This window comes from Agromyces aerolatus (assembly GCF_031432255.1).
Classification (GTDB): Bacteria; Actinomycetota; Actinomycetes; order Actinomycetales; family Microbacteriaceae; genus Agromyces.
Window position 1 is genome coordinate 434,145 of the sequence record NZ_JAVKGQ010000001.1, and the last position, 57,671, is coordinate 491,815.

Here is a 57,671-nt window from a genome sequence, read left to right on the forward strand (position 1 = left end):
AGCAAGCAGCTCGCAGCGCCGCGACCCCGACCGGGACTGAGGACCACGACGCCCAGCTGGGGCAGCCGCGAAGCATCCGCTCGCCTCGGCTGACCCAGCCTGCCCGATCGCCGCGCCGCCGAGCCACGTTCCGCGGTGCCTTGTGCCGTGTTCAGGAATTACCGCGGACTCCACGGCGTGTCGGCGCGCGACGCGCCGGCACCTACCCGAATCTTCCTGAGCAAGCAGCTCGCAGCGCCGCGACCCCGACCGGGACTGAGGACCACGACGCCCAATCGGGGATTGGTCAGCGGAGCGCGGGGACGACCTCACGTTCGTACAGCTCGATGCCGCTGAGGTCGTAGGCCGCCTCGGGGAAGTAGTGGATCGCGTAGCCGAGACCCCGCTCCTTCGCCTGCGTCAGCTTCCCGGCGACCTGCTCGGGCGTGCCGACGAGCGCGGCACCGCCGTGGAACGCGCTCATGAATCTCGTGGTGCCGTCAGGCCCGAGGTGCGGGGCGACGCGGGCCTCGATGGTGGCGAGGCGACGCTCCACGTCCGCGGCATCCGCTCCGACGACGGTGTTGAAGTTCGCCGAACGCGTGATCTCGTCGAAGTCGCGGCCGAGCCGGTCGGTGTGGCCGCGCAGCACCTCGCTCTTGTGGCTGAACTCGTCGAGGCTGCCGAAGAAGTTCGTGTACGACGCGTACTTCGCCGCGATCCTGAGCGTGACCTTCTCGCCTCCGCCCGCGACCCAGATCGGGATGCCGCCCGGCTGCAACGGCTGCGGCTGCACGATCGCGCCGTCCACCCGGTAGTGCTCGCCGTCGAGCGTCGCGCTGCCGGTCGTCCACGCCTGGTGCATGATCTCGACGCCCTCGCGCAGCATCGCGAGCCGCTCGGACACGGGCGGGAACCCGTAGCCGTACGCCTCCCATTCGTGCTCGTACCAGCCGCCGCCGATGCCCATCTCGATGCGGCCGCCCGAGATGAGATCCGCGGTGGCCGCGACCTTCGCGAGGTACGCGGGATTGCGGTACCCCATGCAGGTGCACATCTGGCCGAGGCGGATGCGCGATGTCGACGCCGCGAACGCCGACATGAGCGACCACGCCTCGTGCGTGGCCTCGGTGGGGCTCGGCACGGGCGTCGTGTGGAAGTGGTCGTACACCCAGACCGACTCCCACGGCGCGTCAGCGGCGTCGGCTCGCGCGGCGATGCCGTGCATCGTGGCCCAGTGGTCGGCAGGCTCGATGCCGACGAGGTCGTAACGCCAGCCCTGCGGGACGAACATTCCAAAGCGCATGCGGTCAACCCTAGGCTCTCGGAAAGCGCATCCCCTCCCCTTGACGCGCCCGCGCCACTTCCCGCGCCCCCGCGCCACCTCCGCCCGCCCGCGCCACATCCCCGCCGCCGCGCCATGAAGGACCGATCGCGCCAGGTACGACGGTCGTACTTGGCGCGATCGGTCGGGGGCGGCGCGGCAGTGCCGACGGCCGGCCGCCGGTGCCGGCTACGTCAGCGCGAAGCGCAACTCGGCCATGGCCGGCCCCGACCACGCGGCCGTGCCCTCGAGGTCGTCGCCGCGCACGGTCACCACGCGACCACCCCGCGCGATCACCAGGAGGGCGAGCTGCGGCAGCAGGTCGCCCGCGCGGCGACCATCGGTGAGCTGGTCGCCGTTGCCGTGGTCGTTCGCGAACTCGATCGCGCCCGACTCCCGGTCGAGCGCGCCGTTCACCGAGGTCGTGAAGTCGAACCAGAACGTCTCCACCGCACCCTCGACCGCCTCGTGGGCGATCGCCGAGAGGTCGCGTTCGACGCGGCCGGCGCTGCCGTCGGCGAGCGTCTGCAGCTGCGACACCGCCTCGTGGATGTTGAGCTTCGCGAGCTGCAGGCGGATCGCCTCGTCGATCTCGGCCGCGTTCAGCCGGTCGGAGCCGCCCGGGACCGGCACGATCCGCCGTCCGTTGCGGCTGCGGTCGATGAACAGGCTCAGCAGCGGCTCGGTTGCGAACACGAACAGCGGGATCCGCTCCTCAGGGTCTCGCTCGTAGAGGTCGTGCTTGACGACGTCGGCGACCCGCTTGGCGTAGAGGTCGAGGAGCGTCTTACGCCCCTCGTCGCCCTCGAGGCGGCTGGCGCCGTTCTGGGCGCCGACCCCGCTGCCCGCCCCGCGCGGCGCACGCTCGCCGGGCTCGCGGTTCGTCGCGGCGTCGAGGTTCGCGAGCCCCTCGGCCTCGATCTCGAGCCGCGTCGCGCGATCGGTCGGCGTCGCGTGCCAGACACACCACTCGTGAGCCGAGATCGTGATCGCGAAGGCCTCCTGATCTTGGCTGGGCGCGCGGAGCAGCTGACCGAGCGTGAAGTGCGCTCCGACGTGGACGGCGTCGTCGAGCCGGTTCGGCAGGACGAACACCTCCTCGACGCCGGGCGCCACGAAGATCGCCATCGAGCGCGACAGGTTTCCCCAGAGCGGTTCCGCGCGCAGGATGGCGTCGCGGCTGCGCCGCAACCCGTCGACCTCCGGCCCGGTGGCTCCGTCGGCGCGCACGCGCTCGATGGCCTCGTCGAACGCGCTCTTCACCGCGACCTCGGCACGCTCGCGTTCAGCCACGACCGGCGAGGTCGACGTGTAGATGCTGATCGCGGGATAGTGCTCGCCGGCCAATGCGGCGAAGTCCGCGGTGGTGGGCAACTCGTAGTGAACGGCCATACGTTCCTCCCCGGGTTGAACTCGCGACCCGCGACCGCGGTGTCGCTCGCGACCAGCCTAGGAAGGCCGGGCGGAGAATGACACCCTTTTGCGGGACACTTGACGCGCCGGGCAACCTCGGGTTAACGCACGGGGTGGTTCGACCGGAGCACGCCGGCCGGGTCGACGTCGTCCTTCACCGCGCGAAGCCGTCGCAGGCGGTCGCCGAACAGCGACTCCGGCGCGACCGGGTACTCGGCGAAGTTCAGATAGCCGAGGTCCGCCTGCCACGGTGCGATCGCGGCCCGCACCCGGTCCAGGGAGGCCGCGAGCACCTCGCCGAGGCCCGGCGCCGCGATCCCGACGGCGTAGACGGCGTAGCCCGCATCGAACCCGGCCGTGGCTCCCGGGAACGGCAGCCCGCGCGAGGCCGCGTGGCGCGTCGCGACAGACGGCCGCACCATGCCGCCGAGGTGCCTGATCTCCACCGACAGCAGCGCGCAGTCCGAGTCGGGCCCGGTCGCGTCCGCGAACGCCCGCACCGTGTCCGGTCCGAGCTCGGCGAGGGCCATCCCGTCGCCGAACCCGGGCACGGGCTCGGGCGGGTCCATGTGCAGCTGCAGCAGCTCGGCGGTCGGCTGCGGATGCACCGAGTCGAGGTCGGGGCCGAGCTCGCGCAGCGGCGCGAGCAGTTCGTCGGCCCGGTCGGGCGTCTCCTGGATCGCGACCTCGATCGCGACGAACGACTTGCCCGCGAGGAACGGGGGCAGCTCGGGCATCGGCGGGATCCGCAGCACCCGGCCCAGGCTGGTCACGGCGTCGGGCACCGTCTCCGTCCACGTGCGCCAGGCCTGCAGGACTTCCTCGGTGCGTTCGAGCGGGAAGAACAGCGCACCGGCCACGATCGTCGCGATGGGATAGAGGCGGAACTCGAGCGCCGTGACGATCGCGAAGTCGCCCCCGCCGCCTCGGATAGCCCAGAACAGGTCTTCATCGTGCTCGGCGTCGACGCGCCGCGTGCGGCCGTCCGCGGTGACCACCTCGGCCGCGATGACATGGTTCGCGGCGATCCCGTGCGAACGGGCGAGCCACGACAGCCCGCCGCCCAGCGTGTACCCCACGACGCCGACGTCGTGCGAGGACCCGGCGAGCGCGGTGAGCCCGTGCGGCGCGACGGCGGCGATCACGTCGCCCCACTGCGCGCCGGCCTCGACTCGAGCGACGCGCGCGTCGACGTCGACCTCGACGCCCCGCAGCTCGTGGGTGCGGAGCAGGATCGCGTCTGCGAGCCCGTCGTCGGCCGCGAGCGGACCGGCGTTGTGGCCGGTCGCCTGCGGAGCGACGGCGAGACCGGCCTCGCGAGCCGTGTTCACCGTCCGCACCACGTCGTCCGTCGAGGCGGCGACGACGACCGCGGCCGGCCGCTGGTCGACGGCGAGGTTCCACGCGACGCGCGCGAGGTCCCAGTCGTCGGCGCCGGGCGTCACGAGGCGTCCGTCGAGCTGCGCGCCGAGCCGCGCGAACGAGTCACGCCGGCTCGGGCCGCGCGGGTCGAGGGCTGCCGGGTCGGCCGCGGTTCCATCCGCGGGCTGGGTGGCTCGAGTGTGCATTGTGGATCCTTTCGGGTTTCGTCACGGGACGAGGAGCGGATACCGCGTCGGCGGCCGCGGGTACGGCGCACACGACGTGGGGTCATTCAATCCCTCTGCGGCTCCCGCCGCACCAGTGAATTCCCGCCGACACACATCAGGGATGTCCCGGGTGTGCCCGGGACAGCCCGGATGCGCCGTCCGGAATACCTCGCCCGGGGCATCCGTTGCCTCCCGGTGATGACCACCACGACCACCGCGCCCACCACGCCGCGCCTCTCCGTGCTCGATCTCGTCCCGGTCCGCACCGGCCAGTCCTCGGCCGAAGCGGTCGCCGCCTCGATCGCGCTCGCGCGTGCGGCCGACCGGCTCGGGTACGAGCGGTACTGGTTCGCCGAGCACCACAACATGCCGGCGGTCGCCTCGACCACGCCGCCGGTGCTCATCGCCGCCACCGCGGCGAACACCGAGCGGATCCGGGTCGGCTCGGGCGGCGTCATGCTGCCGAACCACGCCCCGCTCGTCGTCGCGGAGCAGTTCGCGGCGCTCGAGGCGATCGCCCCGGGGCGCATCGACCTCGGCATCGGTCGCGCGCCGGGAAGCGACCCGGTCATCACGCAACTGCTCCGCATCAGCGGCCCCACGGCGGACGTCGACCGGTTCCCCGACCACATCGCCGACATCATGAGCCTGCTCTCGCCCGAGGGTGCGACGCTCCGGCTCACCAGCGGACGCGAGTACGCGATCGCCGCGACGCCGTCGGCGACCGGGACTCCCGCGCTGTGGCTGCTCGGCTCGAGCGACTACTCGGCCAAGCTCGCGGCCGAGCTCGGCCTGCCGTACGTGTTCGCCAACCATTTCTCGGGCGAGGGCCTCGAGCGCGCGCTCGAGCTCTATCGCAGTGAGTATCGTCCGAGCGAGGCGCACCCCGCGCCCGAGACGTTCCTCACGGTCAACGCATCCGTCGCCGCGACCGCCGACGAGGCATCCGACCGCGCCCTGCCGCAGCTGCGCTCGATGGCGCGCCTGCGCAGCAACCTGCCCATGCGCCCGCTCGAGACGGTCGAGGAGGCGCTCGCGGCGCCGCACGACTCGATCGGCGCGGAGCTCATCGCCGCCATGCGGCGGCGATGGATCATCGGTGACGCGGATGCCTCGGCCGCCGAGGTGCGGCGCCTCGCCGAGCGGCACGGGGTCGACGAGGTCATGATCGTGCCGATCGGCGGCACCTACGAGGGCGAGCCGGCGGATGCCACGCCCGGGCGCGTGCAGACGCTCGAGCTGCTCGCGGGCGCGCTCAGCTGACGTCGGCGGCCGCGGGGGCCTCGGCCCGCGTCTCGGCGCCGCGGAAGTGCGTGACACCGAACGCGACCAGCACCTGCATCGAACGGTCGCGCGTGGCGGGTGCAGCTGAAATGCACCCGCCATCTGGGACCGTTCGATTGCCGCGGGTCGTCCGGGCACGAAGATGCCCCGGCGAGCCGGGGCATTCGTTGCGGCGGGTCAGGCCGCGAGGCGGCGAAGGTCGTCGGTCGAGGCGCGATACTCGTCGCCCTCGGCGATCACGACATCGCGCGGGACGCGTGCACCGTTCTGCACGCGTGCGCCGTTCCCGATCGTGGCGTAGGGGCCCACGACCGCGTGCCGGCCGACGACCGCGCTGCGGCCGATGTGCGCGTTCACGCCGACGATCGCTCGCTCGGCGACGATCGCGTCGCGATCGACCCAGCCTCCCGGCCCGATGCTCGCGTTCCGCTGCACTTCGGCTCCGGGGTCGACGTAGGCGGTCGGGTCGACGAACGCGGTGGGGTCGACCTTCGCGGTGGTGGCGACGAGGCCGCGACCGTTCGGGTGTTTGCGGTATCGCCGCAGTACCCCGTTCTCGTCCTCGAACTCGACATAGTGGATGCCCACGTGCTCCTCCCTTCACGGACGTGTGTTGCACGCCCCGAACATGGATACAACACCGGATCTGATCTGGGAATTCCCTTGCGCTCACCGGCCATCCTGATTAAGGCGCCTAGGCTGACGGGAGCCGGTTCTCGTACTGGACCGGCCTTCACCCCCGGGATCTCCATGACGTCAGCCGAGCTCCGCGAGCCGCCGCTGCACGAGCCGCCGCTGCGCGCGCGGCCGTTGCTCGAGCTCGACGACGTTCGAATCCGGCACGCGGGCGCCGAGACGGCGACCCCGTCCGGGGTCACGCTCGATGTGCGCCCCGGCGAGGTCGTGCTCGTGCTCGGGCCATCGGGGTGCGGCAAGTCCACGCTGACGCTCGCGCTGAACGGGCTCATCCCGCACGCCGTGCCCGCCGAGATCGACGGCCGCATCAGGGTCGCCGGGCTCGACACCGCCGAGCACCCCGTCGGCGTGCTGAGCGCCCACGTCGCGATGGTATTCCAGGACCCCGACGCGCAGGTCGTCACCGGCAGCGTGCTCGACGAGGTCGCGTTCGGACCCGAGAACCAGCTGGTCCCGGCGGACGAGGTGCTCGCGCGCGCGGAGCGCGCGCTGAAGCTGGTCGGGCTCTGGGAGCGGCGCGGCGACAACCCCGATCGGCTCTCGGGCGGCGGTCGGCAGCGCCTCGCGATCGCGTGCGCGCTGGCCATGGCGTCTCCCGTGCTGGTGCTCGACGAGCCGACCGCGAACCTCGACCCGGCCGGCATCGACGAGGTGTACGCGGTGCTGCGCGAGCTGGCGGGCGAGCGCGACCACGCGATCGTGCTCGTCGAGCACAACCTCGATGCCGCGGTCGACATCGTCGACCGCGTCGTCGTGCTCGACCGGGACGGCCGGCTGATCGCCGACGGCCCGGCCGGCGACGTCTTGCGCGCGCGAGCCGACGAGCTCGCGGCCCTCGGCGTCTGGCTGCCGGTGTCGACGCTCGCCGCCATGCGGCTCCGCGACGCCGGCGTCGTGCTCGACCCGCTCCCCCTCAGCCCGTCGGAGCTCGCGGCGGCGCTCGACGCCGAGGCGGCGCTCCCCGCGCCGGTCGCGCACGCGCCGCGCCGGCGGTCGGCTGCTCAGGATGTGACGGATGCCCCGGGCATCACGGGCGCTCCGGGCATGACGGATGCCCCGGGCTGGACGGATACCTCGCGCGCCGCCGACGCCCGGCCGGCGGTCAGGGTGCGCGGGCTCTCCGTCCAGCGCGGCGGACGACGCGGACCGACCGTGGTGCACGACGTGGATCTCGACGTCGCGGCCGGCGACTTCCTCGCGATCGTGGGCACGAACGGCGCGGGCAAGACGAGCCTGCTGCAGGCGGTCTCGGGCGTGATCCCGGCCAGGTCAGGCACGATCGACGTCCTCGGGCTCGACCCGTCGCGCGCCGACGCGCGAGCACGCGGCCGCCGCATCGGCTTCGTGTTCCAGAACCCCGAGCACCAGTTCGTCGCCGCGACCGTCGCCGAGGAGCTGCACGTGGGGTTGCGGCAGCAGGACCTCCCCGACGCGGAGCGCGACGAGATCGTCGAGCGGATGCTTCGCCGGTTCGGCCTCGACGCGCTGCGCGCGCAGCATCCGTTCCTGCTCTCCGGGGGTCAGAAGCGCCGCCTGTCCGTCGGCACCGCGCTCATCGCGGGCCCGCCCGTGCTCGCGCTCGACGAACCCACCTTCGGCCAGGACCGCGGGCGCGCCGCCGAGCTGCTCGACATGCTCCGTCAGCTGAACGACGAGGGCACGACGGTGCTCGTCGTGACCCACGACCTGCAACTCGTCGCCGACCACGCCACACACACCGCCGTCATGGCCGACGGGCGCCTGATCGGCGTCGGCCCGACCAGTGAGGTGCTGACCGGCCCGCTCATCGAGCAGGCCGGGCTTCGGCACCCGCCGCTCGCGCGCGCCACACGCGGGCTGACGCGCCACCCCGCGTGGCGCACGGTCACCCGGCTCGCTCAGCTGCCGTCGGCCGGGGGCGCCCTGTGACCAGGCATCAAGGCCCGGACCCGGTCGCGGTCGGAACGACGACGGCATCCCTCGGCTCCGACCCGCGCGACGCGGCACCCGGCGAGCTCCCCGCGGCATCCGGCGGACGGTTCCTGAACCGTCTCAACCCGCTTGCGACGCTCGCCGCGACCCTGCCGGTCATGATCGCCGTCATCTTCACGCGCGACCTGCTCGTACCGGCCGTGCTGCTCGTCGCGTCGCTCGCGCTCATCCTGATCGGCGCGAGACTGCGAGCGCGCGCGGCGGCCGCCCTCGTGCTCGGCACCCCGCTCGTCGTCGGACTGCTCGCACTGAGCTTCGGCGCATGGGTCGACCCGGCGCGCGTGGCCGCCGTCTCGCCCGAGGCATCCGTCGTGCTCGTCGAACTCGGTGACTGGCGTTTCACGCTCGGGGCGTTCCTCGTCGGGCTCGCGACCGCACTGCGCGTCGTCGCCGTCGTGATGCTCTCGCTCATCACGGGCGTCTCCACCACGGGCCCCGAGCTCGTGCGCGCCATGGTGCAGAACCTGCGCGTGCCCTACCGCATCGGGTACACGGCACTCGCGGCGCTGCGGTTCGTGCCCCGGTTCGGGCATGAGCTCGAGGTGATCCGCGCGGCGCACCGGGTGCGGGGCGTCGACCACGGCCGCGGTCCCGTGGCGTGGTTCCGGCGCACGGTCGGGCTCGCCATCCCTCTGCTCGCGAGCGCGATCCGGCACGCCGAGCGGGTCGCGCTCGCCATGGACGCGCGCGCCTTCGGCGCACACCCGACCCGCACCGAGCGCACCATCAGCCGCTGGCGCACACGCGACACGGTGTTCGTCGGGCTCTGCTGGGTTGCCGCCGCCGCGCTCTTCTGGTGGGCCGCGGTCCGCTGATCGCGATGCGCTCGGAATCCGCATCGCGAGTCGTCGGCACCGGACCGCGACGCGCCGCCGAGCACAGGTCTGCAACGGCGTGTCGCGAGAACGTGCCGACGACTGACGACAGGTCCGGCGGCGACGCGCGCTACGCGGCCGTCGTTCCCTCGATCTCGATGAGGAAGACCAGGGTCTGCCCGCCGAGGTTCACGCTCGGGTCGGTGCCGTACGCGAGCTCCGGCGGGATCGTGACGATCAGCTTGGTGCCGACCTTCTGGCCGACGAGCGCCGCACCGAACCCGGGAATGACCTGGTCGGTGCCGAACGTGCGCGCCTCACCCGGGTACGACTGGTCGAAGATCTCCTTCGTGTTCCAGCTCTGGCCCTGATACTTCACGGTGACCTGGTTGCCCGCCTCGACGGTCTCGCCGTCCCCCTCCTCGAGCACCGTGAGCAGCAGCTCGGTCGGCGGCTCGGTGTCGGGGATGGTCACCGTCGGCGGCTCGTCGCCGTTGAAGGTCACCTCGGGGACGTTCTCGGTCCACTCGCTCGGCGTCGGCGGAGGCGTCTCCTCGGTGATGCCCGTGACGTCGGCGACGATCACGACCGCCTCGCCCGGTGCGACGCCGATCGACTCGTTGCCCTGCTCGCCATAGACGTCCGCCGCCGGCGCCACGGTCGCGGTCCGCGTGCCGACCGGCACGCAGTCGATCGCGGCGCGGAACCCGGTCAGCAGCGTGGACTCGCCGACGCCGAGGCTCACGGGCTGCGAGATCAGCTGCTCGCCGCTCGTGCCGCTGTACATCGTGAGGACGACGTCGACCTCTTGCCCGGGCTCGGTCGCGTCGCCTTCGCCCTCGATCAGGATGCTCCGCTGAAGCTCTTCGGTCTCAGCCGGTGTGTCGAAGGTGGCGTTCGGCACCTCACCGAACGCGCCGTCGGCCGTGACCCCGTCGGACAGGGAACCCGAAGAGACGTCCATGCACTCCCCTGCGGCGGCGGCGGGCGTCGTCGACGCGGGGGTCGAGCCGTCGCCGCTCGCGCAGCCGGCGAGCACGAGGGCGGATGCGGCGGCGAGCGCTACGGGCGCGGCAAGGCGCAGGGCGCGATTCATCAGAGGTCTCTCTTCGTCGATGACAGGACTGACCCAGTGTGCCCGATCCGGCTACGGATTCGCTGAGTCGTCCGGTCCCGGAAGCACCGCCCGGGATCCGCCGTGCGGCACCCGGCGCCCGGGGATCCACGGCATGATGTGCGTATGGGGGAAGAGACCAACGAACCTGACGCGGCCGACGGCCCGTCCGCGACGCCGGGTGCGACCGCGGTCACGGCACTCGACGCCGCGCTGTGGGAACCGCTCGCGTCGGCCGCCCTGCTGCGCTCGCAGCCACAGTTCGACGAGACGGTGCTCGATGCGTGGTGCCGGGACGGCGCCGCAGCAGTGCCGACGGCCGCCCTCGTCGGACCGGGCGGCCGCGTCGACGCGATCGACCCCGACGAGCTGCTCGTGGCGGTCGCACGCGAACGCGGCGCGGACCTGCCGCAGCTCGAGGTGCACATCGCGGACCCCGCCGAGTGGCCGACCGACGGGTACGACCTCGTGCAGTGCGTGCTCGGCCTCGCCTCGTGCAGCACACCCGACGAGACGGCGCGCCACCTCGTCTCCCTGATGAGGCCCGGGGGCCGCATCGTCGTCTCGCTGTGGGCCGACGGGGCGCTCCGCCCGCTCGCCGACCTCGCGCGCGAGACGCTCGCCGAGGTGCACACCGGTCCCGTCGAGCGCGACGAAACCGCACGCGGATCGAAACCCGGCGAAGCCGCCGAGGCATCCGTCGCCGTCGCGCTGCCGGGCACCCCCGGAACGCTCGCGACGCTGCTGCACGATCTCGGCCTGGCCGAGGTCCGCGCGGAGCGCGTCGACCGGCACCTCGACCTCTCGGGCGACCTCGCGTGGGAGCTGGTCCTGGGCGCCGGGCTGCTGCCGGCCGAGACGCTCGCTGAACTCGACGACGACGCGCTCGATCGGTTGCGGAGCGGCATCGTCGCCGGCGTCGCCGAACGGGAGCTCACACGCGTCGACGCCTCGACGCTGATCGCCGTCGGGCACCGCGCCGGCTGACGTCCGGCGCTGCGTCAGTGCGCTGTGACGCGCGGCCCGCGGCGCTGGATCTCGGGTACGCGCAGCTGGGGCACGACCCGCAGCATGAACCGGTCGAAGCCCGGAGCGGTGAATGCCGCGTACCCGTGCTCGGGCGCATAGAGCAGACCGAGCTCGATCAGCTCGGCGCGGATCGGCCCGACCTGCGTCGACTCGCGACCCATGAGCCGTGCCACGTCGGCGGCTTTCTGCGGTGCCGGGCCGAGCTCGGCCATCGCCCGCAGGTACGCGGTCTGCAGCGGCGTCGCGCGTTCGAGCCGCAACCGGAAGAACCAGCTGTCGAGCCGAGCGTCGTAGGCGTCTTCCGCGAGCTCGACGTCGGTGCGCCGCACGAGGTCGCCTTCGGCGACCGACCAGGTCTGCGCGCCGAGCTCCTGGATGAAGCACGGGTACCCGCCGGTGATCTCGAGCGCACGCTGCACCGCGGCCTCCTCGAACGCCACGCCCTCGGCGAGCGCGGGCCCGGTCAGGGCGGCACGCGCGTCGCCCGGCGCGAGCGGCCCGACCGACGGGAAGGAGAACAGCCGGTCGGCGTACGACCTCGCCTCACCCGTGAGCTCGGCGAGGTGCGGCAGGCCCGCGCCGACCCACGTGATCGGGAGACGACGCTGCGACGTCGCATGCACGGCGTGCACGAGCGCCTCGAACTGCGTGCGCGACAGGAACTGCGCCTCGTCGATGAGCAGCACGACGCCGCGCTCGTGCGCGCGCGCCGCCTCGCCCATCGCGACGAACACGTCGGCGAGGTCCATGTCGAGGTCGCCGGAGTCGCCCGCGCCCTCGGCGGCCGGCACGTCCCACGCGACGCCGAACGCGCACGCGAGCTCGACCTGCGCGCCGAACGCCGTGAGCACCTCGGCCGCGACCCGGTCGCGCTCGGTCCAGCGCGGACGCGGTGCGAGCCGGAGCAGCGCCGCCTTCAGGTGCGTGAACACCGCGAGCCGGAACCGGCCGTCGTCGCACTTGACCGCCTCGAGCTCGACCGGCTCCCAGCGCTCGCCGCGCGCGACCTCGGCGAATCGTGCGAGGAGCACGGTCTTGCCGACGCCGCGCAGGCCGGTGAGAATCATCGAAGGCTCGGCGCGGCCTCGCCGGAGGCGGCCGAGCAGGACGCGGAAGGCCTCGAGCGGCTCGCCCCGCCCGGCGAGCACCTCGGGATCGGCGCCCGCGTGGGGGGTGTACGGATTGCTCGCACGGTCCACCCCGCGAGTATACGCCGATCGCGTCATTTTATAAAGGGTCGATAAATCGCCCTAAAGCACCGAAGACGTCCGATAGACTGGCCTCTCGGGTTTCCCAGTACGCAGCGTGTGAGGAGTGTGGATGATCCTCAGCCTCGTCCTGTTCGGCGCCCTGTCGCTCGTCGCGCCGCTGCTCACGAGGCTTGTGGGGCGCCGCGTCTTCCTGGTGCTCGCGCTGCTGCCCGCCGCGGTCTTCGTGGTCCTGCTCACGCTGCTGCCCGACGTGATCGACGGCAGCGCGGTGGTCGAGTCCGTCGACTGGATCCCCGCGCTCGACATCGCGTTGAGCTTCCGCATCGACGCGCTCGCGCTGCTGCTGGCGCTCATCGTCACGGGCGTCGGCGCGCTCGTGCTCGTCTACTGCACCTGGTACTTCTCCGACGACGAGCCCTCGCTCGGGCGCTTCGCCGCCCTCCTGCTCGCGTTCGCCGGCGTCATGCTCGGCCTCGTCACCGCCGACGACGTGTACATCCTGTTCACGTTCTGGGAGGCGACGAGCGTGCTCTCGTACCTCCTGATCGGCCACTACACCGGGCGCAAAGAGAGCCGCGGTGCGGCCCTCCAGGCGCTCACCGTCACCACGTTCGGCGGGCTCGCGATGCTCGTCGGGCTCGTCCTGCTCTCGGTCGAGGGCGGCACGACCTCGCTCAGCGCGCTCGTCGAGAACCCCGTGCTCGGCCCGGCCGGCGAATGGGGCATCGCGCTCGTGCTCATCGGCGCGATCTCGAAGAGCGCGCTCGTCCCGTTCCACTTCTGGCTCCCCGCCGCCATGGCCGCGCCCACGCCCGTGTCGGCGTACCTGCACGCGGCCGCGATGGTCAAGGCCGGCGTCTACCTCATCGCCCGGCTCGCGCCCGGCTACGCCGACCTCGAGGTGTGGCATCCGATCGTCGTGATCCTCGGCGCGACGACCATGCTCGTCGGCGGCTGGCGCGCCCTCCGCCAGTACGACATCAAGCTCCTGCTCGCCTACGGCACCGTCAGCCAGCTCGGCTTCCTCGTGCTCGTCACGGGCTTCGGCACTCGCGACGCCGCCCTCGCGGGTGTCGCCCTGCTGCTCGCGCACGCGCTGTTCAAGGCCGCGCTGTTCCTCGTCGTCGGCATCGTCGACCACGCCGCCGGCACGCGCGACTGGCGGAAGCTGTCGGGCGTCGGGCGCCGCATGCCCGTGGTCGCGACCGTCGCGGTCCTCGCCGCAGCGTCCATGGCCGGCCTGCCGCCGCTCATCGGCTTCGTCGCGAAAGAGACCGTCTTCACCGCCTACCTCGAGGCGACCTCGGCGGGCGCCACCACCGGGCTCGCGGGCTGGGCGTGGCTGGCGCTGATCGCCGCCTTCCTCGGCTCGGTGCTCACCGTCGCCTACAGCGTGCGCTTCATCTGGGGCGCGTTCTGGTCGAAGCCCGGCGTCGAGCCCACGCCGCTGCACCGTGAAAGCCCGCTCATCGCGGTCGCGCCCGCCGTGCTCTCGGTCGCGAGCCTCGTCGCCGCGTTCGGCATCGCCGCGATCGAACCGCTGCTCGCCGCGTACGCCGACGAGCTGCCCGGCCCGCTCGACTACCACCTCGCGCTCTGGCACGGCTTCGAGACCGCACTCGCGCTGTCGCTCGCGGTCTACGTGCTCGGCGCGCTCCTCGTCTGGGGCCGCGCACGCGTCGCCCGCATGCAGGCGTCGGTGCCGCAGCTCGTCGACTCGGGGCGCGGCTACCTCCGCGTCGTGTCCGCGGTCGACCGGTTCGCCGCGGCGATCACGACCGCGATCCAGAAGCGCGGTCTGCCCGGGTACGTCGCGGTCATCGTGCTGGTCTTCATCGGCGGCCTCGGCGCCTCGGCGATCGCGAACACCGTGTGGCCGGGAAGCATCCGGCTCTGGGACTACCCGGCGCAGCCGTTCCTGGCCCTCGTCATGGCGGTCGCCGCCATCGCCGCCACGTTCGTGCAGCAGCGCATGTCGGCCGTGCTGCTCGTGGGCATCACCGGGTACGGGCTCGTGCTGCTGTTCGGCATGTCGGGCGCGCCCGACCTCGCCCTGACGCAGGCGCTCATCGAGACGGTCACGGTGGTCGTGTTCGTGCTCGTGCTGCGCCGGCTCCCGAAGCGCATCGGGCAGCGGAACCCGCCCGTGCACCCGGTCCTTCGCGGCATCGTGGGCGGGGTGGCCGGTCTCGTCATGGCCGTCATCGGCTTCATCGCCCTCGGCGCACGCATCCAGCCGACCATCTCCGAAGGCCTGCCGGCGCTCGCGCTCGAGGCGCACGGCAAGAACATCGTGAACGTCATCCTCGTCGACATCCGGGCGTGGGACACGCTCGGCGAGATCTCGGTGCTCGTCGCGGTCGCGACCGGCGTCGCGAGCCTGATCTTCGTCTCGGGCCGCACGGGCGGCGCGCCGCGCCTCGACAACGGCCCCGGCCGCCGCGACCGTCTCCGGCCCGTGCCCGAGCCCGCATCGAGCATCGGCGGCGCCCGCCGCAGCGTGGCCGACACGGCGGGCGAGGAGCATGCCTCGGGCGAGGCATCCGACACCCGTCAGACCTGGCTGCTCGCCGGTCGCACCCTGTCGCCGCGCCGTCGCTCGATCCTGATCGAGGTCCTCGTCCGGCTCCTCTTCCACCCGGCGATCATCGTCTCGGTGTACCTGCTCTTCGTCGGCCACAACCAGCCCGGCGGCGGGTTCGCGGGCGGCCTGCTCGCGGGCATCGCGCTCGTCGCCCGGTATCTCGCGGGAGGCCGGTACGAGCTCGGCGAGGCCGCACCGATCGACGCCGGCCGGCTGCTCGGCACGGGCCTGCTGCTCGCCGCCGGCACCGCCGCGTCCTCGCTCGTGTTCGGGCTCACGGTCTTCGAGTCCACCTGGTTCGAGCTCGACGTGCCCGTGCTGGGCACCCTCTCGGCCGGCACCTCGACCCTGTTCGACATCGGCGTCTACCTCGTCGTCGTCGGGCTCGTGCTCGACATCCTCCGTGCGCTCGGCGCCGAGGTCGACCGCCAGCAGGAGGAGGCGGACGAGGCGTCCGCCGAGTCCGGGGCCGACGCCTCGGCCGAGGGGGTGCGCGCATGACCGCCTCGCTCACCCTCCTGCTGCTCATGGCCGTGCTGTTCGGCGCGGGCATCACGATCATGCTCGAGCGCAGCCTCACGCGCGTGCTCATCGGCTTCCTGCTCGTCGGCAACTCGGTCAACATCCTGATCTACCTCATGAGCGGCGCCCCTGGGCTCGCGCCGCTGCTCGAAGACGGCGTCGACCCGAGCGAGATCTCCGACCCGCTGCCGCAGGCGTTCATCCTCACCGCGATCGTGATCAACCTGGGCATCACGAGCTTCATGCTCGCGCTCATCTACCGCTCCTGGTGGCTCGCCCAACTCGGCGACGAGGGCGACTCGGTCGATGACACCGAAGACCTCATGGAAGACGTCGAAGAAGCCGAAGAGCTCATCCGGTCCTCGCACGAGGACGACCGCGCCATTCAAGAAGTGCTCGACGCGAGTGACGAGGAGGCACCCCGATGAACCCCTCCGCCCTCGTCCCCCTCGTCGTCCTGCTGCCGCTCATCGGCGCGGCCGTGAACCTCATCCTCGGCCGGCACCGCCGCGCCCAGATGGCCGTCTCGGCCACGGTGCTCAGCGCGGTCGCCGTCATCGCCGCAGCCCTCCTGCTGATCGTCGACGAGGCCGACCAGGGCATCTCGGTCGCCGTGGGTGCGTGGGAGGCGCCGTTCGGCATCGTGCTCGTGGTCGACCGGCTCGCGGCCATCATGATCGTGGTCTCCGCCGTGGTCCTGCTCGGCGTGCTCGTCTACGCCGTCGGGCAGGGCATCGCCGACCAGCATCGCGAGACGCCGGTCTCGATCTTCCACCCGACCTATCTGATCCTGTCGGCCGGCGTGTTCAACGCGTTCATCGCGGGCGACCTGTTCAACCTCTACGTCGGCTTCGAGATCCTGCTGGCCGCGAGCTATGTGCTGCTCACGCTCGGCGGCACGGGTGAACGCATCCGCGCGGGCGTCACGTACATCATCGTGAGCCTCGTCTCGTCGCTGTTCTTCCTGTCCGCGATCGCGCTCATCTACGGTGCGACCGGCACCGCGAACATCGCCCAGCTGTCGGTCCGGCTCGCCGAGCTGCCCGACTCGGTGCAGCTCATGCTGCACCTGCTGCTGCTGCTCGCGTTCGGCATCAAGGCCGCCGTGTTCCCGCTGTCGTTCTGGCTGCCCGACTCGTACCCGACGGCGCCCGCCCCGGTCACGGCGGTGTTCGCGGGCCTGCTCACGAAGGTCGGCGTGTACGCGATCATCCGCACCGAGACGGTGATCTTCGCCGACCACGACGTGTCGACGCTGCTCCTCATCGTCGGCGGGCTGACCATGGTCGTCGGCATCCTCGGTGCACTCACCCAGGCCGACATCAAACGTCTCCTGTCGTTCACGCTGGTCAGCCACATCGGGTACATGATCTTCGGCATCGGGCTCGCCTCCGAGCTCGGCATCGCCGCGACCATCTACTACGTGGTGCACCACATCACCGTGCAGACCGCGCTGTTCCTCACGACCGGGCTCATCGAGCGCTTCGGCAGCTCGACCTCGATCACGCGCCTTGCGGGCCTGCTGAAGGCGTCGCCGCTGCTGGCGATCCTGTTCTTCATCCCGGCGCTCAACCTCGGCGGCATCCCGCCGTTCTCGGGCTTCCTCGGCAAGGTCGGCCTGTTCGTCGCCGGCGCAGAGGTCGCGCCGGCCGACGCCGGCGGCGAGGCCTGGCTCATCTGGGTCGTGATCGCGGCCGGCGCGATCACCTCGCTGATCACGCTGTACGCGCTCACCCGGTTCTGGAACATGGCGTTCTGGCGTGGGCGCAACGAGCTCGAGGGCTACGACTCGGTGCTGCTCCAGTCGGTGCAGGAATGGCCGGATGCCTCGGGCGCGACGACCCGCACCGCGACGCGCTCGACCCCGGTACTGATGGTCGCCGCGACCACCGCGCTCGTGGCCGTCACCATCCTGCTCACGGTGTTCGCCGGCCCGCTGTTCGACCTCGCGTCGCGCGCGGCGATGAACCTCGAGTCGGGCGTGTACGTGTCGCTCGTCTTCCCCGAGGGGGTGACGTGATGCACGCCGAGGTGTCGTTCTGGAAGTCGCTCTGGCGCCAGGCGCCCCTGCTGATCGCGCTCGTCGCCCTGTGGCTGCTGCTGTGGGACCACGTCGACGTGCTCACGGTGGTCACGGGCGTGCTGCTCGCGGTGGGCGTCACGCGTGCGCTGTACCTGCCGCCCGTGCTGCTCTCGGGCCGGTTCAATCCGTGGCGTGGCCTGCTGCTCGGGCTGCGCATGATGTTCGATGTCGTCGTCGCGTCGTTCCAGGTCGCGTTCCTGTCGGTCGCGCCGTGGTGGAAGCCGATGAACGCGATCATCGCCGTCCAGCTGCTCACCCGGTCGGACTTCGTGACGACGCTCACGGCCGAGGCGATCTCGGTCGTGCCCGGCACGGTCGTGGTCGACATCGATCGCGAGCGCGGCCTCCTCTACTTGCACGCGCTGGGCACGCGCACGCCGGCCGACATCGAGAACGTGCGCAGGAAAGTGCTCGGCGTCGAGGAGCGGATCGTGCTGGCGATCGGCTCCCACGACCAGGCGGAGTCCATCCGCGCGGCCCGGCGCGAGCGCCGCGCAGCCCGCGAGAAGGGAGCGGCGACATGAGTTTCCTCGCCATCGTCAGCGTCATCGCCGGACTCATGTTCGGCATCGGCGCGATCGCGGCGGTCTGGCGCATCATCCGTGGCCCGTCGATCCTCGATCGCGCGCTCGCGACCGACGTGCTGCTCGCCATCGGCATCTGCGCGCTCGGCTCCGAGATGGCGATCAACCAGCACACCGACACGCTCGTCGTGATGCTCGTGCTCGCGCTGTTCGCGGTCATCGGCTCGATCTCGATCGCGCGCTTCATGGCGAGACAGGATGCCTCGTGAGCGCCGCCGAACTCGCGGTCGGCGTGCTCGTGGTGCTGAGCGCGTTCTTCTCGATGGCCGCCGGCATCGGGATCCTGCGCTTCCCCGACGTGCTCACCCGGCTGCACGCGGCGACGAAGCCGCAGGTGGCGGGCCTCGCGACCGTGCTGCTCGCCATCGTGGTCCAGGTGCCCACGTGGGGCGTGCTCACCACCGCGGTCCTGGTGATGCTGTTCCAGCTGCTCACGCAGCCGATGACCGCGCACATGCTCGGCCGGTCGGCGTACCGCACCGAGCACGTGCGGCGCGATCTGCTCATCGAGGACGACCTCGGCCGCGATATCGCCGACCACGCCGAGCCCGACGAGCTCGACGAGGCCGAGCCGGGCGCCGAGCCCGAGGAGACCGTCGGCCCGGAGGGCCGCCACTAGCCGACGCCCGGCCCGCCGCCCGGCCCGCCGCGCCGCGTATCCGCGCCACGTGCGACGATCTGCGCCACGTACGACGGTCGTCGCTGGCGCAGTTCGTCGCGGTTGGCGCGGACCGCGGGCGGAATACGGTGCCGGGCGTGGGCGCTGAGTCCGGTGTGAGGAAACGCATCGGATTCCTGTCGTTCGGGCACTGGCACCCCTCCCCCATGTCGGGCACGAGGTCGGGGCGCGACGCGCTCGTGCAATCGATCGAGCTCGCGGTCGCGGCCGAGGAGCTCGGCCTCGACGGTGCCTACTTCCGCGTCCATCACTTCGCCCGCCAGCTCGCGTCGCCGTTCCCGCTGCTGGCCGCGATCGGCGCGCGCACGAGCCGCATCGAGATCGGCACGGGCGTGATCGACATGCGCTACGAGAACCCCCTCTACCTGGCCGAGGAGGCTGCAGCCGCGGACCTCATCAGCGCACACGCCGGAGTCGAGGGCCGCCTGCAGCTCGGGGTGAGCCGTGGCTCGCCCGAGACCGCGCTCGACGGCGCGCATGCGTTCGGGTTCGTGCCGCCCGAGGGGCAGACCGATGCCGACCTGGCGCGCGCGAAGACCGAGCTGTTCCGGGCCGCGATCGCCGGGGCCGGGGTCGCTCCCGCGAATCCCCAGATGACCGGCACGACCGGGATGCTGCCGATCCAACCGCAGTCGCCCGGACTCGCCGATCGCATCTGGTGGGGCTCGGGAACGCGCGCGACCGCCGAGTGGACCGCGCAGCAGGGCATGAACCTCATGAGCTCGACCCTGCTCACCGAGGACACGGGTGTGCCGTTCGACGAGCTGCAGGCCGAGCAGATCGCGCGGTTCCGCGCGGCGTGGGCCGAGGCCGGCTGGGAGCGCGAGCCGCGCGTCTCGGTCTCCCGGAGCATCCTGCCGATCGTGACCGACCAGGACCGCGGCCTGTTCGGCGAGCGCGAGGCATCCGACCGCGACGACCAGGTCGGATACCTCGACGGCGGTCTCGCCCGGTTCGGCAAGAGCTATCTCGGCGATCCCGACCGCATCGCGGCCGACCTCGCGCAGGATGCGGCCGTGCGCGAAGCCGACACGCTGCTCGTGACCGTGCCCAACCAGTTGGGCGTCGACTACAACGCGCGACTGCTCGCGACCATCGCCGAGCACATCGCGCCCGCGATCGGCTGGCAGCGCACCGGCTGATCACGCACCCGAGTGCGCGTCTCGCGATTGCACCTCCACAGAGGGGCCCCGCACCTGGGTTGTGCACAGCTCGCGTCGCGCGGAGCGCCCTGTCAGAGGCATCCGCTTGACTGGGTGGATGAGCGCGACCGCCACCGACACCCGAGCCGCGGCCCTCGCGTCGCTGCGCCAGCTCGTGGGGCGTGACGACGCCGAGTTCCACGACGGGCAGTACGAGGCGATCGAGGCCCTCGTCGAGGGGCGCCGGCGCGCGCTCGTCGTGCAGCGCACCGGGTGGGGCAAATCCGCGGTGTACTTCGTGGCGACGCTGCTGCTGCGGCGCGCGGGAGCGGGTCCGACGGTGCTCGTCTCGCCACTGCTCGCGCTCATGCGCGACCAGGTCGCGGCGGCCGAACGCGCGGGCGTGCGCGCGGTGTCGATCAACTCGACCAACGCGCACGAGTGGTCCGACGTGCTCGCGAGGCTCGACGCCGACGAGGTCGACGTGCTGCTCGTCTCGCCCGAGCGGCTGAACAACCCGTCGTTCCGCGAACAGCAGCTGCCCACGCTCGTGCGTCGCATGGGCCTGCTGGTCGTCGACGAGGCGCACTGCATCAGCGACTGGGGGCACGACTTCCGCCCCGACTACCGGCGTCTGCGCGACCTCATCGCGCAGATGCCCGCCGACGTCCCCGTGCTCGCGACCACGGCGACCGCGAACAGCCGCGTCGTCGCGGACGTCGCCGAGCAGCTGGAGACGGGCGCGGGCACCGAGGTGCTCACCATCCGCGGGCCGCTCGCGAGATCGTCGCTGCGACTCGGCGTGCTGCAGCTGCCGAACTCCGCGAGCCGGCTCGGCTGGCTCATCAGCCACCTCGACGAGCTGCCCGGCTCGGGCATCATCTACGCGCTCACGGTGTCCGCGGCCAACGACACCGCCCGGCTGCTGCGCGAGCGCGGGCACGAGGTGCGCGCGTACACGGGGCAGACCGATGCCGACGAGCGCATGGAGTCCGAGGCGATGCTCAAACGCAACGAGGTCAAGGCGCTCGTCGCGACGAGCGCCCTCGGCATGGGGTTCGACAAACCAGACCTCGGCTTCGTGGTGCACCTCGGTGCGCCCAGCTCGCCCGTCGCGTACTACCAGCAGGTCGGCCGTGCCGGCCGCGCGACCGAGAACGCCGATGTGCTGCTGCTCCCCGGGGTCGAAGACCGCGACATCTGGCACTACTTCGCGACCGCTTCGATGCCAGACGAAGATCGCGCCCAGCGCGTCATCGCCGCGCTCGACGGCGACCGGCCGACCTCGACGCCCGCGCTCGAGGCCATGGTCGACATCCGCCGCACGCCGCTCGAGCTGCTGCTCAAGGTGCTCGACGTCGACGGCGCCGTGCGCCGCGTGCAGGGCGGCTGGGTCGCGACCGGCGAGCCCTGGGTGTACGACGCCGAACGGTATCGCCGTATCGCCGACGAGCGCGTCGCCGAGCAGCAGCACATGCTCGAGTACGAGACGACCGACGAGTGCCGCATGGCGTTCCTCCAGCGCTCGCTCGACGACGCGACCGCGGCGCCCTGCGGCCGCTGCGACCGGTGCGCCGGCGCCTGGTATCCGGCCGAGCTGACCGGGCAGGCGGCCGAGGCCGCGCGCAGCGCGCTCGACCGGGTCGGCGTGCCGATCGAGCCGCGTGGCATGTGGCCCACGGGCGCCGACCGGCTCGGCGTCCCGGTCAAGGGCAAGATCCCACCCGGCGAACGCCCCGCCGAGGGTCGCGCGCTCGCGCGCCTCACCGACCTCGGGTGGGGCGGCACCCTGCGCGAGCTGTTCGCCGCCGGCGCGGCGGATGCGCCCGTGCCGCCGCAGGTGCTCGCCGCGTGCGTGCGGGTGCTCGCCGACTGGGGCTGGGCCGAACGACCGGTCGCGGTCGTCGGCATGCCGTCGCGGTCGCGACCAGAGCTCGTCGACTCACTCGCCCGCGGCCTCGCCGAGGTCGGGCGGTTGCCCTATCTCGGCGCGCTCGAGTTCCGCAACGGCGGCCCCGAGGGCGGCCCCGGCGGCAACAGCGCCTTCCGCCTCGCCGGCCTGTGGGATCGTGTGTCGGCCGACCACCTCGACCTGCCGGCCGGCCCCGTGCTCCTCGTCGACGACCTCGCCGACAGCCGCTGGACCCTCACCGTCGCCGCCCGCGAGCTCCGCCGCGCAGGCGCGACGACCGTCCTGCCGTTCGCGCTCGCGCTGCGCGGGTGAGCCGGGAAAGCTGACCAGTTCGCGGCGTATCACCGGTGATACAGTTGGGGGATGAAGACCGTGAGCGTGCGCGAGCTCCGGAATCACGGCGGGGCGGTCCTGGCCCGCGTGGCACGCGGAGAGGTGCTCACGGTGACCAGCGACGGGGCGGAGGTGGCGGAACTCCGTCCGCTCCCCAGACGGTCTCCGTCGACGGCACAACTGATCCGCAACCGCCGCACCCTTCCCGCGGTCGACCCGGCGGCCCTCCGCTCGGACCTCGACGAGCTGTTGGACCCGACGCTGTGACGCAGCCGCAGCGCGGTCTCCTCGACACCTCCACGGTGATCCTGCTCGGCCGCATCGAGCAGGCGGATTCACTGCCCGACGAACTCTCGATCAGCGCCGTCACGATCGCTGAACTCAGCGTGGGTCCGCTCGTCGCGCGCGACGATCGAGATCGCGCCGCACGGCAAGCCCACCTTCAGCAGGCGGAAGCGGATTTCGAGCCGCTCCCGTTCGACGCAGCCTCCGCACGAGCGTTCGGCCAGGTCGCCGCCGCGTTACACGGCGCGGGCCGGAAACCAGCGGCGCGTTCCTACGACGCGCTCATTGCGGCGATCGCGCTGGCGAACGATCTGCCGATCGTCACGGCGAACCCGAAGGACTTCGACGGGATCCCGGGCGTTTCGGTGATCCCGGTGACGATTCCGGCCTGACCGCCCGTCCTGCCGTTCGCGCTCGCGCTTCGCGGGTGAGCCGGGAGGCCTCGGCGGCACCTGCGGAGGACACTGACGTCCTGCGCCGGGCGCTACGGCAGCAAATCCAGCATCTGCGGACACGCTTTCATCGCGTGGATGACCAGTTCGTTCCCGCTGTCGAACACCAGCACGACCGTCTCCAAGAGGCGCCCCTGGGTGTCGAAGCCGAGCCTCAACTGCCGCGCGGGGCTCTCCTCGTCGAGATAGTCGACCCAGACGGGCCAGCTTGCGGCGTGAATCGTATCGTCGGCGCAAATTCCGTGCTTGAGCGCGGAATCGTGGACCTTCATGCCGCCGGCGCAGCAAGGGCGTCCCGAATGACCTCGGAACGTGTCTTCCCTTCTCGAGCAGCCCGCGTGTCGATCGCCTCCAGCTCCTCGATCGTGAGGCGCAACGCGACGACCTGCGACGGCTCAGATCCCCGCCCTGGTCGCCCACGGGCCCGCTTCTTCAGCAGCTGAACGTCGTATCCCGCCTCAGCTTCCGCGGCCCAGGCCGAGATCTGCTCTTCAGTCACCGGTACACCATTGATGGTCTCGTCAGCACCCATTGACTTAATGTATTACGAAAAGGCTCACCCGTCCACCGTAGGTTCAGGCTCGCCACACCATCCCACGGGCACGACACTCTCGGAGTCCACGGTCAGCATCCGTTCATAACGGGACCCTTGTGCCCGTTTCCTGCCCAGAAGTAGGGTCGCAGCAAGTGCGGTGTCGCGCGAGGGGTGCGGTGCCGCTTCATACGGAGGGGAACGCAGTGGCAGATCTGATCGTGATCGCGTACGACTCGGAGTCCGAGGCGGAGGCGGCGTACAACCGCGTGCAGGAGCTCCAATCCGACCTCGTGGTCGAGCTCGCCGGGCTCGCCCTGGTCAAGGTCGACGGAGAGGGCAAGACCAAGGTCGAGTACCCGGGTGGGGCCGGCAACATCGGGCTCGGGGCCGCGGGCGGAGCGCTGTTCGGCACGCTGATCGGGCTGCTGTTCTTCGTGCCGATCGCCGGACTCGTGTTCGGCGGCCTGTTCGGTGCGCTGTTCGCCGGGCTCGACAAGACCAGCATCGACTCCGAGTTCCGGGACCGGGTGAAATCGACCGTCACCGCAGGCAAGTCGGCGATCGTGCTCTATGCCACGAAGCTGACCGAAGACAAGTTCGCGGCGGCGCTCGCGCCGTTCCACGGCACCGTCGTGCAGACCTCGCTCTCGGCCGAGGACGAGCGCGAACTCATCCACGACCTCGCCGATCAGAAGCAGTAAGCCCGGCTGAGCCGGTGGCCGGCCGAGATTCGCTCGAGGCCGGTCATCGGCGTGATGCCGACGGCCGAGCGCAGCGCCGGTCAACGCAACGTCCACCGATCACCGGGGGTTGAGATGGGGTACGAGCCGAAGGACGCGTCGGCGTTCACGACGCGGGCGAACCAGGAGGCGCGGGCACGGTACGCGCTCGACGACACCGAGGACTTCGATCTCGCCGATCGGGGCTTCATCGCGCCCATCCCGGGCGGGGTCGTGCCCGCCGGGGACGGGAAGGTCTCGGTCGACCTGGCGGACTTCGACTTTATCGAGGGCGACGCTCCGGCGACGGTCAACCCGAGCCTGTGGCGGCAGTCGCAGGTCATGCGCAAGGCCGGGTTGTACCGGGTCGTCGACCGCATCTACCAGGTGCGCAACACCGATATCGCGAACGTGACGTTCGTCGAGGGCGACGACGGCGTCATCGTGATCGACTGCAGCGCGAACGTCCACTCGGCGCGCCAGGCGCTCGAGCTGCTCCGCGAGCATGTGACCGACAAGCCGGTCGTCGCCGTGATCTACACGCACACCCACGTCGACCACTACGGCGGTGTGAAGGGCGTCGTCGACCCCGCGCGAGTCGCCGACGGCAGCGTGCCGATCATCGCGCCCGGCACGATCGCCTCCTTCGACACCTACGCCATCGGCGAGAACGTGGTCGCGGGCAACGCCATGTCCCGCCGCGCCGGCTACGCGTTCGGCAGCCTCATCGGGCACGGCGACCATCTCACCATCACCGCCGGCATCGGCATCGCCACCGCCGCGAACAGCGAGGTCTCCTACCTCTCACCGACCGATCCCATCACCGAGACCGGCCAGCGCCGGGTCATCTCGGGGCTCACGTTCGAGTTCCTCTACGCGCCCGACACCGAGGCGCCGGAGGAGATGCACATCTGGATCCCCGAGCTCAAGGCGCTCACGTGCGCCGAGAACGCCAACCACAGCCTGCACAACATCCAGACGCTCCGCGGCGCGCGCACTCGAGACGCGCGCAACTTCGCCCGCTACCTCGACGAGACACTCGTGCGCTGGGGCGACGACGTCGAGGTGCACTACGGCCCGCACACCTGGCCCGTGTGGGGCAACGCCGAGGTCGTCGCGTTCATCGAGTCGCAGCGCGACACGTACAAGTACATCCACGACCAGGCGCTCCGGCTCGCGAACCAGGGCTACACGCCGCTCGAGGCGGCCGAGGTCGTCGAGCTGCCCGACGTGCTCGGCCGCAAATGGTTCAACCGCGGCTACCACGGAACCCTGCACCACGACGTGCGTGCGGTGTTCACCAAGGAGCTCGGCATGTGGGACGGGGACCCCGTCTCACTGCACCCGCACACCCCCGTCGACACCGCCGAGCGCTACCTGGCGCTCGTCGGCCGCGATGCGCTCGTCGACGAGGGCCGACGTGCGATCGCCGAGGGCGACTACCGCTGGGCGACGCAGGTGCTGCACCACGTGGTCTTCGCGAGGCCCGACGACACCGAGGCGAAGGGGCTGCAGGCCGACGCGTACGAGCAGCTCGGCTATCAGGTCGAGGGCCCGCAGTGGCGCGGCATCTATCTCGCCGCCGCGCGCGAGCTGCGCGAGGGCATCGCGCCCGCCGCGTTCGCGACCGCGAGCCCCGACACGATCCTCGCCATGCCGCTCGACATCCTGTTCGACTTCGCCGCGGTGCACGTGAACGGGCCCCGCGCCGCCGAGGTCGACGTGCGGATCGATCTCAGGTTCACCGACTCGGACGAGACATGGACCATGTGGGTACGGAACGGTGTGCTCAATGCCCGGCCCGGAGCATCCGCCGCGGCGCAGCTCACCGTCAGCGCGCCGAAAGGCGACCTCGTCGGCGTCCTGCTCCAGCCCGCCGCCGCCGGAAAGCTCGCCGACGCCGGCAGGATCGCGCTCGACGGCGACCGCGGAGTGCTCGACACCTATGCCGGGGTGCTCGACGAGTTCGACCCCGACTTCGCGATCGTGACGCCGTAGGCCGCGATGCCGCCGCGCGTGCAGCCACCGCTGGCCGGGCTCACCCGGCGGAACGTGGTGCGCGAGCTCACCGCGGGCGTGACCCTGCTGGCGATCGCCATCCCGCTGAACATCGGCTACGCGCAGATCGCCGGGCTTCCGGCGACCGCCGGACTGTACGCCCTCATCGTGCCGACCGTCATCTACGCCCTCGCGGTGTCGAGCCGCCAGCTCGTCGCCTCACCTGACGCGGCGGCGGCCGCACTCGTCGCGAGCTCGATCGGCGGGCTCGCCGCGGCGGGCACCGCCGACTACGCGACGCTCGCCATGGCGCAGGCGATCATCTGCGGCGTGCTGTTCATCCTCCTGAGCGTGTTCCGGCTCGGCTTCCTCGCGAACTTCCTGTCGAAGCCGATCCTCGTCGGGTTCGTCGGCGGCCTCGCCCTCGACATCCTGGTCAGCCAGATCGCGAAGATGCTCGGGGTCCACATCGACTCCGGCGGCGAGTTCGTCGACAAGGTCGCCGGCCTGGTCACCGGGATCGGCACGACCAACCTCGTATCGCTCACGATCTCGGTCCTCGCCGTGGCCGTGCTGCTCGGCGGCCGGCGGCTGCTGCCCGCCGTGCCATGGGCGCTCGTCGTGCTCATCGTCGGCACGATCGTCGTGGTCGTCGCGGACCTCGACGACGCAGGCGTCGACGTGCTCGGCGAGGTTCCCGCCGGGCCGCCCGTGCTCACCTGGCCCGTGATCGACTGGTCGACCTGGCTCGTGCTGATCCCATCGGCCATCGCGCTCACGCTCGTGACGACGGCTGAGGGGCTCCTGGTCTCGCGCTCGTACGGCGAGCGACGCGGGTATGCGACGAACCCGAACCGGGACCTGTTCGCCTTCGGGCTCGGCAACGTCGCGGCCGGCGCCTCGGGCAGCTTCGCGGTCGGGTCCTCCACGTCCCGCACCGCGGCCATGGACCAGGCGGGCTCGCGCACGCAGCTGCCGTCGCTCGTGCTCGCGGTCGGCACCCTGCTCCTGCTCCTCTTCGGCACCGCGCTGCTCGCGGACATCCCCTCACCCGCGATCGGGGCGATCGTCGGCGTCGCGATCCTGCCGCTGCTCGGCATCCGCGACTTCGCCACGCTGTGGCGGCAAGACCGGTTCGAGTTCGCGGTGGGCGCGGCCTGCTTCCTCGTCACCCTGTTCGTCGGGGCGATCCCCGGCATCCTGGTCGCGTTCGTGCTCGCGCTGATCAACCTCGCGAAGCGTGCCGCGAACCCCGCGATCGACGTGCTCGAGGCCGGCGGCGAACCCACCGACTCCCTGCTCGACCGGGCGCCGAGCGGCGCGGTCACAGCTCCGGGTGTGATCGTGATCCGGCTGGCGGCGCCGCTGTTCTTCGCGAACAGCTCGGTCTTCGCCGACGCCGTCAAGCGCGCGGTCAGTGCCGCCAGCGATGCCGGGCACGGCCCGGTGCGACACGTCGTGATCGACATGGAGGCCGTGACCGACGTCGACGTGACCGGCGCTGAGAGCTTCGAGTCGCTCCTCGCGTGGCTCGACCGCGAGCGCATCGAGCTCTCGTTCAGCCGGGTGCGTCCTGACGCGAGGGCACGGCTCGAACACCTGGGCCTGCTCGGCGATCGCCCCGTCTCCGAGACCAACCGCGCGGCGCTGCGGTCCCTCGCAGACGAGGCGGAGCAGGATCCGACCGATCGACACGGCACCTGAACCACGAGAACGGGGAATGAGGACATGGCAGACGACCAGACGGCCACCAGTATGAGCAGCGAAGAGCTCGCCGAAGCGGTCGGGCGGGTGGGCCTGCCCGACGCGCTCGCGACCCCGTTCGGCCGGCTCGAGTTCTTCGACGGCGTGCCGAGCGACGCCGGCACCGCCACGCTCTTCGACGCCCTCGACCTCATTCGCGCGGCCGAAGCGTTCATGAACGCCGTGCCCGGCGCGTCGCTCGTCGCGTTGCGGCGCGGCCTCCGAGCCGCGGGCGTGACCGGCCCCGAGGTCATCGGCTTCACCGATCCGCGGGCGAACTCGGGCGGCATCTACCTCACGCCGAACACCGAGACGACCTACGGCACGACCTTCCTCGACCTCCGCGCCTGGGGCCCGACCGTGATCGAGGCGCCGCCTCAGTCGCTCTGCGTGGTCGATGACTTCTGGTTCCGGTACGTCGCCGACATGGGCATCGCCGGGCCGGATCACGGCGTCGGCGGGAAGTACCTCTTCCTGCCGCCGGGCTACGCCGGCGACCGGCCAGAGGGGTACTTCACCTTCGAGAGCCCGACGTTCACCAACTGGGTGGTGTTGCGCGCACTCGGCGGGGTGCCCGCGATGAAGCAGACCCGCATCTACCCACTCGCCGAGGCGGATGCACCCCGCGAGAACGTGTTCCTGAACCTCGCCGACGCGCGGATCAACACCGTCCACTCCAATGACCTCGAGTTCTTCCGCGAGATCGACGAGCTCGTGCAGGAGGAGCCAGTGGAGGCGCTCGACGAAGAGCGCACGGGGCAGCTCGCGGCGCTCGGGATCGTGCACGGGCAGCCGTTCTCCCCCGACGAGCACCGTGCGGACCTCCTCGACCAGGGTGCGCGGCTCGGCGCCGCGATCTCCCGCGCCCTCGTGTACCGGCCGCGCGATCCCGCCGCATTCTTCTGGGCGGGCAACTCGTGGAAGAACGCGTTCGTTGGCGGCAGCTTCGAGTTCCTGCGGAACGGCGCGAGGCTGCTCGACGCCCGCACCCAGTTCCACTATTTCGCGACGGTGATCACGCCGGCGATGGCGCACGCCCAGGTCGGCGCCGGGTCGGCCTACGCGTACACCGCCGAAGACGCCGACGGGCACGTGCTCGACGGGGCGGCGACGTACTCGCTGCGGATCCCCGCCGAGCCGCCGGCGAAGAACTTCTGGTCGATCGACCTGTACGACACGCAGACCCGGTCGCTGCTGCAGATCCCCTCGACGCCGTACCCGTCGCTGTCGAGTCTCGAAGGATCCGTGCAGGCCGAGGAGGACGGCAGCTTCGTGCTCTGGTTCGGGCCCACGGCGCCGAAAGGTCGCGAGTCGAACTGGGTCGAGACGGTGCCGGGGAAGAGCTGGTTCCCGATGTTCCGCCTGTACGGCCCGCTCGAACCCTGGTTCGACGGCAGCTGGCGGCTGCCCGAGCTCGTGCGGGAGGCTGCAGCGTGACCGGCGCGATCGGGAACATCCTGCCCCTCGCGCTGGGCGTCGCGATCAGTCCCATCCCGATCATCGCGGCGATCCTGATGCTGCTCTCGCCGAAGGCGAGGGGCACGAGCGTCGGCTTCCTGGCCGGCTGGGTCGTCGGCATCGTGGTCGCGCTCGTCGTCTTCATCCTGCTGGCTGCGATCCTCCCGCAGGCCGATCCGGATGCCTCGAAGCCCATCGCCGGCGCCATCAAACTGCTGCTCGGCGTGCTGCTCCTGTTCCTCGCCCTCCGCCAGTGGCGCGGGCGACCGAAGCCGGGTGAGCAGCCCGCGCTGCCGGCCTGGATGAACGCGATCGACCAGATGAACACCGGACGGGGCTTCCTGCTCGGGTTCGCGCTGGCCGCGATCAACCCGAAGAACCTCCTGCTCGCGGCGAGCGCCGGCGTCGAGCTCGGGACGGCGGGGCTCGCCGTGGGTGAGATCGTCGTCGTCGCGGTCGTGTTCGTGCTCATCGCCGCGATCACCGTGCTCGGTCCGGTGGTCGCCTACCTCGTGGCATCCGATCGTCTCGCGGGCCCGCTCGAGTCGCTGCGGGTGTGGCTCGTGCACAACAACGCGACCATCATGACCGTGCTGCTGCTCGTCATCGGCGTCGCCGTGATCGGGAAGGGCATCGCCGCGTTCTGACCGCCCGCCCAGCGACCAGAACCGGCCACGGCCGGCCGAAGGAAGGAAGATCTGCAATGGGCTTCATCGACGAACACCCCGGCCTCGACTGGGCCGACCGCACCGACTTCGAGAACGTCGAGCGAGGATTCATCGGCACCGTCGAGGATCCGAAGATCCGAAACGCGAACGGCGATGTGGTCTGGGACACCGAACGGTTCGCCTTCCTGTCGGCCGACGCGCCTGCGACCGTGAACCCGTCGCTCTGGCGGCAGTCGCAGCTGCTGCAGAAGCATGGGCTGTTCGAGGTCACCGACGGGATCTACCAGGTCCGCGGACTCGACCTGTCGAACATGACCATCGTGGAGGGCGACACGGGCGTCATCGTCATCGACCCGCTCGTGTCGAACGAGGTGGCCGCGGCCGGGCTCGCGCTCTACCGGGCGCACCGCGGCGACCGGCCCGTCACCGCGGTGATCTACACGCACTCGCACGTCGACCACTTCGGCGGGGTCGAGGGGGTCGTCCCCGATGGGGCGCAGATCCCGATCGTCGCCCCGGCCGGGTTCCTCGAGCACGCGGTGTCGGAGAACGTCTACGCGGGCACGGCGATGTTCCGCCGCGGGATGTACCACACGGGCGCCGCGCTGCCGGCGGGACCGGAAGGGCTCGTGAGCACCGGCCTCGGACTCACGGCCTCGACCGGGACCGTGTCGCTGCTCCCGCCGACCCTCGACATCACCGAGACGGGGCAGGAGGAGACGCTCGACGGGGTCCGCATCGTCTTCCAGCTCACGCCCGGCACCGAGGCTCCCGCCGAGATGAACTTCTTCTTCCCCGACCGACGTGCACTGTGCCTCGCGGAGAATGCGACGCACAATCTGCACAACCTCGTGACCCTGCGCGGTGCCGAGGTGCGCGACGCGCGCGGCTGGTCGCGCTACCTCAACGAGGCGATACGGCTGTTCGCCGCGGACGCCGACGTCGCGTTCGCGTCGCACCACTGGCCGACCTGGGGCACCGACGCGATCGTGGAGTTCATCAGCGGTCAGCGCGACCTGTACGCGTATCTGCACGACCAGACGCTCCGGCTGCTCAACGTCGGGTTCACCGGACCCGAGATCGCCGAGCAGTTCACGCTGCCGCCCGCGCTCGAGAACGCCTGGCACGCGCGGGGGTACTACGGCTCGGTGAGCCACAACGTGAAGGCGGTCTACCAGCGCTACCTCGGCTGGTTCGACGGCAACCCGGCGCATCTCTGGGAGCTGCCGCCCGAGCAGGCCGGCGCCGCGTACGTCGACGCGATCGGCGGGCTCGACGCGACGCTCGCCAAGGCCGCCGAGCACGTCGCCGCCGGTGACCTGCGGTTCGCCGCGCAGCTGCTGAGTCACGCGGTGTTCGCCGAGCCCGGGTCGGCTGAGGCGAAACGCGCGCTCGCCGACGTGTTCGAACAGCTCGGATACGGCGCGGAGAACGGCACCTGGCGCAACTTCTACCTCGTCGGCGCGCATGAGCTGCGCAACGGGGTGTTGAAGACCGCGATCGCCCCCGGTGCCGGCATGGCCGCGGCGCTCACGATCGACCAGATCTTCGACACGATCGCGATCCGCGTCGACGGTCCGCGGGCGTGGGATGAACGGTTGAGCATCGACTGGGTCTTCCCGGAGACGCGTTACCGCACGACGCTGTCGAACGGTGCCCTGATCGTCGAGCCCGACGCGCCGGCGAACGACCACGCCGACCTCGAGCTGCGGCTCACCAAGCCGCAGCTGCTCGGCCTGCTCGCGGGCGGCCGGGCGGAGGAGCTCGACCACACCGGCGATCTCGCCGTGCTGCAGCGCCTGGTCGGCGTGCTCGGCGACCCCGACCCCGACTTCGACATCGTCACGCCATAACCCGCTGGTCGAGGAGGCGCGCCAGCGCCGCGTCACCACCCCTTTCCTCATTCCTTGCTCAGGAAGATCGGATGCTTTGGCGGCGCGTCGTGTGCTCGCGGACGGCGTGTCGCGTCGAACTTCCTGAACAGGGGGCCGAGGAGTGGTGTGGTGACGCGGGCTGCCGTCGCGATCGGCGAGAAGTACGACGAAGGGCACCCGCGACGATTCGACCGGTGATCGGCACGCCCCCCCATTCCTTGTTCAGGAAGATCGGATGCCTCGGCGGCGCGTCGTGTGCTCGCGGACGGCGTGTCGCGTCGAACTTCCTGAACAGCGAAGACGGGATTGGCGGGTGCGACGAAGGGGCACCCGATCGAGATCGGGTGCCCCTTCGCGATGCGCGCGATCAGACGGTGGCGGATGCCTCGTCGGACTCGGTCTCGGCGATGACCGCCTCGGCTTCGGCGACGACCTCGTCGACCGCGGTCTCCTCGACCTCGGCGACCGCGAGCTCGACCGGTCCGAGGTTGCTGAGCAGCTCGTCGCCGAGACGCACGTCCTCGAAGTCCACGTCGATCTCGGCACGGTCGAGCAGGTCGTTCATTCGACGCTGCCGGTTGCGCGGGATGAGCGTGACGACCCGGCCCGCGTTGCCCGCGCGGCCGGTGCGGCCGGCGCGGTGCAGGTAGGTCTTGTACTCGTCGGGCGCGTCGGCCTGGATCACCAGGTCGATGTCATCGACGTGGATGCCTCGGGCCGCGACGTCGGTCGCGACGAGCACGTCGACCCGGCCGCTCGTGAGCTGCTGCAGGTTGCGCGTGCGGCGCGACTGGTTGAGGTCGCCGTGCAGGGCCACGGCACGGATGCCGTAGTCCTCGAGGTGATCGGTCAGATCCTCGGCGAACGCCCGGGTACGCGAGAACACGAGCGTCTTCCCGTCGCGGCTCGCGAGCTGCGCGACGACGTCGCGCTTGTCGCGGTTGTCGATCACGAACACGCGGTGCTCGATCGTGCCGGAGGACTGGTCCTCGCCGGCGACCTCGTGCACGGCGGGGTCGACGAGGAACTCGTCGACGAGCGCGGCGACGCCCGTGTCGAGCGTGGCCGAGAACAGCAGCTTCTGGCCGCCCTCGCTCGTCTCGCGGAGGATGCGCTGCACGGGCTCGAGGAACCCGAGGTCGCACATGTGGTCGGCCTCGTCGAGCACGGTGATCTGGATCTGCGACAGGTCGAGGTGGCCCTGGCGGAGCAGGTCCTCGATACGACCGGGCGTGCCGATCACGATGTCGACGCCGCGTCGCAGCGCGCCGACCTGGCGGGCCTGCGGCACGCCGCCGTACACCTGCGTGGTGAAGAGGCCGATGGACTGCGCGATGGGCTGCACGGTGCGGTCGATCTGCAGCGCGAGCTCACGCGTCGGCGCGAGGATGAGCGCGCGGGGCGCGCGGCCCATCTGGCGCTTGCCGCCCGACTTGCCCTGCTCGGCCCACAGCTTCATGAGCCGCTCGACGGTCGGCGCACCGAACGCGATGGTCTTGCCGGAGCCGGTGCGGCCACGGCCGAGCACGTCGCGACCCTCGAGCACGACGGGGATGGTCGCGGCCTGGATCGGGAACGGCGACTCGGCGCCGAGGTCCTTCAGTGCACGGACGATGTTGCCGCCGAGCCCGAGGTCGGCGAAGCCGACGCCGTCGACCTCATCGGCCTGGATGGCCTGGGCCTCGAGCCGCTCGAGCACCACGTCGTCTTCGGGCGTGAACCGGGGGCGTTCGTCCTTCGCCGGGTAGAACTGCGAGGGGCGGCGCTCCTCGGCGCGGAAGCTCGGGCGCTCGTCGCGGTCGAACCTGCGAGGGGCACGCTCGCCGCGGTCCTCGAAGCGGCGTGGCACGCGGTCGTCACGGTCGAACCGGCGGGGCGCGCGATCGTCGCGGTCGAACCGGCGGGGCGCGCGGTCGTCGCGGTCGAACCGGCGGGGCGCACGGTCGTCACGGTCGAACCGGCGCGGGGCACGGTCGTCACGGTCGAACCGCCGAGCCGGGCGCTCGTCGCCGTCGCGACGCGGCGCACGGTCGTCACGATCGAACCGACGCGGGGCACGGTCGTCACGATCGAACCGACGCGGCGCCCGCTCGTCACGGTCGAACCGGCGAGCCGGGCGCTCGTCGCCATCACGACGCGGCGCACGGTCATCACGATCGAACCGACGCGGCGCGCGGTCATCGCGGTCGAACCGGCGAGCCGGACGCTCGTCGCCATCACGACGCGGCGCACGGTCATCACGATCGAACCGACGCGGGCCACGGTCGTCGCGGTCGAACCGGCGACCACCGCGGTCGTCACGGTCGTCGAACCCGCGGGGTGCACGCTCGTCGCGGTCGCCCTGCCCGGCACGCTGCGGCGCACGGCCGCCGGCGACCCGCTCGTCGCGGGTCCACCGCGCCTTGCGCGGCGCCTCAGCCTCGTCCGGGCGGTAGCCGCGGTGGCCCGCGCTGCGCGACCCGGGCTTCTGCCCGGGCTTGGTGCGCGAGCTCTTCGCGTACGACGGGTCGAAGTTGCGGGCGGGCCTGCCGCCGGCGGGCTTCTTGTTCTTCGGCATGGTGGAACTTCCTGGGTTGTACTCGTGTACATGGCAGACGCACGTGCGCAGTGCAGCACGCCTGAGAACCCGGGCAATCCTCGACCGGGGCCGTTCACATACGGTGACTATCCGCAGCCAAATTGCTACGAAACCGGCCCTCAGGACTCACAAACCCATCCGCGGCACTCCGCGGTGTCCAAGACCGACTCGACCACGTTACCCGACGCCGCCTGAGAATTCACCTCAGGAAATGACCGCGTAACACCGGCCGCGTACGCTCGGCGCGTGAACCACCCCGTGTCCGTCGCGGTCGAACCGCCCCGCCAGCCCGAGATCGAGCGTCTGCTCGAGGGCAGCACCACGTATGCGCAGTCGCTCGGCTATCCCCCCGAGGCGAACTTCCTCCTCGATGTGTCGCAGCTCGAGCGTCCCGGCGTGCGGGTGTTCGTCGCGCGCGATGGCGACGGCGCGGCGCTCGGCATCGCGGCGCTCGTCGACGACGTCGCGGTCGCGAGCGGCTCGGCCGAGCTCAAGCGCATGTTCGTGGCCGACTCGGCGCGCGGGCGCGGCGTCGCCGGCCGGCTCCTCCAGGCCATCGAGACGGATGCCACGTCGCGGGGCCTGCGGCAGATCGTGCTCGAGACCGGCACGCTCCACCTCCCGGCGCAGGCGCTGTACGCCAAGCACGGGTACCGCCGCATCCCGGCCTTCGGCCAATATGTCGGCGAGCCGTACAGCGTCTGCATGGCCAAGGACCTCGGCGAACCCCGTCCCTGACCCGCATCCACGAACGGCTCGGACCTGAGGTAGCATCAAGCACCCCCGAATCCGGAGCCCCCGTGTCCCGTTCCCTTCACTCCGGCGGCAGCGGGCCCTGGCGACGACGCCGCGGGCTCCTCGCCGCCGCGGCCGTCGCCGCCGCGCTGGCGATCACCGGCGCGCTCTCGGCGTTCCATCCCGCGCTGCGCGAGATCGACCCCGGTGCCGCGAAGGCGGCGAGCGAGGTCGTACCCGGCGAGATCATCGGCATCCGCACGTTCACCCCGCCCGCCGGGCTCCTGGTCGACGCCGATCTCGAGTACGGCACGCGCGAAGACGGCACGCTGCTCACGCTCGACGTCTGCCGGCCGAGCTCGGCCTCGGTGGGCGCGAACCTTCGCGGCGCGCTCCCCGCGGTCGTCTCGGTGCACGGCGGCAGCTGGGCGCGTGGCGACAAGGCCAACGCCGACTGGCGCAACGTCTGCCTGTGGCTCGCGAGCGAGGGGTTCGTCGCGGCATCCGTGAACTACCGGCTCGTGCCCGACGCGACCTTCCCCGCCCAGCTCGACGACGTGTCGCTGGCCGTCGAGTGGGTGCGCGACGCCGCTCAGATCGACCGGTTCGGGATCGACCCGGGCCGCATCGGCGTGTTCGGCGGATCGGCCGGCGGCAACCTCGCGGCGCTCATCGGCGCGGTGGGCGACGGCCCGACCGACCGCGGCGCCCGGGTCGCCGCGGTCGCCGAGCTCTCGGGTCCGGTCGCGCTCGATGCGCTGGCCGGGTCGTCGACCTGGTTGCAGGCGATCAGTGCGGCCTACCTCGGCTGCGAGGCATCCGTCATCGTCACCGGTGACTGCGAGCTCGCGCCGGATGCCTCGGCGGCGACGCATCTCGATGCCAGCGACCCGCCCGTGTTCATCGGCCACGCGCAGGACGAGGTGATCCCGCTCGCGCAGTCGCTCGGCTACGCGGCGGCGCTGCGCGCCGCGGGCGTGCCGGTCGAGCTCGCGGTGGTGCCGGGCGGAGACCATTCGATCGGCATCCTCGACGAGGCGATGCGCGCGCGGGTCGCGACCTTTCTGCACACCTACCTCGCCTGAGCCCGGGTGCACAAGCGCTCGACCGGCGCCGCGCGAGCTGCGATCATCCTCGTGTGCCCGACGACGACTCCCCGACCGCCATCACCCGCTCGGAGTGGCGCCTGATCCTCGTGCGCACGTGGCACGAGTTCCGCATCAATCAGGCCGTCGACATCGCCTCGGCGCTGACCTACTACGCCGTCCTCGCGGTGTTCCCCTCGACGCTCGCCGCACTGGCCCTCCTCGGCGCCTTCGGCACCGCCGAAGAGGTCACGCGCGAGGTGCTGCGCGTGATCTCCGACCTCGGCGGCGAGTCGGCCGTGACGGCGCTCGACGACCCGGTCGAGCAACTGCTCACGGCGTCGCACCACTGGTTCGCGCTGATCATCGGCCTGGGCGCGGCCCTGTGGGCGATGTCCGGATACCTCGGGGTGTTCGGTCGCGGAATGAACCGCGTGCTCGGGGTCGAGGAGGGGCGGCCCTTCTGGACGTCGCGCCCGGCGATGCTGCTCGTGGCCGCCATCGTCCTCGTGCTGGCCTCGGCCGTCGCGGTCCTGCTCATCGTCTCCGGCCCGATCGCGGACACGGTCGCGCGCGGCGTCGGGCTCGACGAGGGCGTCGTGTTCTGGTGGGACATCGCGAAGCTGCCGGTCGCGGCGATCCTCATGGCGACGCTCATCGCCGTGCTCTACTGGGCGACGCCGAACGTCAAGCGCCGCCATTTCCGGTGGCTGAGCGTCGGGGCGACGGCGGCGCTCGCGACCTGGCTGATCACCACGGCGCTCTTCGGCTGGTACGTCGTCGGCTTCCGCACGTACGAGCGCAATTACGGGGTGCTCGGGTTCGCGGTGGCGTTCCTGCTCTGGGTGTGGCTGTCGAACGTCGCGATCATGCTCGGCGCGGTGCTCGACTCGGAGGTCGAGCGGGTGCGGCAGCTCCGCGCCGGGATCGCCGCCGAGGAACGACTGCAGCTGCCGCTCCGCGAGGACCGCATGCTTGCGAAGAACCGCGAGCAACGCAACGCCGACATCCGCGCCTCGGCCGACCTCAAGCCCGACACCGCCGTCGACGGCCTGTAGCCGCTCCGCAACCCGCTCGTTGGTCGAGTAGCGAGCGCCAGCGAGCGTATCGAGACCGGGCGACGGTCTCGATACGCTTCGCTACTCGACCAACGACGGTCAGTGGCCCGAGTGGCCGCCGAGGTCGCCGTGCAGCTGGCCGTGCGGCACCGCGGAGTCGCCGGCCTCGGTCGCCGCGAGCGCGGGGGTCGCGAGCGCGGCGGTGAGTGCTGCGCCGACGAGCATGCCGACGATCGGCAGCCGCCGTTGCCGCTCGCGCCCCCCGCTTCGGGTCCCTGCGGGGACGCGGCGCGCGCGCAGGTCCGCGGCCGCGCCGAACGCGACCACGAGCACGAACAGGTCGGCGGCGAGGAGCGGCATCACCGCGACGCCGAGCACCGCGGCGCTGCCGGTGACGACGACGACCGCCGAGCCGGCGAGCACCCCGAGGCATCCGCCCAGGGTCGTGGCCGGCGCGACGACGCGGCCGGACCGGAGCCCGAAAACGCCCTGGCCGAGTGCGGCGACGCCGCACCCGACCAGGACCGCACCGGCGTAGCCCCCTGCGCCGGCCGCCACTGCGGTGAGGACGAGCCCGGCGCCGAGGGCGGCGAGCATCGGCCAGCTCCGCACATGGTCTCTGAGGGCCACGATCGGCTCCTTACGCCGCGGCGGTGCGGACCCCGCGCTCGGCACCGAGGCCGACGCCGAGCAGCACCAGCGCGCTCGCGAGGTGGAGGAAGTGGTCGGCGGTGTTCAGCGCGAGGATGTTCGCCCCCGTGTCGGCGATGAAGAAGCCGACGATGCCGAGCAGCAGGTACGCCGCACCGATCACCGTGTTCGTCACCTTCGCCGCTCGCGCGTTCGCGAGCCCCGCGATGAGCAGCGCGCCACCGATCAGCAGGTGCGCCACGTTGTGCAGCGGGTTCACCTCGAAGATGCCGAGCAGCAGCCCGCCCTCGGTCGCGATGAAGCCGACGCCGCCGGTGACGGCGAAGCCGAGCAGCCCGACGAGGACGTAGACGGCGCCGAAGACGGTGGCGACGATCCGGTTGGGTGAGTTACGCATGATCTCCTCCTTGGTGGCGCGACGGATGCCGCGCCCTGGTGGTGGTTCGGAGCGGATGCGCCGAACGGATTGGGACGATCACATCGCGGGCATCAGCACCGTGTCGATGAGGTACACCGTGGCGTTCGCCGTGTGGACACCGCCGCAGACGACCATCGCGTCGTTGACCATGAGGTCGTCGCCGGATCCGGTCACCTCGACGGTGCCGCCCTGCACGGTGGTCTGCATGCCGACGACCTCGTCGGGCGAGAGCTGACCCGGAACGACGTGGTAGGTCAGGATGGACGTCAGCGTCGCGGAGTCGGTCTTCAGCGACTCGATCACGGCGGGGTCGATCTTGGCGAACGCGTCGTCGACGGGCGCGAACACCGTGAACTCGTCGCCGTTGAGCGTGTCGACGAGGTTCACGTCGGGGTTGAGCTCGCCCGACACCGCGGACACGAGCGTCGTGAGCATCGGGTTGTTCGAGGCCGCCACCGCGACCGGGTCCTGGGACATGCCCATGACCGAGCCGGGACCGTCGGGCACCTGCTCGGCGTAGGCGGCACAGCCGGCGCCGACGAGGTCGGCGGCGGGATCGGTCTCCATGGCAGCCTCCTCGCTGGGCATGGTCTCCTCGCTCATCGTGGGCTCCTCGCTCTCCGTCGACGAGTCGCCCATGCTGCAGCCGGCGAGGCCGAGCGCGGCGACTGCGGTGATCGAGAGTGCGGCGAGCGCGGTGCGGGTGCTGCGGGTTCGGAACGATCGCATGATCTTCTCCTTCGTTGGCGCGACCCGGGAGCGGGCCGTTGCGAGGGGTTCGGAGGCCTCAGCCCGACGGATTGGAACCCGATGACGGATGCCTCGCCCGCGGCCGGCCGATCGGCTCGTCCAATCGGAACCGGCCCCGGCTCCGAACCACAGGTGACGCCCACGAAACGAGGAACCCGTGCTGACACTCGCGCTGATCGGCCTGGCCGGCGGTCTGATCACCGGCATCTCACCGTGCATCCTGCCGGTGCTGCCGGTCATCCTGCTGTCGGGCGGCGCGCAGAGCGCGCGGGGCGATGCGGCGCAGCCGCTCGCGAGCCGGTGGCGCCCGTACCTCGTCATCGCGGGCCTCGTCGTGAGCTTCAGCCTCGTGACGCTCGTCGGCTCGCTGCTGCTCGGGCTGCTGAGCCTGCCGCAGGATGTGCTCAGGTGGGCGGGGCTCGTCGTGCTCGCCCTGATCGGCATCGGGCTCATCGTGCCGCGGTTCGAGGAGCTGCTCGAGAAGCCGTTCGCGTGGATCCCGCGGAAGGCGGTCGGCACCGAGCGCGGCGGCTTCGGCCTGGGGCTCGCGCTCGGCGCGGTGTACGTGCCGTGCGCCGGACCGGTGCTCGCGGCGATCACGGTCGCGGGCTCGACCGGCCGCATCGGCGTCGAGACCGTCGTGCTCACGCTGTCGTTCGCGATCGGCGCCGCGGCACCGCTGCTCGCGTTCGCGCTCGCCGGCCGCCGCATGGCCGAGCGGCTCGCCGCGTTCCGGCGCCGGCAGCGGGGCATCCGGATCACCGGCGGCGTGGTGATGATCGCGCTCGCGGTCGGCCTCGCGTTCAACCTGCCGCAGGTGCTGCAGCGGCTCGTGCCCGACTACACGGCCCAGCTGCAGGAGCAGATCGCGGGGTCAGAGGAGGTGACCGAGGCGCTGAACCTCGGCGGACTCGTCAACGACGAGAACCGCGAGCTCGACCAGTGCACGAACGGCGCTCCCGAGCTCGAGTCGTGCGGAACCGCGCCCTCGATCACGGGCATCGACGCCTGGGTCAACACCGCGGACGGCGCAGCCGTGGACCTCGCGGACCTGCGCGGCCGGGTCGTGCTCATCGACTTCTGGGCGTACTCGTGCATCAACTGCCAGCGTTCGATCCCGCACGTCGTCGCGTGGGACGAGGCGTACCGCGACGCCGGTCTGACGGTCGTCGGCATCCACTCGCCCGAGTACGCGTTCGAGAAGGAGCCGCGCAACGTCGAGGCCGGCATCCGCGACTTCGGCATCGAGTATGCGGTCGGCCTGGACAACTCGCTCGCGACGTGGACCAACTATCGCAACCGGTACTGGCCCGCGCACTACCTCATCGACGCCGAGGGCACCGTGCGGCACATCGCGTTCGGCGAGGGGCACTACGACCGCACCGAGCGGCTCATCCGCGAGCTGCTCGAGGATGCGAACCCGGGTGCGACGCTCCCCGCGCCGACCGTGATCGACGACGAGACCCCGACGCTCGGGTCGACGACCCCTGAGACGTTCCTCGGCACCACGAAGCAGGTGAACTTCGCGGGCGACGAGCGGTACCGCCGCTCGACCACGACGTTCGCGTTCCCCCGCGAGCAGGCGGCGGACTCGTTCGCGCTCGATGGCGACTGGGCGCTCGGCACCCAGTCGATCACGCCCGCCGGCGCCCCCGCGTCGGTCCGTCTCGAGTACACCGCCACCGAGGTGCGCGTGGTGCTCGGCGGCGAGGGCACGGTCACGGTCACGGACGGCGATCGCGAAACGCGCATCGACGTCTCGGGCGTGCCGCGCTCCTACCTCCTCGTTCAGGCCGACTCGCTCGGGTCGGGCACGCTCACCGTCGACGTCTCCCCCGGCGTCGACGCCTACTCCTTCACATTCGGATGACCGCCCATGTCCTGCGCCCCTCCCCCTTCGCGCTACCACACCCCTTCGCGGCCCGCCAGGGGCAGCCGATCCGCGCGCTCCCTGTCAGGCTTGCCCGCGTGGTGGACCGCGGGAACGACCCAGACTCCCGCCCTCGGACCCTCGAACAGCTGCTCGTGGCGACCGCGAGCGGCGACCGAGGCGCCTTCTCCCTGCTCTACGACCAGACCGCGCCCCGCGTGTTCGGGCTCGTACGACGCCTCCTCGTCGACGCAGCACAGGCCGAGGAGGTGACGCAGGACGTGTTCCTCGAGATCTGGCAGACCGCCGCACGGTTCGATCCCGCGCGCGGCAACGCGGTCGCCTGGCTGCTCACGCTCGCGCACCGCCGGGCCGTCGACCGCGTGCGTTCGGCACAGGCCTCGCGCGACCGCGACCTGAAAGCCGGCGTGCGCGACCTGGGCGTCCCGGTCGACGACGTCGCCGACGCGGCCGAGGTGCGTATCGAGCACGAGCGCGTCAGCGCGGCGTTCGGCGACCTCAGTGCGGCGCAGCGCGAGTGCCTCGCGCTCGCCTATTACGACGGCTGCACCCAGTCCGAGATCGCAGCGAAACTGCAGGTTCCGCTCGGTACGGTGAAGACGCGGCTGCGAGACGGCATGATCCGGCTGCGCGAGGTGCTGGGGGTGACGACGTGAGCCGAGCGGATGACTCGGAGCGGTCGCCGCGCATCGACGCCGACCTGTTCGACCTCGCGCCGGCCTACGCGCTCGGCGCGTTGGACGAGTTCGAGCGGGCACGCTTCGAGCGCGCCCTCGCTGCGTCGCCCGAGCTGCAGGCCGAGGTCGCGGCGTTCCGCACGACGGCCGCAGACCTGGCCGAGGGCATCGCCCCGGTCGAGCCGCCGCCGAGCCTGAAGGCCGATCTGTTCGCGCGGCTCGACGACGTCGAGCAGGAGCGGCCGGCGCCGGAACGTCCCGCGGAGAGCGACCCCGCCGCCGGTGGCCCAGCGGCCGTCGTCCCCGCGGCCGGCGAGCCCACGGCCGGCGTCCCCGCGCCCGGCGCGCCCACCGACGGCGGCGGCCCGATCGACCGCGAGACCGCCGACGGCGGCGCCGTCGACGAGCTGGCCGCGCGCCGCGCGCGCCGCCGGCTCGCGATCGCGATCTCCTCGGCGGCTGCGGTCGTGCTGCTGATCGCGGGCGTCGTATTCGGCGTGAACTGGCCGGGACCGAACGGCTGGGGCGCGCAGCGCGAGCTCGCGCTGCTGGCCGAGGCATCCGACTCGCAGACCGCGACCATCGAGGCGGCCGACGGCGGCGAGGTGACCCTCGTCTGGTCGGAGGAGCAGGGCCTGAGCGCGATCCGCGCGGCGGGCCTGCCCGACGTGGGCGGCGAACGGACGTACGAGCTCTGGTACATCGACGAGGACGGCCCCGTCTCGGCCGGCACGTTCGACGTGCGCGGCGACGCCGACGCGTGGCGCATCCTCGAGGGCGAGTTCGATCCCGGGACCGCCGTGGGCATCACGATCGAGCCGGCCGGCGGCTCCGAGCAGCCGACCACCGAGCCGATCGCGGTCCTGCAGACCTGACCGATGCCGCGCCCGCTGACATCCGCGCGAAATGCGCCGGCGGGTACACTCGCCAGGCGATGTCCACCGAACCCATCACCGTCTCCATCCGCCGCGAGGTCGACCCCTCGCGCATCTCCGAGGCGACCGTCTGGGTGCAGACGGGCGTGAACCTCGCGAACAAGTACCCCGGGTTCCTCGGGTCGGGCTGGGTCCGGGCCGGCGACGACTCGACGGTCTGGCACATGCTCTACCGGTTCGCGACCGAGGACACCCTCGAGGCGTGGGAGCGTTCGGCCGAGCGCACCTGGTGGCTCTCGATGGGCGAGGGGTTCGTGCGCTCCGAGCGCAGCCGGCGGCGCACGGGCATCGAGGGCTGGTTCGACGACCCGCCCACCGGCTCGATCCCCACGGCGGATGCCTCGGACGGCAGCCCGGTCGCCGCACCCGCCGCACCACCGCGGTGGAAGCAGGCGGTGACGATCTGGCTCGGATTCTTCCCGGTCAACCTCGTCTTCACCTACCTGATGACGCCCGTGCCCGGCTGGGGTGAGCTGCCGCTGTGGCTGCGCGTCCTCGCGACGACCGCCGTGCTGACCCCGGTCATGACGTACTGGGTGCTTCCGCTCGTGACGAGGGCGCTGCGCAGATGGCTGACGCCGAGGAGCTGAGCGGCGGCGCGCGAGGTCTCGCGACCCGGCGCCTCGCACCGCGCCGTCTGGCACTGACGTGGTCGATCCCGGACGGGTTCGGCGGGATGACGTCCGCCCTGCTGCACCGGTCGCGCGCCCTCGCCGCGGCGACCGCGGGCACGGTCGACGTGCTCACGTTCGATCCCCGGCCGGGCTACGACCAGATCCGCCTGCGCCTCACCGAGCTCGGCGAGCTGACCGCCGGCGTGCGGCTCAGGAACCTGTACGAAGAGCTCGCGACGCTCAGCGGGGGCGACACGGCGGTCGAGGTGCGCGAGGTCCGCGACGCGTCGGGCGAGCTCGACCGCCTGGAGCATCGCCGCGCCGACGGCTCGCTCGCGGTGCTCGACGAACGCGCACACGCTCCGGGCGCGCGCCGCCGGATCAGCGCGTTCGATGCGGACGGCACCCGGGTCGGCGTGTGGCCGGGCGCGTGGGCGTGCTACGCCGCATGGATCGACCGGATCGTGGGGGATGCGCCCACGGTCGCCGTCGTCGACAGCAAGACGATGGCGCCGTTCGCGGCGGGCCTCGGCCGCCCGAACCTCGCGGTCGTGCACGTCGTGCACGCGTCGCACCTGGATGGCTCCACGCCGCCGTACGCACCGCTGCGCCCCTCACGAGCCGCGGCGCTCGCGCACCTGGAACGGTTCGACGCCGTGGTCTTCCTCACCGAACGCCAGCGCGCGGACGCGGTGCGGCTGCTCGGCGATCCGGGCAATCTCGTCGTGATCCCGAACGGGCGGGAACGACCTGGGGCCGTCGACGTCGACGGTTCGCGGAACGGCGGGGTCGTCGTCGCGGGTCTGACCGCACGGAAGCGGGTGGGCGACGCGATCGAGATCGCCGCACTGGCGGCCTCCCGCGGCGGGTCACCGGTGGCGCTGACCATCGTGGGCGACGGGCCGGAGCGGGAACGGCTCGAACGGCTCGCCGCGGACGCGAGCTGCGAGGTCGCGTTCACGGGCCACCGCCCGGACGGGGCGGCGGCGTTCGCCGAGGCATCCTGGATGCTCCTGACCAGCCGCAGCGAAGGCTCGCCGCTCGTCCTCGCCGAGGCGATGGCGCGCGGCTGCGTGCCCATCGCGTACGACGTGCCCTACGGGCCCGCCGATCTCATCGAGCACGGCGTGAACGGATTCCTCGTACCGGACGGCGACCGTGAGGCCGCCGCCGCGGCGATCCTGCGACTTTCTCGCGCGTCGGCCGCGGAACGCGCCGCCATGCGCGAGGCCGCACGGCGCACCGCCGAGCGGTTCGACGACGCGGCGGTGACCGGGCTCTGGCTCTCGGCCGAGCGCGACGCGCTCGCGCGGGCCGGCGCGGCCGGGCCTCCGCTCGACGCGGAGGCCGAACGCCTGCGCGTGCGCCTCCGGCGCGGCACGTTGCGTCTGGTCGCGCGCATCGCGCGCGCCGAGCCCGGCGCGAGCGTCTTCGCGTCGTTCCGCACGGTCGGGACGACGCGAACCGTGCGGCGACGCGGTCGAGTGGGCCGGGGTGGCCGGATCGGCCTGCGACTCGACGTGCCGGCGACCGCGCTGCTCATGGGCCCCCGCCGCGCCATCGAGGTGAGCCTGCAGCTCGGCGAGGGGCGCGCGACCGCCGAGCTGCCGGCCACCCGACTGCACCCCGACCGCCGCGGCCTCCCCCGTCGCGTGCTCGACCGGCTCCGCCGCTGAACGCTCGCGCGCGACGCGCTCAGTCGGCGTCGGGCGAAGCGGCCGCGCGACGCTTGAGCGCACGATGCTCGCGGAACCGCCGGATGACGAGCACCGCGAGCGCGATCGCGATCGCGCCGTAGACGACGTAGTCGAGGTACTTCAGATACCCGTCGAGGAGCTCGTGCTGGGTGCCGAGCGCCGCGCCCACACCGATCAGCATGCCGTTCCAGAGGCCCGAGCCGATCGCGGTGAACAGGCAGAAGATGAGCAACGGCATGCGATCGGCGCCGGCCGGCAGCGAGATCAGGCTCCGCACGCCGGGCACGACCCGCCCGACGAGCACCGACCACTGGCCGTGCTTGTGGAACCAGCGCGCGCCCGCCTCGAGGTCGGAGAGGCTGACCAGGCGCGTCCAGGCGATCCAGCGGATGGCCCGCTCGAGGCCGATCCACGCCCCCAGGCCGTAGAACACGAGCGCACCGAGCAGCGAGGCCAGCGTGCTCCACACGATGAGCCACACGAGGTTCAGCTCGCCGGCCTGGCTCAGGTAGCCCGCGAACGGCAGGATCACCTCGCTCGGGATCGGGGGGATCAGCACCTCGACGAACACGAGCAGGCCGACGCCGATGTCACCGAGTGCGGTGAGCACGTCGGCGGCGAAACCGGTCAGTCCGGTGAATCCGTGGTCGGTGGTGGCGGTGACGAGGGCGGTCATGTCGGCTCCGGTGGGGGTCGGCGTGCGCGGTCGGCGTTCGAGGCGGAGGGCAGCGACCATCGAAGATCACCGCTTCGATGCTACGGATCGGCCCGCCCCCGAGGCATCCGACACCGGGGTGACCCGCGGTCATCCGCGAGGATGACGCGCGGAGCCCCGGGATCTCGCGCCGCTCATCACGGTATCGAGAGCGGGTGTGCAGAACCTGGCAGCCGGTCAGGTCTGCGCGCCGATGCGCCGGCTCAGGGTGGCGGCCGCCGCGCCCACCGCGTCGGCGATCGCGCCGACCGTGTCCGGTGCGGTGCCCTCGGGGAACGTGACGGCGATCGCCGCGGCCGGCCATCCGAGGTGGTCGAGCACGGCCACGCCGATCGAGGCGAGCCCGGCGGTGACCTCGCCGTGCTCGCTCGCGTACCCGTCGGCGCGCACGCCCTGCAAGAGGCGCCGCAGGCGCCCGTACGACCACGGCTCGCCGGCATCGTCCTCGCCGCGTCTCGCGGGGAAGGCGGACGCGTCGGGGTACAGGGCGCGAAGCTGCGCGGGCGGCAGCGCCGCGAGCATGGCCCGGCCCGTCGCGGTGAGGTGCGCCGGCAGGCGGACGCCGACATCGGTGACCAGCGACGGCCTCCGCGGTGCGCGCTCCTCGACGAGGTACAGCACGTCGCGGCCGTGCAGCACCGCGAGATGCCCGCTCTCGCCGACCCGGTCCACGAGCGCGGCGACCAGCGGGCGGCCGAGACGGGTGAGCGGTTGCTGCCGACTGAAGCCGCTCGACAGCTCGAACGCGGCGACCCCGAGCCCGTAGCGACGCTCCTCGGGCAGGTGCACGACGAACCCTCGCTCCTGCAGCACCGCGAGCAGGTGGTAGACCGTCGAGCGCGGCAACCCGAGCGCCGACGCGATGGTGGCCGCGGGCACGGGCCCGCGCTGCCCCGCGAGATGGGCGAGGATCTGCAGCGTCTGGTCGGCCGCAGGCACCTTCGATCGCTGGCTCGCCATCGCGCCGCTCCCCTCCCCCGTCGAGTAGTCCGGGATCCCGGACGCGAGCCTACCCGCACGCGTTCCCGGCGGTGCCCGCGCGCGGTGAGATCGATGCATGCGAACGCTTCTGGGATCCGAGACCGTGACCGTCGGCGCCGGCCCGCTCACGATCGACGAGGTCGTCGCGGTCGCCCGCCACGGAGCATCCGTCGCCCTCGACCCGGCCGCACTCGCGGCCGTCGCCGCCGCACGCACGACCGTCGAGGCGCTCGCCGACGACCCCGAGCCGCACTACGGCATCTCGACGGGGTTCGGCGCGCTCGCGACGACGTACATCTCCCCCGACCGGCGCGCGCAGCTGCAGGCGAGCCTCATCCGCTCGCACGCCGCGGGCTCGGGCGACGAGGTCGAGCGCGAGGTCGTGCGCGGGCTCATGCTGCTCAGGCTCTCGACGCTCATGACCGGACGCACGGGCGTGCGTCCGGTCACGGCCGAGACGTATGCCGCGATCCTGAACGCCGGCATCACTCCCGTGGTGCGCGAGTACGGCTCGCTCGGGTGTTCGGGCGACCTCGCGCCGCTCGCGCACTGCGCGCTCGCCGCCATGGGCGAAGGCGAGGTCCGCGACGCGTCGGGTACGCGCACCGATGCCGCGAGCGCGCTCGCCGCGGCCGGCATCGCGCCGCTGCGGCTCGCCGAGAAGGAGGGCCTCGCGCTCATCAACGGCACCGACGGCATGCTCGGCATGCTCGCCCTCGCGATCCACGACCTGCAGGCCCTGCTGACCACGGCCGACCTGGCCGCCGCCATGAGCGTCGAAGGGCTGCTCGGCACCGACGCCGTGTTCGCCGCCGACCTGCACGAGCTCCGCCCGCAGCGCGGCCAGGCGGTCTCGGCCGCGAACCTGCGGCGCCTGCTCGCGGACTCGCCCATCGTGGCGAGCCACAAGGGCCCGGAGTGCACCCGCGTACAGGACGCGTACTCGCTGCGCTGCGCGCCGCAGGTGCACGGCGCCGCGCGCGACACCGTCGAGCACGCGGCATCCGTCGCCGACGCCGAGCTCGCGAGCGCGATCGACAACCCGGTGCTCACGCTCGACGGGCGCGTCGAGTCGAACGGCAACTTCCACGGCGCGCCGGTCGCGTACGTGCTCGATTTTCTGGCGATCGCGGTCGCGGATGTCGCGTCGATGAGCGAGCGGCGCACCGACCGGTTGCTCGACCCGGCGCGCAACCAGGGGCTGCCGCCATTCCTCGCGCACGAGGTGGGCGTCGACTCGGGCCTCATGATCGCGCAGTACACCGCGGCCGGCCTCGTGTCGGAGCTCAAGCGCCTCGCGGTGCCCGCGTCGGTCGACTCGATCCCGTCGTCGGCGATGCAGGAGGACCACGTGTCGATGGGGTGGGCGGCCGCGCGCAAGCTGCGGCGCGCGATCGACGGCCTCGCGCGCGTGCTCGCGATCGAGCTGATGACGGCGGCGCGCGGGCTCGCGCTCCGCGCACCGCTCACGGCTGGGCCCGCGACCGGGCGGGCCGCGTCGATGGTGACGGATGCCTCGGGCGGCGGCCCCGGGCCCGACCGTTTCGTCGCTCCGGAGATCGAGGCCGTGGTCGGGCTCGTGCGGTCGGGCCGTCTGCTGGACTCCACGAGATGAACCGTCGGGCTTCTGGTATACTCAGATACCACCGATTTCGTCGACCACATGGTTCCCGCACAGCTGTTGTGCGGTGCAGGGGTCGATGCCAAACTATGACCTGCTGACACTGGTGCCAGCAGCGGACGGAACCCGATGTCGTCGAACGAACGCATGCACAGGACTCCGCGCCGGGCGAACCCCGTTCGGCGGCCCTGGACCGTGCTCTCGGCGGGGTGCGCGGCGATCGTCCTCGCGTTCGGGGCGGCGGCTCCTGCGCAGGCCGCTGAGGTTCCGCCGACCACACCGCCGGCGGTGACCGCCGAGCCGACGCCCGAGCCCGCCGCCGAGCCGTCGACCGAGCCCACGCCCGACCCGACGACGACGCCCGAACCCACCGACCCGCCGCCCAGTGAGCCGCCGCCCACGGAGCCGCCGCCCAGTGAGCCGCCGCCCACCACGCCGCCGCCCACCGAACCGCCACCGACCACGCCGCCGCCCACCGAGCCGCCGCCCACCACGCCACCCCCGACGACGCCGCCGCCGACGACCCCGCCGCCGACGACCCCGCCCACCACGACACCGGCACCCACCCCGACGACGCCCGGCACGGCGCCCGCCGCACCGGCGCGCGCCCCGGTCATGGTCGGCTCGGGCCCCGTGCTGCGCATCGTGTCGAGCCCCGATCCGGGCCTCGCCGGGCTGCTCACAGCGCGCACCGCGCTCGACCGCGCGACGCTCGAGCTCCGCGGCGCCGAGTCCGAGCTCGCGGCCGCGAAGGCCGACCGCACCGTCGCCCGTCAGATCGCCACGCAGCTCGACGAGTCCGCCGCCGAGGCACGCGAACAGGCCGACGAGGCCGGCCGCGCGTACCTCACGGCGAACCGCAGCGGCGACGCCGCAAACGCGTCTATGGCGGCCGCCTACGGTGCCGGCCAAGACCTGCTCGCCGGCCTCGGCGGCATGGCCCGCCTGTCCGCCCTCGACGGCGAGGCCGACGAGCTGCTCGACCTCGCCGAACGGCTCGACACCAGGGCCGAAGCGGCCGAGGAGCGAGCCGAGAGCGCCTGGGCCGAGGCCGACGACGTGCCCGTCGAGGACCGCCAGCAGCGCGTGCGCGCCGCCGAGGCCTCCGTCACGCAGGCCCGCGCCGAGCTGTCAGGCCTGCAGACCCGGGTGGCCGCGTCGAGCGTCGCACTCATCGACTCGCTGCCCGCGGACTCCGGCCAGCTGAGCGAGCAGGGCTGGTCGCTTCCGGTCGCGGGCCGCACGAGCGACGAGTTCGGCCCACGCCCCGAGAAGCCGCTGCCCGGCGTGAACGAGTTCCACCGGGGCACCGACGTCGCGGCGAGCTGCGGCGCGCCGGTGTTCGCCGCGACCGGCGGCATCGTGGTCGAGGCCCGGGCGAACGGCAGCTACGGCAACTGGATCCTGATCGACCACGGCGCGGGCGTCTCGACCGGGTATGCGCATCTGCAAGACGGCGGCGTGCTCGTGTCCCCCGGCCAGTCGGTCGGAGCCGGGCAGCTCATCGCCACCGTCGGGTCGACCGGCGCGTCGACCGGCTGCCACCTGCACTTCGAGGTCCGGCTCGGCGGCGTCGCGGTCGACGCGAAACCGTTCCTCGCCGCCCGCGGCATCGCCCTCGGCTGACCCGTCACCGGCCTCCGGCCGCCCCCTCCGCGGCGGTCGTGCCACAGCGCTGCCCCGCCCCGCCTCGCGGGCCCACCCCGCCCGCGGCCCCACCCCGCCGCGCGGCCCGCTCCGCGATCGCGCCACCACGCGCAACCGCGCCCCGAGTGACCGACCGCGCCACCCACGACCGTCATACGTGGCGCGTTCGGTCGCACGTGGCGCGCTTACGGCGACGGCCAACCGGCTCGCCGGCCGACGCCGCGCGCGACCCGGGCCAGCCCGCGGCGGACACTCCAGGACGATTACGAGCAACCGCGCCCCGAGTGACCGACCGCGCCACCCACGACCGTCGTACGTGGCGCGGTCGGTCACTCCCGGCGCGATTGCAGGGGCGGGCGCCGGGTGGCTCGCCGACGGACGATGCGAGCGACACTCGTCCGGCACGCGCGGCGCTGGCGGTCCCGCGCGGCGGCGTCCGGGATCCCGGACGCGCACGCCGAGGCATCCGTTGTCGTGCCATGCCGCCTGCGCGAGCATCGTCGCATGACCATCGCAGCACCCCGAACCGTCCGCGCGGCGCGCGGCAGCGCGCTCACGGCGAAGAGCTGGCAGACCGAGGCGCCACTGCGCATGCTCATGAACAACCTCGACCCCGAGGTCGCCGAGCGGCCGGAAGATCTCGTGGTGTACGGCGGCACGGGTCGCGCGGCGCGCAGCTGGGCGGCGTTCGACGCGATCGTGCGCGAGCTCGAACGGCTCGAGCCCGATGAGACGCTGCTCGTGCAGTCAGGCAAGCCGGTCGGCGTGTTCCGGACGCACGAGTGGGCGCCGCGCGTGCTCATCGCGAACTCGAACCTCGTGGGCGACTGGGCGACCTGGCCCGAGTTCCGCCGGCTCGAGGCGCTCGGGTTGACGATGTACGGCCAGATGACGGCCGGGTCGTGGATCTATATCGGCACGCAGGGCATCCTGCAGGGCACGTACGAGACGTTCGGCGCGGTCGCCAGGTCACTCGCGGTCAAGCGCGGGGCCACGGATGCCCCGGCCGCGAACCTCGCTGGAACGCTCACGCTGACCGCGGGCTGCGGCGGCATGGGCGGTGCCCAGCCCCTGGCCGTGACGATGCAGGGCGGCACCGTGCTCATCGTCGACGTCGACGAGTCACGACTGCGCCGACGCGTCGAGCACGGGTACCTCGACGAGGTCGCGCCCGACCTCGACGCCGCGATCGCCCGGGTCGTCGCGGCGAAGCTCGACCGCGAGGCGGTGTCGGTCGGCGTCGTCGGCAACGCGGCGCTCGTCTTCGGCGAACTGCTGATCCGGCACCGGGCCGGCGACCTCGAGGTCGACATCGTGACCGACCAGACGAGCGCGCACGACCCGCTGTCGTATCTGCCGGTCGGCGTCACGCTCGGCGAGTGGCGGGCTGAGGCCGAGCGCGACCCCGAGGGGTTCACCGCCCGTGCACGCGGCAGCATGGCCAAGCAGGTGGCCGCCATGGTCGGGTTCCAGGATGCCGGCGCCGAGGTGTTCGACTACGGCAACTCGATCCGCGCCGAGGCCGCGCTCGGCGGGTTCGATCGCGCGTTCGAGTTCCCGGGGTTCGTGCCGGCGTACATCCGTCCGTTGTTCGCCGAGGGCAAGGGGCCGTTCCGGTGGGCGGCGCTCTCGGGCGACCCGGCCGACATCGCCGCGACCGACCGGGCGATCGTCGAGCTGTTCCCCGAGGATGCGCACCTCCGGCGCTGGATCGAGCAGGCCGGCGAGAAGGTGCACTTCGAGGGGCTGCCCGCGCGGATCTGCTGGCTCGGCTATCAGGAGCGCCACCTGGCCGGGCTGAGATTCAACGAGATGGTCGCGTCGGGCGAGCTGAGCGCACCGGTCGTGATCGGCCGGGACCACCTCGACGCCGGGTCGGTCGCGAGCCCCTACCGCGAGACCGAGGCCATGGCCGACGGCTCCGACGCGATCGCCGACTGGCCGCTGCTGAACGCCCTGCTGAACACCGCGTCGGGCGCGACGTGGGTGTCGATCCACCACGGTGGCGGCGTCGGCATCGGACGCTCGATCCACGCGGGACAGGTGGTCGTCGCCGACGGCACCGACCTTGCGGCGGAGAAGATCGCACGCGTGCTCGTCAACGATCCCGGCACGGGCGTGATGCGCCACATCGACGCCGGCTACGACCGGGCGGTCGAGGTCGCGCGCGAGCGCGGCCTGCACGTGCCCATGCTCGGCGAGTGACGACCGTGTCCCACACGCCGCCGCGAACCCCCGACCCCGAACTCGAACGGTCGCGTATGGCGGGTTGTCGCACCGCGCACCCGCCACACGCGACCGTTCGCGAGGCACCACGGGCCCCCACCGCCGGCGGTGCGTCCATCGAACGGTCGCGTATGGCGGGTCATCACGCGGCGCACCCACCACACGCGACCGTTCGCGAGGTGCCACGGGCCCGCAGCCGGCGGTTCGTCCATCGAACGGTCGCGTATGGCGGGTCATTGCGCGCGCGACCCGCCATACGCGACCGTTCGCTGACAGTGAGGGGCGGTCGTGAATGACGACGGTGCGATGACGCGGCTGCTCCTGACCGGCATCGGTGAGCTCGTGACGAACGATCCCGGTCCGGATCGCGGGGGCGGGCCGCTCGGGATCCTCCGCGATGCCGCAGTGCTCGTCGAGGACGGGATCGTGTCATGGGTCGGCGAGGCCGCCGACGTCGCACGCGGTCACCACATCGCACGCGATCACGACACCGCGCGCACGCACGGTGGACCCGCCGAGCGCGACGACCGGCGCGAGGCCGACGAGCACCGAGCGCTCTGGGATACGACGGTCGACGTGATCGACGTGGCGGGCGACGCCGTCATCCCCGGGTTCGTCGACAGCCACACGCATCTCGTCTTCGGTGGCGACCGCGCGGATGAGTTCGCGGCCCGCATGGCGGGGCGCGCGTACGAGGCGGGAGGCATCCGCTCGACCGTCGCGGCGACGCGTGCTGCGACCGACGACGACCTGCGCGACCGGCTCGCCGGGTTCGTCGCCGAGCTGCACGCGCAGGGCACGACGACGTTCGAGGTCAAGTCGGGCTACGGGCTTTCGGCGCACGACGAGGAGCGGCTCGTGCGGCTCGCGCGCGAGGTGACCGACGAGGTCACGTTCCTCGGTGCGCACGTCGTGCCCGCGGAGTATGCCGCGCAGGGCTCGACGGGCACCGACGCCTACGTCGACCTCGTGATCGGCGACATGCTCGCGGCGTGCGCGCCCCACGCGCGCTGGATCGACGTGTTCTGCGAGCGCGGCGCATTCAGCGAGGCGCAGTCGCGGCGTGTGCTCGAGGCGGGCCTCTCGGCCGGGCTCGGCGTGCGCGTGCACGGCAACCAGCTCGGGCCGGGCGCGGGCGTCGCGCTCGCGGTCGAGCTGGGCGCGGCGTCGGTAGATCACTGCACCTACCTGAGCGAGGCGGATGTCTCGCTGCTGGCCTCGTCCGACACGGTCGCGACACTGCTGCCGGGCGTCGAGTTCTCGACGAGGCATCCGTACCCCGACGCGCGCCGCCTGCTCGACGCGGGCGTGACCGTCGCGCTCGCGAGCGACTGCAATCCGGGGTCGAGCTTCACGAGCTCGCTGCCGTTCTGCATCGCGCTCGCCGTGCGCGAGATGGGCATGACGCCCGCGGAGGCCGTCTGGGCCGCGACGGCCGGCGGCGCCCGCGCGCTGCGCCGCGAAGACGTCGGCGTGCTCCGCGCGGGCGCCCGCGCGGACCTCGTGCGGCTCGCCGCCCCGAGCCACGTCCACCTCGCCTACCGGCCGGGGGTCCCGCTCGTCCGCGCCGTCTGGCAGGCCGGCACGCGCCTCCTTCACTCACTGGTCGAGTAGCGAGCGACGAAGGAGCCCCCACCCGTCGGTCGAGTAGCGAGCGACGAAGGAGCACGCGTATCGAGACCAAGGTGACCCAGCCGCTGCCACCGCAATCGCGCGTGCTGAGGCGTTCCTCGCGCGCATCGCGGAGTGGACGAGCCGGCGCGCAGCCCCGGAGCCGAGCGATCTACTCGTCGTCCCCGCGCAGCATGCGGCGGCGGACGGCGAGCAGCGTCACCTCGGGGCGGTCGGCGGCGAGACGTTCGGCGCGGTCGAGCACGTCGGTGACCCAGCCGGCGGAGCCGGCGGTGACGGCCACGCCGATCGCGGCCCGGCGGTGCAGGTCCTGATCGCCGACCTCGGCCACGCTCGCCTCGGTCTCACGGCGCAGCTCGGCGATGATCGGGCGCACGACGGCACGCTTCTGCTTGAGCGAGTGCACATCGCCGAGCAGCAGGTCGAACTCGATCCAGCCGATCCACATGGTCGTCAGTGCTTCGGGGTCTCGACGCCGACGAGCTCACCGTCGGCGGCTGAGGCATCCGCCCAGTGCTCGACGGGAAGCCGCACCTCGGCGACCGCGCAGGTCGGCAGCTCGACGAACTCGTCGGTCAGCCGGGCGACGAGCTCGCTGAACTCGGGGTTGTGGCCGACGAGCATGACCACGTCGGCCGCGTCGTCGAGCTCCTCGATGACCTCGAACAGGTGGTCGACGCTCGTCGCGTACATGGTCGCATCGAGCTCGACGGATGCCTCGGCCACATCGAGTTCCTCGGCGATCGCCGCGGCGGTCGTCCGGGCCCGCAGGGCCGTGCTCGATCGGATCCGTTGGGGCACCGCTCCGCGATCGGCGAGGCGGCGCCCCATCCGCGGTGCGTCGCGCCGCCCGCGCTCGTTGAGCGGGCGGTCGTGATCGGTGAGGCCCGCATGCCCCCAGTCGGACTTCGCGTGTCGCACGATGAGCAGGGTCTTCACCCGCTCAGCCTGTCATCACCGGGCATCGGACGCGACCCTCCCACCTGCCCGAGCCACCGCCCCGTGCCCGATCCCCGCGGAGCCTGGCACACCCTGGGGCGTGCCTCCCGACCGGCCGCCGTCGGCGGTCGGGAGACACGCCCTAGCCTTGATCGAACCCCCACGAGATCGTGACGCGGCCCGGGCCGGCGTGCACCCGTTCCTCGATGACGGCCCCGACCGGCCCCCAGCTCGGCCCGCGCCGCTCACCACCCGACGCGAACACCCAGCGATCGGCCCAGCCGGATGCGAACGTCACCTCGGAGCCGCCGTCCGCGCCGGGCACGCTGCTCGTGCGCACGCTGAGCCGCTCGCCTGCGCGGGCCGGCACCGTCGTGCGCACCCGCGTCCCGGACGTGACCGGGTCGATCGTGCCAGAGCCCGCCCCGCTGCCGAGTGCCTCGATCTCGACCTCGGTCACGCCGGCGGGAACGGTGAGCTCATACCAGAGGCTCGGCACCCACGGGTCGATGGGCGCGTCGCAGACCCATGAACCGCGCGCCGGACCGAGCTGCCACTCGTCGGGCCGCGCCACCGCGCCGATGGGCATCATGCCTCGGGCCGCATCGGCGGCCGAGGCCGGCGTCACACCGTTCGCGAGCAGCGCGTCGGCCAGGTCGAGGCGAAGTCGAAGACGTGGCGTACGAGTCAGCATATTAATACAGTACGGCGAACGCAGACCTGCTGACAATGACCGATCACTTCGCATTCACCCGACCCGCAGACATCCGGTCCGCCTCCATCCGGTCTGCGGTCAGCGCATCGCGATCCCCGCCAACAGCTCGAGCACGCACAGCGCCGCGAGGCGGACGGTGCGCCCGTCCGGAGCATCCGCCGTCGCATCGATCTCGACCAGGTCGGCCGAGCGCACGCGCGGATCGCGGGCCGCCTCGCGCGCGAGCGCGCGCAGCTCCCACGCGGCGATGCCCCCGGGTACCGAGGCCGGGCATGCCGGCGCGATCGACCGATCGCACACGTCGGCGTCGATGTCGAGGTGCACGGGCCCGCCGGCGGCGCCGGCGATCGCGAGTGCCTCGCGCATGACCTCGTCGGGCGACCGCCGGTGCAGTTCGTCCCGGTGCACGATCGTGATGCCGAGTTCAGCGGCCCGCCGGGCGTAGTCGGCCGAGTTGGCGAAGTCGGCGATGCCGATCTGCACGACGCGCGACGGGTCGAGGCCGGCCTCGACCAGCCGGCGCACGGGCGCCCCATTCGACACCCCGTCGCGCAGGTCGAGGTGCGCATCGAGCGTGACGAGTCCCGCCGTCGCGAGCTCGGCGCCCCAGGCACCGAGCGCCGCGGGCACGGTCACCGAGTTGTCGCCGCCGAGGGCGAGCACCATCGATGCGCGCTCGCGTGCGGAGGCCACGTCCGCGGCCGTACGCCGTTCCCCGTCCGGCCCGTCGGGTTCGTCGACGTCGCCCGCGTCGACGACGCGCATCCGCTCGAGGTCGGCCGGGGCGGCCCGTTGGGCGCGGTGCGGCATGAGCGCCGGCGAGTACCGGCGCAGCGCGGCACGGATCGCGGCCGGTGTCGCATGGGCGTTCGTCGGCGACAGCGAGGTGCGCCACGCGGGCACGCCGAGCAGCACCAGGTCGGCGTGGGCGTCGGGCGCCAGGTCGCTGAGGGCGGGCCAGCCGCCCGCCCGCGGCCAGCGCGGGTCATGCGAGAGGGTGTCCACCATGCGGCCACGCTATCGACGACCGGATGCCTCGGCCGAGGCATCCGGCCAGCGCGCTGTCTGTCATACCAGACGTGCTCGGGCGGCGTAGCCCACCTGGCCGGAGGGTCAGTCGCCCGCGACCGCCGACGCGACCTGCTCGGCGAGGAAGGCCACGCCGGCCTCGTTCGGGTGCAGCCCGCCGTCGCGCACCTTCGGCGGCGTCGTGAGCGTCAGGCCGTTGACCCACGCGTCGGGGTTGTTCGCACACGGTTCGTGACCGGCGCTTCCCGCCATGGCCGCGACGTACGTCGCGCCGTGCTTCGCGGCGATCTGGCCGAGACCGGCCTCGAACGCCGCCTGCGTGCGGTGGAAGTACGCGGTGTCGACATCCGTGAACGGGAAGGTGTTCTCGGGGAACGGCTCCGTGCCGTCGCCGGTCAGCGACACGAAGCAGCCGCCGGCCGGCGTGTCTTCGGGCGAGGGGAAGATCGACGGATACCCCACGAGCACCACGTTCGCGAACGGGGCCTTCTCACCGATGACCTCGAGCGCCGCGGAGACGGTGGGCAGCACCACGTTGTGAAGCTTCCACGCGAGCGTGTCGAAGCCGCCGGGCACGAACTCGCTCTCGCAGTTCGGCACCGTGGGATCGCCGAGCAGCGGACCCGCCGCACTCGCGGCGAGGCACTGCGGAAGCAGGGTCGAGAAACCGAGGTCGTTGCCGCCGATGTGCAGTGTGACGACCTCGGTGCGCTCGCTCAGGGCGTCGGATTGGGCCGGCGCCATGAACCCGTACGCACTCTTCTGCGGCGTGTCGATGACGTTGATCGCGAACGCACCCGAACACGAGACGTCGGTCAGCTCCAGCTCGAGCTCCTCCGCGACACGATGCGGATAGTCGGCCGAGGACTGGAGGCAGCCCGGCACCGGGGACTTCGAGTACGGCGGCAGCCCGAAGCCGGACGCGTAGGAGTCGCCGAGAGCGACGTAGCGCCCGCCATGGTCGACCGACGCGTCATCGGCCGCGGAGGCGACCCCCTGGGCGTGCGCGGGTGCCGCGGCGAGGCCGCCGAGCACGGCGATGGGGAGCGTCGCGAGCGCGACGCGTGCCAGACGAGGCAGA

51 protein-coding genes (1 of these 51 only partly in view) are annotated in these 57,671 nt (G+C 72.2%); 32 read left to right on the forward strand and 19 right to left on the reverse strand.

What is annotated here, in order from left to right:
• Window positions 1-286: 286 nt before the first annotated feature.
• From RH864_RS02025 to RH864_RS02035, 3 genes are all read right to left on the reverse strand, one after another.
• Window positions 287-1,285: an LLM class F420-dependent oxidoreductase gene (locus tag RH864_RS02025; protein ID WP_310515824.1), complete on the reverse strand. Its 999-nt coding sequence runs from the start codon at window positions 1,283-1,285 to the stop codon at window positions 287-289.
• A gap of 207 nt (window positions 1,286-1,492) precedes the next feature.
• Entirely contained in the window at window positions 1,493-2,695 is a 1,203-nt protein-coding gene (locus RH864_RS02030) for a hypothetical protein (RefSeq protein ID WP_310515825.1), read from the reverse strand.
• 122 nt (window positions 2,696-2,817) lie between these two features.
• Window positions 2,818-4,284: an FAD-binding oxidoreductase gene (locus RH864_RS02035; RefSeq protein WP_310515826.1), complete on the reverse strand. Its 1,467-nt coding sequence runs from the start codon at window positions 4,282-4,284 to the stop codon at window positions 2,818-2,820.
• 219 nt (window positions 4,285-4,503) lie between these two features.
• Between RH864_RS02035 and RH864_RS02040 the strand changes: the two genes are divergently transcribed.
• Window positions 4,504-5,568, forward strand: a complete 1,065-nt coding sequence (locus RH864_RS02040) for an LLM class flavin-dependent oxidoreductase (RefSeq protein WP_310515827.1) — start codon at window positions 4,504-4,506, stop codon at window positions 5,566-5,568.
• A 198-nt stretch (window positions 5,569-5,766) separates the two neighbouring features.
• Here the strand turns inward: RH864_RS02040 and RH864_RS02045 are convergent, their stop codons facing one another.
• On the reverse strand, window positions 5,767-6,177 hold the full coding sequence (locus RH864_RS02045; RefSeq protein WP_310515828.1) for a transferase: 411 nt from the start codon (window positions 6,175-6,177) through the stop codon (window positions 5,767-5,769).
• Window positions 6,178-6,339: 162 nt separating this feature from the next.
• Here RH864_RS02045 and RH864_RS02050 point away from each other — a divergent pair, with 162 nt between their 5' ends.
• Window positions 6,340-8,193 (forward strand): ABC transporter ATP-binding protein, encoded by a 1,854-nt coding sequence (locus RH864_RS02050; protein ID WP_310515829.1) that lies wholly within the window; start codon window positions 6,340-6,342, stop codon window positions 8,191-8,193.
• The gene (locus RH864_RS02055) at window positions 8,190-9,071 is read left to right on the forward strand and encodes an energy-coupling factor transporter transmembrane component T (protein WP_310515830.1); all 882 of its coding nucleotides are present in this window, start codon (window positions 8,190-8,192) and stop codon (window positions 9,069-9,071) included. Before RH864_RS02050 ends, RH864_RS02055 begins: the two co-directional genes overlap by 4 nt.
• 130 nt (window positions 9,072-9,201) lie before the next feature.
• Here the strand turns inward: RH864_RS02055 and RH864_RS02060 are convergent, their stop codons facing one another.
• Window positions 9,202-10,167, reverse strand: a complete 966-nt coding sequence (locus tag RH864_RS02060) for an FKBP-type peptidyl-prolyl cis-trans isomerase (RefSeq protein WP_310515831.1) — start codon at window positions 10,165-10,167, stop codon at window positions 9,202-9,204.
• A 144-nt stretch (window positions 10,168-10,311) separates the two neighbouring features.
• Here RH864_RS02060 and RH864_RS02065 point away from each other — a divergent pair, with 144 nt between their 5' ends.
• Window positions 10,312-11,172 (forward strand): class I SAM-dependent methyltransferase, encoded by an 861-nt coding sequence (locus tag RH864_RS02065; RefSeq protein ID WP_310515832.1) that lies wholly within the window; start codon window positions 10,312-10,314, stop codon window positions 11,170-11,172.
• Between the two features lie 14 nt (window positions 11,173-11,186).
• Here RH864_RS02065 and RH864_RS02070 read toward each other — a convergent pair whose 3' ends face one another.
• Window positions 11,187-12,413: an ATP-binding protein gene (locus RH864_RS02070; protein WP_310515833.1), complete on the reverse strand. Its 1,227-nt coding sequence runs from the start codon at window positions 12,411-12,413 to the stop codon at window positions 11,187-11,189.
• A 121-nt stretch (window positions 12,414-12,534) separates the two neighbouring features.
• Here RH864_RS02070 and RH864_RS02075 point away from each other — a divergent pair, with 121 nt between their 5' ends.
• The 10 genes from RH864_RS02075 (at window position 12,535) to RH864_RS02120 (ending at window position 22,941) form a co-directional block, all read left to right on the forward strand.
• Window positions 12,535-15,510, forward strand: a complete 2,976-nt coding sequence (locus tag RH864_RS02075; RefSeq protein WP_310515834.1) for a Na+/H+ antiporter subunit A — start codon at window positions 12,535-12,537, stop codon at window positions 15,508-15,510.
• Window positions 15,507-15,959 carry a sodium:proton antiporter gene (locus RH864_RS02080; RefSeq protein WP_310515835.1) on the forward strand — a complete coding sequence of 151 codons (453 nt, stop codon included), beginning with the start codon at window positions 15,507-15,509 and terminating at the stop codon, window positions 15,957-15,959. The genes RH864_RS02075 and RH864_RS02080 overlap by 4 nt, the downstream gene beginning before the upstream one ends.
• On the forward strand, window positions 15,956-17,551 hold the full coding sequence (locus RH864_RS02085; RefSeq protein ID WP_310515836.1) for a Na+/H+ antiporter subunit D: 1,596 nt from the start codon (window positions 15,956-15,958) through the stop codon (window positions 17,549-17,551). The genes RH864_RS02080 and RH864_RS02085 overlap by 4 nt, the downstream gene beginning before the upstream one ends.
• The gene (locus tag RH864_RS02090; RefSeq protein ID WP_310515837.1) at window positions 17,551-18,138 is read left to right on the forward strand and encodes a Na+/H+ antiporter subunit E; all 588 of its coding nucleotides are present in this window, start codon (window positions 17,551-17,553) and stop codon (window positions 18,136-18,138) included. Before RH864_RS02085 ends, RH864_RS02090 begins: the two co-directional genes overlap by 1 nt.
• Window positions 18,135-18,407, forward strand: a complete 273-nt coding sequence (locus RH864_RS02095; protein WP_310515838.1) for a monovalent cation/H+ antiporter complex subunit F — start codon at window positions 18,135-18,137, stop codon at window positions 18,405-18,407. Before RH864_RS02090 ends, RH864_RS02095 begins: the two co-directional genes overlap by 4 nt.
• A complete protein-coding gene (gene mnhG / locus RH864_RS02100; RefSeq protein ID WP_310515839.1) occupies window positions 18,404-18,817 on the forward strand; it encodes a monovalent cation/H(+) antiporter subunit G in 414 nt (137 codons plus the stop codon). The genes RH864_RS02095 and mnhG overlap by 4 nt, the downstream gene beginning before the upstream one ends.
• Before the next feature lie 137 nt (window positions 18,818-18,954).
• Window positions 18,955-20,019, forward strand: a complete 1,065-nt coding sequence (locus RH864_RS02105) for an LLM class flavin-dependent oxidoreductase (protein WP_310515840.1) — start codon at window positions 18,955-18,957, stop codon at window positions 20,017-20,019.
• 118 nt (window positions 20,020-20,137) lie between these two features.
• Complete coding sequence (locus RH864_RS02110; RefSeq protein ID WP_310515841.1) at window positions 20,138-22,243, forward strand: RecQ family ATP-dependent DNA helicase; 2,106 nt, start codon at window positions 20,138-20,140, stop codon at window positions 22,241-22,243.
• A gap of 51 nt (window positions 22,244-22,294) precedes the next feature.
• Window positions 22,295-22,531, forward strand: coding sequence for a type II toxin-antitoxin system Phd/YefM family antitoxin (locus RH864_RS02115; RefSeq protein WP_310515842.1), 237 nt, complete (start codon window positions 22,295-22,297; stop codon window positions 22,529-22,531).
• Window positions 22,528-22,941 carry a type II toxin-antitoxin system VapC family toxin gene (locus RH864_RS02120; protein WP_396129934.1) on the forward strand — a complete coding sequence of 138 codons (414 nt, stop codon included), beginning with the start codon at window positions 22,528-22,530 and terminating at the stop codon, window positions 22,939-22,941. The genes RH864_RS02115 and RH864_RS02120 overlap by 4 nt, the downstream gene beginning before the upstream one ends.
• Before the next feature lie 92 nt (window positions 22,942-23,033).
• Here the strand turns inward: RH864_RS02120 and RH864_RS02125 are convergent, their stop codons facing one another.
• Window positions 23,034-23,273, reverse strand: coding sequence for a toxin (locus RH864_RS02125; RefSeq protein ID WP_310515844.1), 240 nt, complete (start codon window positions 23,271-23,273; stop codon window positions 23,034-23,036).
• Window positions 23,270-23,533 (reverse strand): ribbon-helix-helix protein, CopG family, encoded by a 264-nt coding sequence (locus RH864_RS02130; RefSeq protein ID WP_310515845.1) that lies wholly within the window; start codon window positions 23,531-23,533, stop codon window positions 23,270-23,272. The genes RH864_RS02125 and RH864_RS02130 overlap by 4 nt, the downstream gene beginning before the upstream one ends.
• Before the next feature lie 206 nt (window positions 23,534-23,739).
• Here RH864_RS02130 and RH864_RS02135 point away from each other — a divergent pair, with 206 nt between their 5' ends.
• From RH864_RS02135 to RH864_RS02160, 6 genes are all read left to right on the forward strand, one after another.
• On the forward strand, window positions 23,740-24,237 hold the full coding sequence (locus RH864_RS02135; RefSeq protein ID WP_310515846.1) for a DUF1269 domain-containing protein: 498 nt from the start codon (window positions 23,740-23,742) through the stop codon (window positions 24,235-24,237).
• Between the two features lie 114 nt (window positions 24,238-24,351).
• Entirely contained in the window at window positions 24,352-26,253 is a 1,902-nt protein-coding gene (locus RH864_RS02140; protein ID WP_310515847.1) for an alkyl/aryl-sulfatase, read from the forward strand.
• 18 nt (window positions 26,254-26,271) lie between these two features.
• Window positions 26,272-27,957 carry a SulP family inorganic anion transporter gene (locus RH864_RS02145; RefSeq protein WP_310515848.1) on the forward strand — a complete coding sequence of 562 codons (1,686 nt, stop codon included), beginning with the start codon at window positions 26,272-26,274 and terminating at the stop codon, window positions 27,955-27,957.
• A gap of 24 nt (window positions 27,958-27,981) precedes the next feature.
• Window positions 27,982-29,433, forward strand: a complete 1,452-nt coding sequence (locus tag RH864_RS02150) for a DUF1254 domain-containing protein (protein ID WP_310515849.1) — start codon at window positions 27,982-27,984, stop codon at window positions 29,431-29,433.
• Window positions 29,430-30,101: a GAP family protein gene (locus tag RH864_RS02155; RefSeq protein WP_310515850.1), complete on the forward strand. Its 672-nt coding sequence runs from the start codon at window positions 29,430-29,432 to the stop codon at window positions 30,099-30,101. Before RH864_RS02150 ends, RH864_RS02155 begins: the two co-directional genes overlap by 4 nt.
• Window positions 30,102-30,157: 56 nt before the next feature.
• Window positions 30,158-31,975, forward strand: coding sequence for an alkyl/aryl-sulfatase (locus RH864_RS02160; RefSeq protein ID WP_310515851.1), 1,818 nt, complete (start codon window positions 30,158-30,160; stop codon window positions 31,973-31,975).
• A 388-nt stretch (window positions 31,976-32,363) separates the two neighbouring features.
• Here RH864_RS02160 and RH864_RS02165 read toward each other — a convergent pair whose 3' ends face one another.
• Window positions 32,364-34,553, reverse strand: coding sequence for a DEAD/DEAH box helicase (locus RH864_RS02165; protein WP_310515852.1), 2,190 nt, complete (start codon window positions 34,551-34,553; stop codon window positions 32,364-32,366).
• 267 nt (window positions 34,554-34,820) lie between these two features.
• Between RH864_RS02165 and RH864_RS02170 the strand changes: the two genes are divergently transcribed.
• From RH864_RS02170 to RH864_RS02180, 3 genes are all read left to right on the forward strand, one after another.
• Entirely contained in the window at window positions 34,821-35,312 is a 492-nt protein-coding gene (locus RH864_RS02170) for a GNAT family N-acetyltransferase (protein ID WP_310515853.1), read from the forward strand.
• A 62-nt stretch (window positions 35,313-35,374) separates the two neighbouring features.
• On the forward strand, window positions 35,375-36,394 hold the full coding sequence (locus tag RH864_RS02175) for an alpha/beta hydrolase (RefSeq protein ID WP_310515854.1): 1,020 nt from the start codon (window positions 35,375-35,377) through the stop codon (window positions 36,392-36,394).
• A gap of 53 nt (window positions 36,395-36,447) precedes the next feature.
• Window positions 36,448-37,452, forward strand: coding sequence for a YihY/virulence factor BrkB family protein (locus RH864_RS02180; protein ID WP_310515855.1), 1,005 nt, complete (start codon window positions 36,448-36,450; stop codon window positions 37,450-37,452).
• Between the two features lie 99 nt (window positions 37,453-37,551).
• On the opposite strand, the gene RH864_RS02185 is transcribed toward RH864_RS02180, so the two are convergent.
• From RH864_RS02185 to RH864_RS02195, 3 genes are all read right to left on the reverse strand, one after another.
• Entirely contained in the window at window positions 37,552-38,082 is a 531-nt protein-coding gene (locus tag RH864_RS02185; protein WP_310515856.1) for a hypothetical protein, read from the reverse strand.
• A gap of 10 nt (window positions 38,083-38,092) precedes the next feature.
• A complete protein-coding gene (locus RH864_RS02190; RefSeq protein WP_310515857.1) occupies window positions 38,093-38,500 on the reverse strand; it encodes a DUF4383 domain-containing protein in 408 nt (135 codons plus the stop codon).
• A gap of 78 nt (window positions 38,501-38,578) precedes the next feature.
• Complete coding sequence (locus tag RH864_RS02195; RefSeq protein ID WP_310515858.1) at window positions 38,579-39,250, reverse strand: fasciclin domain-containing protein; 672 nt, start codon at window positions 39,248-39,250, stop codon at window positions 38,579-38,581.
• Window positions 39,251-39,428: 178 nt separating this feature from the next.
• Between RH864_RS02195 and RH864_RS02200 the strand changes: the two genes are divergently transcribed.
• The 5 genes from RH864_RS02200 to RH864_RS02220 all read left to right on the forward strand — a co-directional run bounded on the left by RH864_RS02200 (window position 39,429) and on the right by RH864_RS02220 (window position 45,064).
• Window positions 39,429-41,141, forward strand: coding sequence for a cytochrome c biogenesis protein CcdA (locus tag RH864_RS02200; protein ID WP_310515859.1), 1,713 nt, complete (start codon window positions 39,429-39,431; stop codon window positions 41,139-41,141).
• A gap of 98 nt (window positions 41,142-41,239) precedes the next feature.
• Window positions 41,240-41,818: an ECF RNA polymerase sigma factor SigK gene (gene sigK, locus RH864_RS02205; protein ID WP_310515860.1), complete on the forward strand. Its 579-nt coding sequence runs from the start codon at window positions 41,240-41,242 to the stop codon at window positions 41,816-41,818.
• Window positions 41,815-42,714 carry an anti-sigma factor gene (locus RH864_RS02210; protein ID WP_310515861.1) on the forward strand — a complete coding sequence of 300 codons (900 nt, stop codon included), beginning with the start codon at window positions 41,815-41,817 and terminating at the stop codon, window positions 42,712-42,714. Before sigK ends, RH864_RS02210 begins: the two co-directional genes overlap by 4 nt.
• 59 nt (window positions 42,715-42,773) lie before the next feature.
• Complete coding sequence (locus RH864_RS02215; protein WP_310515862.1) at window positions 42,774-43,364, forward strand: antibiotic biosynthesis monooxygenase; 591 nt, start codon at window positions 42,774-42,776, stop codon at window positions 43,362-43,364.
• Window positions 43,343-45,064, forward strand: coding sequence for a glycosyltransferase (locus RH864_RS02220; protein ID WP_310515863.1), 1,722 nt, complete (start codon window positions 43,343-43,345; stop codon window positions 45,062-45,064). Before RH864_RS02215 ends, RH864_RS02220 begins: the two co-directional genes overlap by 22 nt.
• A gap of 19 nt (window positions 45,065-45,083) precedes the next feature.
• On the opposite strand, the gene RH864_RS02225 is transcribed toward RH864_RS02220, so the two are convergent.
• Window positions 45,084-45,761 carry a DedA family protein gene (locus RH864_RS02225; RefSeq protein WP_310515864.1) on the reverse strand — a complete coding sequence of 226 codons (678 nt, stop codon included), beginning with the start codon at window positions 45,759-45,761 and terminating at the stop codon, window positions 45,084-45,086.
• Window positions 45,762-45,977: 216 nt separating this feature from the next.
• Window positions 45,978-46,760, reverse strand: coding sequence for an IclR family transcriptional regulator (locus RH864_RS02230; protein ID WP_310515865.1), 783 nt, complete (start codon window positions 46,758-46,760; stop codon window positions 45,978-45,980).
• Window positions 46,761-46,857: 97 nt separating this feature from the next.
• Between RH864_RS02230 and hutH the strand changes: the two genes are divergently transcribed.
• The 4 genes from hutH to hutI all read left to right on the forward strand — a co-directional run bounded on the left by hutH (window position 46,858) and on the right by hutI (window position 53,889).
• Entirely contained in the window at window positions 46,858-48,396 is a 1,539-nt protein-coding gene (gene hutH / locus RH864_RS02235) for a histidine ammonia-lyase (RefSeq protein ID WP_310515866.1), read from the forward strand.
• A 153-nt stretch (window positions 48,397-48,549) separates the two neighbouring features.
• Window positions 48,550-50,028 carry a M23 family metallopeptidase gene (locus RH864_RS02240; protein WP_310515867.1) on the forward strand — a complete coding sequence of 493 codons (1,479 nt, stop codon included), beginning with the start codon at window positions 48,550-48,552 and terminating at the stop codon, window positions 50,026-50,028.
• A gap of 525 nt (window positions 50,029-50,553) precedes the next feature.
• On the forward strand, window positions 50,554-52,254 hold the full coding sequence (gene hutU, locus RH864_RS02245) for a urocanate hydratase (protein WP_310515868.1): 1,701 nt from the start codon (window positions 50,554-50,556) through the stop codon (window positions 52,252-52,254).
• 327 nt (window positions 52,255-52,581) lie between these two features.
• On the forward strand, window positions 52,582-53,889 hold the full coding sequence (hutI, locus tag RH864_RS02250; protein WP_310516014.1) for an imidazolonepropionase: 1,308 nt from the start codon (window positions 52,582-52,584) through the stop codon (window positions 53,887-53,889).
• A 169-nt stretch (window positions 53,890-54,058) separates the two neighbouring features.
• Here the strand turns inward: hutI and RH864_RS02255 are convergent, their stop codons facing one another.
• From RH864_RS02255 to RH864_RS02275, 5 genes are all read right to left on the reverse strand, one after another.
• Window positions 54,059-54,355, reverse strand: coding sequence for a DUF503 domain-containing protein (locus RH864_RS02255; protein WP_310515869.1), 297 nt, complete (start codon window positions 54,353-54,355; stop codon window positions 54,059-54,061).
• Window positions 54,356-54,360: 5 nt separating this feature from the next.
• Entirely contained in the window at window positions 54,361-54,846 is a 486-nt protein-coding gene (locus tag RH864_RS02260; protein ID WP_310515870.1) for a SixA phosphatase family protein, read from the reverse strand.
• Between the two features lie 142 nt (window positions 54,847-54,988).
• The gene (locus RH864_RS02265) at window positions 54,989-55,540 is read right to left on the reverse strand and encodes a hypothetical protein (RefSeq protein ID WP_310515871.1); all 552 of its coding nucleotides are present in this window, start codon (window positions 55,538-55,540) and stop codon (window positions 54,989-54,991) included.
• A gap of 99 nt (window positions 55,541-55,639) precedes the next feature.
• On the reverse strand, window positions 55,640-56,569 hold the full coding sequence (locus RH864_RS02270; RefSeq protein WP_310515872.1) for an arginase family protein: 930 nt from the start codon (window positions 56,567-56,569) through the stop codon (window positions 55,640-55,642).
• Between the two features lie 105 nt (window positions 56,570-56,674).
• Window positions 56,675-57,671 carry the 3' portion of an SGNH/GDSL hydrolase family protein gene (locus RH864_RS02275; protein WP_310515873.1) on the reverse strand. Its footprint extends 77 nt past the window's final position, so only the last 997 of its 1,074 coding nucleotides appear in the window; its start codon lies beyond the right edge, outside the window; the stop codon is at window positions 56,675-56,677.

Excerpts from the sequence above, each read along its gene's own strand:
- RH864_RS02025 (WP_310515824.1), bottom strand. The coding sequence starts at position 1,285 with ATGCGCTTTGGAATGTTCGTCCCGCAGGGCTGGCGTTACGACCTCGTC.
- RH864_RS02030 (WP_310515825.1), bottom strand. The coding sequence starts at position 2,695 with ATGGCCGTTCACTACGAGTTGCCCACCACCGCGGACTTCGCCGCATTG.
- RH864_RS02035 (WP_310515826.1), bottom strand. The coding sequence starts at position 4,284 with ATGCACACTCGAGCCACCCAGCCCGCGGATGGAACCGCGGCCGACCCG.
- RH864_RS02040 (WP_310515827.1), top strand. The coding sequence starts at position 4,504 with ATGACCACCACGACCACCGCGCCCACCACGCCGCGCCTCTCCGTGCTC.
- RH864_RS02050 (WP_310515829.1), top strand. The coding sequence starts at position 6,340 with ATGACGTCAGCCGAGCTCCGCGAGCCGCCGCTGCACGAGCCGCCGCTG.
- RH864_RS02060 (WP_310515831.1), bottom strand. The coding sequence starts at position 10,167 with ATGAATCGCGCCCTGCGCCTTGCCGCGCCCGTAGCGCTCGCCGCCGCA.
- RH864_RS02065 (WP_310515832.1), top strand. The coding sequence starts at position 10,312 with ATGGGGGAAGAGACCAACGAACCTGACGCGGCCGACGGCCCGTCCGCG.
- RH864_RS02075 (WP_310515834.1), top strand. The coding sequence starts at position 12,535 with ATGATCCTCAGCCTCGTCCTGTTCGGCGCCCTGTCGCTCGTCGCGCCG.
- RH864_RS02080 (WP_310515835.1), top strand. The coding sequence starts at position 15,507 with ATGACCGCCTCGCTCACCCTCCTGCTGCTCATGGCCGTGCTGTTCGGC.
- RH864_RS02085 (WP_310515836.1), top strand. The coding sequence starts at position 15,956 with ATGAACCCCTCCGCCCTCGTCCCCCTCGTCGTCCTGCTGCCGCTCATC.
- RH864_RS02090 (WP_310515837.1), top strand. The coding sequence starts at position 17,551 with ATGCACGCCGAGGTGTCGTTCTGGAAGTCGCTCTGGCGCCAGGCGCCC.
- RH864_RS02095 (WP_310515838.1), top strand. The coding sequence starts at position 18,135 with ATGAGTTTCCTCGCCATCGTCAGCGTCATCGCCGGACTCATGTTCGGC.
- RH864_RS02110 (WP_310515841.1), top strand. The coding sequence starts at position 20,138 with ATGAGCGCGACCGCCACCGACACCCGAGCCGCGGCCCTCGCGTCGCTG.
- RH864_RS02115 (WP_310515842.1), top strand. The coding sequence starts at position 22,295 with ATGAAGACCGTGAGCGTGCGCGAGCTCCGGAATCACGGCGGGGCGGTC.
- RH864_RS02125 (WP_310515844.1), bottom strand. The coding sequence starts at position 23,273 with ATGAAGGTCCACGATTCCGCGCTCAAGCACGGAATTTGCGCCGACGAT.
- RH864_RS02130 (WP_310515845.1), bottom strand. The coding sequence starts at position 23,533 with ATGGGTGCTGACGAGACCATCAATGGTGTACCGGTGACTGAAGAGCAG.
- RH864_RS02140 (WP_310515847.1), top strand. The coding sequence starts at position 24,352 with ATGGGGTACGAGCCGAAGGACGCGTCGGCGTTCACGACGCGGGCGAAC.
- RH864_RS02150 (WP_310515849.1), top strand. The coding sequence starts at position 27,982 with ATGGCAGACGACCAGACGGCCACCAGTATGAGCAGCGAAGAGCTCGCC.
- RH864_RS02160 (WP_310515851.1), top strand. The coding sequence starts at position 30,158 with ATGGGCTTCATCGACGAACACCCCGGCCTCGACTGGGCCGACCGCACC.
- RH864_RS02165 (WP_310515852.1), bottom strand. The coding sequence starts at position 34,553 with ATGCCGAAGAACAAGAAGCCCGCCGGCGGCAGGCCCGCCCGCAACTTC.
- RH864_RS02190 (WP_310515857.1), bottom strand. The coding sequence starts at position 38,500 with ATGCGTAACTCACCCAACCGGATCGTCGCCACCGTCTTCGGCGCCGTC.
- RH864_RS02195 (WP_310515858.1), bottom strand. The coding sequence starts at position 39,250 with ATGCGATCGTTCCGAACCCGCAGCACCCGCACCGCGCTCGCCGCACTC.
- RH864_RS02215 (WP_310515862.1), top strand. The coding sequence starts at position 42,774 with ATGTCCACCGAACCCATCACCGTCTCCATCCGCCGCGAGGTCGACCCC.
- RH864_RS02220 (WP_310515863.1), top strand. The coding sequence starts at position 43,343 with ATGGCTGACGCCGAGGAGCTGAGCGGCGGCGCGCGAGGTCTCGCGACC.
- RH864_RS02225 (WP_310515864.1), bottom strand. The coding sequence starts at position 45,761 with ATGACCGCCCTCGTCACCGCCACCACCGACCACGGATTCACCGGACTG.
- RH864_RS02230 (WP_310515865.1), bottom strand. The coding sequence starts at position 46,760 with ATGGCGAGCCAGCGATCGAAGGTGCCTGCGGCCGACCAGACGCTGCAG.
- hutH (WP_310515866.1), top strand. The coding sequence starts at position 46,858 with ATGCGAACGCTTCTGGGATCCGAGACCGTGACCGTCGGCGCCGGCCCG.
- RH864_RS02240 (WP_310515867.1), top strand. The coding sequence starts at position 48,550 with ATGCACAGGACTCCGCGCCGGGCGAACCCCGTTCGGCGGCCCTGGACC.
- hutU (WP_310515868.1), top strand. The coding sequence starts at position 50,554 with ATGACCATCGCAGCACCCCGAACCGTCCGCGCGGCGCGCGGCAGCGCG.
- hutI (WP_310516014.1), top strand. The coding sequence starts at position 52,582 with ATGACGCGGCTGCTCCTGACCGGCATCGGTGAGCTCGTGACGAACGAT.
- RH864_RS02255 (WP_310515869.1), bottom strand. The coding sequence starts at position 54,355 with ATGTGGATCGGCTGGATCGAGTTCGACCTGCTGCTCGGCGATGTGCAC.
- RH864_RS02265 (WP_310515871.1), bottom strand. The coding sequence starts at position 55,540 with ATGCTGACTCGTACGCCACGTCTTCGACTTCGCCTCGACCTGGCCGAC.
- RH864_RS02270 (WP_310515872.1), bottom strand. The coding sequence starts at position 56,569 with ATGGTGGACACCCTCTCGCATGACCCGCGCTGGCCGCGGGCGGGCGGC.